Source organism: Streptococcus rifensis (genome assembly GCF_053203525.1).
In genome coordinates this window covers 1-57671 of record NZ_JBRUCW010000005.1, presented here as the reverse complement: position 1 = coordinate 57671, position 57671 = coordinate 1, and the positions used below count along the sequence as shown (strand labels likewise).

Annotated in this window: 59 protein-coding genes (1 of these 59 running past the window's edge); 1 reads left to right on the top strand and 58 read right to left on the bottom strand. The window is 40.9% G+C overall.

Features of this window, described 5'->3' with window-relative positions; all coding sequences use genetic code 11:
* The 20 genes from ACVRYP_RS04415 to ACVRYP_RS04320 all read right to left on the bottom strand — a co-directional run.
* Window positions 1–429 carry the beginning of a VirD4-like conjugal transfer protein, CD1115 family gene (locus ACVRYP_RS04415; RefSeq protein WP_447467547.1) on the bottom strand. The gene continues 1413 nt to the left of window position 1, outside the view, so only the first 429 of its 1842 coding nucleotides appear in the window; it begins with the start codon at window positions 427–429; its stop codon lies off the left edge, out of view.
* On the bottom strand, window positions 430–957 hold the full coding sequence (locus ACVRYP_RS04410) for a hypothetical protein (protein ID WP_447467546.1): 528 nt from the start codon (window positions 955–957) through the stop codon (window positions 430–432).
* A 60-nt stretch (window positions 958–1017) separates the two neighbouring features.
* Window positions 1018–1932 carry an LPXTG cell wall anchor domain-containing protein gene (locus ACVRYP_RS04405; RefSeq protein WP_447467545.1) on the bottom strand — a complete coding sequence of 305 codons (915 nt, stop codon included), beginning with the start codon at window positions 1930–1932 and terminating at the stop codon, window positions 1018–1020.
* Window positions 1933–1985: 53 nt separating this feature from the next.
* A complete protein-coding gene (locus ACVRYP_RS04400; protein WP_447467544.1) occupies window positions 1986–2936 on the bottom strand; it encodes a hypothetical protein in 951 nt (316 codons plus the stop codon).
* On the bottom strand, window positions 2920–3180 hold the full coding sequence (locus ACVRYP_RS04395; protein ID WP_447467543.1) for a hypothetical protein: 261 nt from the start codon (window positions 3178–3180) through the stop codon (window positions 2920–2922). The genes ACVRYP_RS04400 and ACVRYP_RS04395 overlap by 17 nt, the downstream gene beginning before the upstream one ends.
* A 25-nt stretch (window positions 3181–3205) precedes the next feature.
* Window positions 3206–3874, bottom strand: coding sequence for a hypothetical protein (locus ACVRYP_RS04390; RefSeq protein WP_447467542.1), 669 nt, complete (start codon window positions 3872–3874; stop codon window positions 3206–3208).
* Between the two features lie 20 nt (window positions 3875–3894).
* Window positions 3895–6495, bottom strand: coding sequence for a phage tail tip lysozyme (locus tag ACVRYP_RS04385; RefSeq protein ID WP_447467541.1), 2601 nt, complete (start codon window positions 6493–6495; stop codon window positions 3895–3897).
* An 11-nt stretch (window positions 6496–6506) separates the two neighbouring features.
* On the bottom strand, window positions 6507–8873 hold the full coding sequence (locus ACVRYP_RS04380; RefSeq protein ID WP_447467540.1) for a VirB4-like conjugal transfer ATPase, CD1110 family: 2367 nt from the start codon (window positions 8871–8873) through the stop codon (window positions 6507–6509).
* The gene (locus tag ACVRYP_RS04375; protein ID WP_447467539.1) at window positions 8827–9183 is read right to left on the bottom strand and encodes a PrgI family protein; all 357 of its coding nucleotides are present in this window, start codon (window positions 9181–9183) and stop codon (window positions 8827–8829) included. The genes ACVRYP_RS04380 and ACVRYP_RS04375 overlap by 47 nt, the downstream gene beginning before the upstream one ends.
* A 71-nt stretch (window positions 9184–9254) precedes the next feature.
* Window positions 9255–9668: a lactose transporter gene (locus ACVRYP_RS04370; RefSeq protein WP_447467538.1), complete on the bottom strand. Its 414-nt coding sequence runs from the start codon at window positions 9666–9668 to the stop codon at window positions 9255–9257.
* 44 nt (window positions 9669–9712) lie between these two features.
* Window positions 9713–10444, bottom strand: a complete 732-nt coding sequence (locus ACVRYP_RS04365; RefSeq protein ID WP_447467537.1) for a hypothetical protein — start codon at window positions 10442–10444, stop codon at window positions 9713–9715.
* Between the two features lie 21 nt (window positions 10445–10465).
* Complete coding sequence (locus ACVRYP_RS04360; RefSeq protein ID WP_447467536.1) at window positions 10466–10690, bottom strand: hypothetical protein; 225 nt, start codon at window positions 10688–10690, stop codon at window positions 10466–10468.
* A 55-nt stretch (window positions 10691–10745) separates the two neighbouring features.
* Window positions 10746–10883 carry a hypothetical protein gene (locus ACVRYP_RS04355; protein ID WP_447467535.1) on the bottom strand — a complete coding sequence of 46 codons (138 nt, stop codon included), beginning with the start codon at window positions 10881–10883 and terminating at the stop codon, window positions 10746–10748.
* A 135-nt stretch (window positions 10884–11018) separates the two neighbouring features.
* A complete protein-coding gene (locus ACVRYP_RS04350; RefSeq protein ID WP_447467534.1) occupies window positions 11019–11330 on the bottom strand; it encodes a YdbC family protein in 312 nt (103 codons plus the stop codon).
* A complete protein-coding gene (locus ACVRYP_RS04345; RefSeq protein WP_447467533.1) occupies window positions 11327–11665 on the bottom strand; it encodes a hypothetical protein in 339 nt (112 codons plus the stop codon). Before ACVRYP_RS04345 ends, ACVRYP_RS04350 begins: the two co-directional genes overlap by 4 nt.
* A gap of 261 nt (window positions 11666–11926) precedes the next feature.
* Window positions 11927–12082 carry a hypothetical protein gene (locus ACVRYP_RS04340; RefSeq protein WP_447467532.1) on the bottom strand — a complete coding sequence of 52 codons (156 nt, stop codon included), beginning with the start codon at window positions 12080–12082 and terminating at the stop codon, window positions 11927–11929.
* A gap of 54 nt (window positions 12083–12136) precedes the next feature.
* Entirely contained in the window at window positions 12137–13003 is an 867-nt protein-coding gene (locus tag ACVRYP_RS04335; RefSeq protein WP_447467531.1) for a replication initiator protein A, read from the bottom strand.
* Window positions 13004–13195, bottom strand: coding sequence for a hypothetical protein (locus tag ACVRYP_RS04330; protein ID WP_447467530.1), 192 nt, complete (start codon window positions 13193–13195; stop codon window positions 13004–13006). It abuts the gene before it with no gap.
* A gap of 636 nt (window positions 13196–13831) precedes the next feature.
* Complete coding sequence (locus ACVRYP_RS04325; protein ID WP_447467529.1) at window positions 13832–16462, bottom strand: ABC transporter permease; 2631 nt, start codon at window positions 16460–16462, stop codon at window positions 13832–13834.
* A 10-nt stretch (window positions 16463–16472) separates the two neighbouring features.
* Window positions 16473–17174 carry an ABC transporter ATP-binding protein gene (locus ACVRYP_RS04320; protein WP_307121102.1) on the bottom strand — a complete coding sequence of 234 codons (702 nt, stop codon included), beginning with the start codon at window positions 17172–17174 and terminating at the stop codon, window positions 16473–16475.
* Between the two features lie 108 nt (window positions 17175–17282).
* Here ACVRYP_RS04320 and ACVRYP_RS04315 point away from each other — a divergent pair, with 108 nt between their 5' ends.
* Complete coding sequence (locus tag ACVRYP_RS04315; RefSeq protein ID WP_447467528.1) at window positions 17283–17858, top strand: TetR/AcrR family transcriptional regulator; 576 nt, start codon at window positions 17283–17285, stop codon at window positions 17856–17858.
* A 90-nt stretch (window positions 17859–17948) separates the two neighbouring features.
* On the opposite strand, the gene ACVRYP_RS04310 is transcribed toward ACVRYP_RS04315, so the two are convergent.
* The 38 genes from ACVRYP_RS04310 to ACVRYP_RS04125 all read right to left on the bottom strand — a co-directional run.
* A complete protein-coding gene (locus ACVRYP_RS04310; protein WP_447467527.1) occupies window positions 17949–19364 on the bottom strand; it encodes a glycoside hydrolase family 32 protein in 1416 nt (471 codons plus the stop codon).
* A gap of 8 nt (window positions 19365–19372) precedes the next feature.
* Complete coding sequence (locus ACVRYP_RS04305; RefSeq protein ID WP_447467526.1) at window positions 19373–20986, bottom strand: ABC transporter substrate-binding protein; 1614 nt, start codon at window positions 20984–20986, stop codon at window positions 19373–19375.
* 71 nt (window positions 20987–21057) lie between these two features.
* A complete protein-coding gene (locus ACVRYP_RS04300; protein ID WP_307121098.1) occupies window positions 21058–21945 on the bottom strand; it encodes a carbohydrate ABC transporter permease in 888 nt (295 codons plus the stop codon).
* A gap of 9 nt (window positions 21946–21954) precedes the next feature.
* The gene (locus ACVRYP_RS04295) at window positions 21955–22872 is read right to left on the bottom strand and encodes an ABC transporter permease (protein ID WP_447467525.1); all 918 of its coding nucleotides are present in this window, start codon (window positions 22870–22872) and stop codon (window positions 21955–21957) included.
* A gap of 124 nt (window positions 22873–22996) precedes the next feature.
* Window positions 22997–23974, bottom strand: coding sequence for a LacI family DNA-binding transcriptional regulator (locus ACVRYP_RS04290; protein WP_447467606.1), 978 nt, complete (start codon window positions 23972–23974; stop codon window positions 22997–22999).
* A 608-nt stretch (window positions 23975–24582) separates the two neighbouring features.
* On the bottom strand, window positions 24583–25869 hold the full coding sequence (locus tag ACVRYP_RS04285) for a dicarboxylate/amino acid:cation symporter (protein WP_447467605.1): 1287 nt from the start codon (window positions 25867–25869) through the stop codon (window positions 24583–24585).
* Between the two features lie 386 nt (window positions 25870–26255).
* Window positions 26256–28511 (bottom strand): bifunctional glutamate--cysteine ligase GshA/glutathione synthetase GshB, encoded by a 2256-nt coding sequence (gene gshAB / locus ACVRYP_RS04280; protein WP_447467524.1) that lies wholly within the window; start codon window positions 28509–28511, stop codon window positions 26256–26258.
* 110 nt (window positions 28512–28621) lie between these two features.
* On the bottom strand, window positions 28622–29305 hold the full coding sequence (locus tag ACVRYP_RS04275) for an amino acid ABC transporter permease (RefSeq protein WP_447467523.1): 684 nt from the start codon (window positions 29303–29305) through the stop codon (window positions 28622–28624).
* A gap of 9 nt (window positions 29306–29314) precedes the next feature.
* On the bottom strand, window positions 29315–30004 hold the full coding sequence (locus ACVRYP_RS04270) for an amino acid ABC transporter permease (protein ID WP_447467522.1): 690 nt from the start codon (window positions 30002–30004) through the stop codon (window positions 29315–29317).
* A gap of 11 nt (window positions 30005–30015) precedes the next feature.
* Window positions 30016–30876, bottom strand: a complete 861-nt coding sequence (locus ACVRYP_RS04265; protein WP_447467521.1) for a transporter substrate-binding domain-containing protein — start codon at window positions 30874–30876, stop codon at window positions 30016–30018.
* Window positions 30877–30897: 21 nt separating this feature from the next.
* Complete coding sequence (locus tag ACVRYP_RS04260) at window positions 30898–31899, bottom strand: uroporphyrinogen decarboxylase family protein (protein WP_447467520.1); 1002 nt, start codon at window positions 31897–31899, stop codon at window positions 30898–30900.
* 310 nt (window positions 31900–32209) lie between these two features.
* Window positions 32210–32968, bottom strand: a complete 759-nt coding sequence (locus ACVRYP_RS04255) for an amino acid ABC transporter ATP-binding protein (protein WP_447467519.1) — start codon at window positions 32966–32968, stop codon at window positions 32210–32212.
* A 206-nt stretch (window positions 32969–33174) separates the two neighbouring features.
* The gene (locus ACVRYP_RS04250; RefSeq protein ID WP_447467518.1) at window positions 33175–33585 is read right to left on the bottom strand and encodes a peptide deformylase; all 411 of its coding nucleotides are present in this window, start codon (window positions 33583–33585) and stop codon (window positions 33175–33177) included.
* The gene (locus ACVRYP_RS04245) at window positions 33582–34271 is read right to left on the bottom strand and encodes an ABC transporter ATP-binding protein (RefSeq protein ID WP_447467517.1); all 690 of its coding nucleotides are present in this window, start codon (window positions 34269–34271) and stop codon (window positions 33582–33584) included. The genes ACVRYP_RS04250 and ACVRYP_RS04245 overlap by 4 nt, the downstream gene beginning before the upstream one ends.
* On the bottom strand, window positions 34271–35356 hold the full coding sequence (locus ACVRYP_RS04240; RefSeq protein ID WP_447467516.1) for an ABC transporter permease: 1086 nt from the start codon (window positions 35354–35356) through the stop codon (window positions 34271–34273). Before ACVRYP_RS04240 ends, ACVRYP_RS04245 begins: the two co-directional genes overlap by 1 nt.
* A 212-nt stretch (window positions 35357–35568) precedes the next feature.
* Window positions 35569–36036 carry an SsrA-binding protein SmpB gene (gene smpB, locus ACVRYP_RS04235; RefSeq protein WP_447467515.1) on the bottom strand — a complete coding sequence of 156 codons (468 nt, stop codon included), beginning with the start codon at window positions 36034–36036 and terminating at the stop codon, window positions 35569–35571.
* Window positions 35999–38350 (bottom strand): ribonuclease R, encoded by a 2352-nt coding sequence (gene rnr / locus ACVRYP_RS04230; protein WP_447467514.1) that lies wholly within the window; start codon window positions 38348–38350, stop codon window positions 35999–36001. The genes smpB and rnr overlap by 38 nt, the downstream gene beginning before the upstream one ends.
* A 99-nt stretch (window positions 38351–38449) precedes the next feature.
* On the bottom strand, window positions 38450–38683 hold the full coding sequence (secG, locus tag ACVRYP_RS04225) for a preprotein translocase subunit SecG (RefSeq protein ID WP_447467513.1): 234 nt from the start codon (window positions 38681–38683) through the stop codon (window positions 38450–38452).
* A 45-nt stretch (window positions 38684–38728) separates the two neighbouring features.
* Window positions 38729–38878, bottom strand: a complete 150-nt coding sequence (gene rpmG / locus ACVRYP_RS04220) for a 50S ribosomal protein L33 (protein ID WP_447467512.1) — start codon at window positions 38876–38878, stop codon at window positions 38729–38731.
* Window positions 38879–39192: 314 nt separating this feature from the next.
* Window positions 39193–39747, bottom strand: coding sequence for a hypothetical protein (locus ACVRYP_RS04215; RefSeq protein WP_447467511.1), 555 nt, complete (start codon window positions 39745–39747; stop codon window positions 39193–39195).
* Window positions 39748–40506: 759 nt separating this feature from the next.
* Window positions 40507–42021 (bottom strand): helicase HerA-like domain-containing protein, encoded by a 1515-nt coding sequence (locus tag ACVRYP_RS04210; protein WP_447467510.1) that lies wholly within the window; start codon window positions 42019–42021, stop codon window positions 40507–40509.
* Between the two features lie 74 nt (window positions 42022–42095).
* Window positions 42096–42680, bottom strand: a complete 585-nt coding sequence (gene coaE, locus ACVRYP_RS04205) for a dephospho-CoA kinase (protein WP_447467509.1) — start codon at window positions 42678–42680, stop codon at window positions 42096–42098.
* Complete coding sequence (gene mutM, locus ACVRYP_RS04200) at window positions 42677–43498, bottom strand: DNA-formamidopyrimidine glycosylase (protein WP_447467508.1); 822 nt, start codon at window positions 43496–43498, stop codon at window positions 42677–42679. The genes coaE and mutM overlap by 4 nt, the downstream gene beginning before the upstream one ends.
* 23 nt (window positions 43499–43521) lie before the next feature.
* On the bottom strand, window positions 43522–43950 hold the full coding sequence (locus ACVRYP_RS04195) for a GNAT family N-acetyltransferase (RefSeq protein WP_447467507.1): 429 nt from the start codon (window positions 43948–43950) through the stop codon (window positions 43522–43524).
* 9 nt (window positions 43951–43959) lie between these two features.
* Window positions 43960–44433: an 8-oxo-dGTP diphosphatase gene (locus ACVRYP_RS04190; protein WP_447467506.1), complete on the bottom strand. Its 474-nt coding sequence runs from the start codon at window positions 44431–44433 to the stop codon at window positions 43960–43962.
* A gap of 198 nt (window positions 44434–44631) precedes the next feature.
* Window positions 44632–45342, bottom strand: coding sequence for a CPBP family glutamic-type intramembrane protease (locus ACVRYP_RS04185; RefSeq protein ID WP_447467505.1), 711 nt, complete (start codon window positions 45340–45342; stop codon window positions 44632–44634).
* A gap of 420 nt (window positions 45343–45762) precedes the next feature.
* A complete protein-coding gene (locus ACVRYP_RS04180) occupies window positions 45763–46695 on the bottom strand; it encodes a nitronate monooxygenase (RefSeq protein WP_447467504.1) in 933 nt (310 codons plus the stop codon).
* A gap of 234 nt (window positions 46696–46929) precedes the next feature.
* Window positions 46930–47847, bottom strand: a complete 918-nt coding sequence (locus tag ACVRYP_RS04175; RefSeq protein WP_447467503.1) for an MBL fold metallo-hydrolase — start codon at window positions 47845–47847, stop codon at window positions 46930–46932.
* A gap of 30 nt (window positions 47848–47877) precedes the next feature.
* Complete coding sequence (locus tag ACVRYP_RS04170; protein ID WP_447467502.1) at window positions 47878–48984, bottom strand: acyl-CoA dehydrogenase family protein; 1107 nt, start codon at window positions 48982–48984, stop codon at window positions 47878–47880.
* A 10-nt stretch (window positions 48985–48994) separates the two neighbouring features.
* A complete protein-coding gene (locus ACVRYP_RS04165; protein ID WP_447467604.1) occupies window positions 48995–49900 on the bottom strand; it encodes a LysR family transcriptional regulator in 906 nt (301 codons plus the stop codon).
* 127 nt (window positions 49901–50027) lie between these two features.
* Window positions 50028–50681 (bottom strand): 3-oxoacid CoA-transferase subunit B, encoded by a 654-nt coding sequence (locus ACVRYP_RS04160; protein WP_447467501.1) that lies wholly within the window; start codon window positions 50679–50681, stop codon window positions 50028–50030.
* Window positions 50682–50685: 4 nt separating this feature from the next.
* Window positions 50686–51408: a CoA transferase subunit A gene (locus tag ACVRYP_RS04155; protein WP_447467500.1), complete on the bottom strand. Its 723-nt coding sequence runs from the start codon at window positions 51406–51408 to the stop codon at window positions 50686–50688.
* Between the two features lie 11 nt (window positions 51409–51419).
* Window positions 51420–52199 carry an enoyl-CoA hydratase-related protein gene (locus ACVRYP_RS04150; RefSeq protein ID WP_447467499.1) on the bottom strand — a complete coding sequence of 260 codons (780 nt, stop codon included), beginning with the start codon at window positions 52197–52199 and terminating at the stop codon, window positions 51420–51422.
* 470 nt (window positions 52200–52669) lie between these two features.
* Window positions 52670–53860, bottom strand: coding sequence for an L-lactate MFS transporter (locus ACVRYP_RS04145; protein WP_447467498.1), 1191 nt, complete (start codon window positions 53858–53860; stop codon window positions 52670–52672).
* A 20-nt stretch (window positions 53861–53880) separates the two neighbouring features.
* Entirely contained in the window at window positions 53881–55059 is a 1179-nt protein-coding gene (locus ACVRYP_RS04140; RefSeq protein ID WP_447467497.1) for an acetyl-CoA C-acetyltransferase, read from the bottom strand.
* Window positions 55060–55089: 30 nt separating this feature from the next.
* Window positions 55090–55938, bottom strand: coding sequence for a 3-hydroxybutyryl-CoA dehydrogenase (locus ACVRYP_RS04135; protein WP_447467496.1), 849 nt, complete (start codon window positions 55936–55938; stop codon window positions 55090–55092).
* Window positions 55939–56029: 91 nt separating this feature from the next.
* Window positions 56030–57238 (bottom strand): acyl-CoA dehydrogenase FadE, encoded by a 1209-nt coding sequence (gene fadE / locus ACVRYP_RS04130; RefSeq protein ID WP_447467495.1) that lies wholly within the window; start codon window positions 57236–57238, stop codon window positions 56030–56032.
* Window positions 57239–57576: 338 nt separating this feature from the next.
* Window positions 57577–57671 (bottom strand): IS3 family transposase (locus ACVRYP_RS04125; RefSeq protein ID WP_447467603.1); only part of this gene is annotated, 95 nt, incomplete at its 5' end.

Genomic DNA, 57671 nt, shown 5'->3' with positions numbered 1-57671 from the left:
AAGTTGACGATTGAACGGAAGGCGTTTGTTGAAAAGCCCCATTCGTCCATTTTGGCTGAATATCATATCATTTTCAGGCTCTTTATCCCGAAAAGAGGCTAGCTCTTTGACCGTGGCGTAACGAGCTGAACCGTACTCCTCACCGTAACGGTAACGACCTTTGTCGTTGACTCTTAAATACAACATCATGACGATTAAAAATGCTATACCCCCACCATATAGACTAGTTTGAGTAAACTGAAAATCAATTAAAGACTTGCTTGACCAGTTAGCTGACATCCAGTCGATACGGGATTCATCAAAAAAGATAACACCTTCAGTCGCAGGGGCTAGGTCATAGAGTTTAACCAACCAATGCATTGCATAAAAGAGTAGCAAACCTACAATCAGATAAGGTATAAATTTACGCTGTTTTTGTTCAGTAATCATCTACAACCCCTTTTCATCTTTAGCAATTGCCTTTTTAGGCGTTGGAACTTTAGCTTTAATCTCAGCCTTTACCTGCTTCTTGTAATAAGTGAGCTTTTCCTTCAGGGTCATGTTTTTTGAACTTTTAACCAGGTTATATGACAGCTTTTCAGCCTTTTCAGGGTTCGTTAAATCATTGATTATACCTTTGAAACTTGCTTCAAGCGCCTTCACATTTTTTGCATCAATAGCAATTGTACTTGTCCCGTTTCCATTATCCTTGATGGAAAAACCAACATCATAGCCCTTGAGGTATTGTTCCAGGCGTTCTGTATTGACTTCATGATTCATAAAGGTTTCAAAATGCTTGGTCTCTTTAGTTGCCATAAATTGATTCCAGTTAGTCTTTTCTGAGAAAACAGTATTTTCACTGTGGCTTTTCATTGACTGATAGCCATTTTCCATAGCGTAGTAAAGAGCCTTAAGCATCAATTCCCCTGTGAGTTTGTAAACCTCACCGACCTTCATTCCAACTCGTTCTTGGTCCATTTTTACCTCCTTTTTCTAAAAATAAAAGCGGTAAGGATTGTAACCTACCGCTGTTATAAGTTAGTTGCTTTTAAGTGTTCTTTTCTTGAGGAAATATGCCACTAGCCCTGCAAAAATAGCTGTTCCAATACTTGCTAATACGCCTGACTCCTCTCCTGTGTGTGGGAGGGTCTTTTTTGAACCTGATTGGTCTGTTACAGTAATGGTCTTATCTTCATTGACTTTTCCTCCAACTACTTCAGGAGCTACGGTAGCCGTTGACCCATCACTATATACCACTACTACCTGACTATTTTTTGTATCAACAATCTGATAGCCTGTATCAGTGTAAACAGGAGCTGAAGGGGTGACATTAGAAACCACCTGCCCTGTTACTGTTGAAGTTGTCCCAACTTGACTAGCTCCTGCATTTACTGCCGTTTGAGCAGTTACTTTTGGATTGTTAGTTGGAACATTAACATCAGGAATTACAGTAGCAGACCCACCATCAACAGTTGGAACTGTCACTGTATTTTCAGTTGGCTCGCTTGTTTTTGATTCGCTTGTTTCATCAGCATCCTGCTCAGGCTTTTCAGTTGATGATGGTTCAGTTGATGAATTTTCTTCAGGTGTTGTTTGAGAAGGTTCTTCAGGTGTTGTTTGAGAAGGTTCTTCAGCTGATGGCGGTGTAACTTCAGTTGCAGGAGAAGTTTCCACAGGTTCGCTTGTTGAAGGAACTGTCACATTAGGGTCAGTCGGCACAACAGTATTGACTTCAGGAGTGCTTGGTACTTCAGTTGAGGTTTCAGGAACAGTTGGAATAACAGTATCATCTGAAGGAGCTGAAGAGCTATCTGATGGTGCTTCAGGTACTGAAGAAACCGCAGGAACATCAGCAGTTGCTGGTATGTTTTCATCTGCAAGTGCTGTCAAGGGACTTGCTGAAGCAAGAACTACTACTGATGTTAAAGTGATAAATTTTGTCCATTTTTTCATGATATTACTCCTATATATTTATGTTTATTTTTATAGTGATTTTTATAGCTATTTTATTCAGCAAAACTTGAAAATTTTGGCTGACCAACCAGGACATAGCCATACTTGGATTTTTTATCTTCCTTGAAGGGAAGCGTAAGACGAACGGTCTTAACGTTGCTGTCATCATCTCCCTTGGTTGTCACGACAAAAGTTACTTTGATAGTATCTTTTGATGATGACACCGTTTCATAGATGGATGATTGAACCTGAGTCGCTTTTTTAGCTTCTACACCTTCAGCCTTCAAGTCCTTACTCAAGAAGTCTGACAGATTGTCTGAGTTTCCTGAGTAATAGTTGGCAATGAAGAATCTGCCGACTACCTCAACCTTACCCTGGTCAGCTTCAATCATCAAACGATTTTCAATATTTTCAATTTTTTGGGTTTGAGCTTGTATCAGGCTAAACCCGAATACCAACATTCCTAAAATCCCCAAAGTGAGCAACTTCCAAATCAGCCCACTTGTGAGGATGTTTCCTCCTGGAGCTTTTTGAGTTTTTGGTTCTTTTGGTGCTACTGCTTGTTTTGGTTTTGAACCCTTTTGAGCCTTCTTTTCTTTTTTAGGTTTCTCAGTGGGCTTAACCAGGTCTTTTTTAGGAGCAGGTGATTCTTCCTTCTCAATCTGAGGTGCTGAGATTGGCTCTACAAGCTCATCTTCAGTTTTTTGTGTGACCTCTTCTGCGGAAACGCTCGCCTGTGGCTTACGCTGAAGCAAAGAGAAGCCTTTTTTCTCACGCTTCAATCCGAAGTTGGAAAGGGCTTCTTCTACAATTTCCTGAAGGGGAAGGGTAAGAGTCATATTGTCCAGGAGCGAACCATCTTCAGCAACTTGTTCAAGCTGAAGAGTGAAAGACTCATGCCTATCTTCAGCCCAAACGGATTTTTCGTTGATAATTGATAACAGTTCATCTCGGTTAGGACAAGTTTCTTGTTGACGTGACTGAATATTAGTAATCCGATACATGACCGTCACCACCATTCTCAGTAACTGCCTCAGTTTTAGCAAAGAGTTCAAGGTCTTCAATTGATTTACCTGATTCTGCCATCAAAGCGACAATATAATCAGCCTTCAGAGTTTTTAGCTGTCTATTCAGCTCTTTTTCTTTATTGGCTAATTGAGATTTTTGGTCTTTGACCTTGCCAAGTTCAGTGTCTAATTTGGTGATTTTAGCTTTTAGTGTTTCTGATTGTGATTTTCTAGTAACCATTCTTTTTCTCCTTTTCGGTAGCTAGTTAAGAGGCGACTTCTTCAGAGCTTGCCTCCACATTTTCTGTTGTTTCTTCTTCCTCAGAAGATGCTTCAACTTCTGAAACTTCTTCTTCAGACGAGGTAGTGTTATCCAAGATTCCATAATCACCTGTTTGGTCAGTAAGAATAATGGACTCAATATTATTCACCTTGAGCGTACCATTATCATTTACATAAGTCAGGCGAAGCGTGAGCTTATTCATGACATCCTTTTGAGCCGTGTCATAGTTCTTTTTTTCGTCAAGTAAGGTATTAACATAATTCACCTGTGTTATAACAGATAACTTTTCTTGGTTGATATATATTTCAGAGGATTTATAAATAAAATCAACCACAAATCCTTTATAAGTCTGACTAACGGGTTCATCTTCTTTAGCAACCTCCTGATTGTAAAGAGCATCAGTCATAAATTCCTTATAACGTTTACGATTCTCACCCAGGTCTTTCTTGGTGAAATAGTTGATAAGAAATTCTTCCACCTTATCCTGTGTGAGTTCTTCTTCTTTCATACTTTGATTTATTTCAATTTCATCAGTCTTGGTAGTTTTTCCTGAAGAAGTCTGACCAATACCTACACCAATGAATACTGCAATAACAACTAAAAGAAAGTACCCAATCATTTTTAAATACCTGATTTTTGTTTCATCTAACATATTTTTCCAATCTTTCTATTTTATTTTGGTGGAATGGCAAATGTATAGTATGTTTGATTTGTCCACACTGCCCAATGGATTTTATTCTGAACGCCACTAACGTTACATTCTGAGATAAGAAATGAACCATCAGGATTTACATACTCGACATAGGCAACGTGACCATAAGCAGGAATCGTATTTCCAAATCCTCCTGCTACTGATACTACTGCGCCCGCCACAGGTGTATTACTAAATTTCCATCCTTTAGCTACTAGATTTCTGACCCAATCTTGACCATTTCCATTATTTGATGACAATGCACTTGCTCCATGACCTGCTTCAATAAGTCTGTTAGCAACATACCAGGTACATTGCCCTACTGGATAATAATTTCCTTGAAGAGACCTTGTAACTGTTGCTGAAGAAGGATAGCTTTTGATTTTTGAAGCATATTCGGGCGGGAAATCCCACGAGCTTTGAAGCACAGGACTGCCACCCCTAGAATTGCCAGCCGTTGGATTTTTCAAGTATTGCTCAACTTGTCTAGCATTGTTTTGACGTTCTTTTAACTTATCTCCTGAGTTACCTTCCCAATAGACCAAAAACTTAGTCGTCAACGTATCAACATCATCACTAGAATGAAGAATATCTTTAAGAGTTTGAATATAGTAAGGACTGTCACCTTCCCACATAAAATCTAACTGAAGTTCCAGGTCATACCACTTTTTGCCCTTTGATTTTGCATAATTTAACAGAGCAGTATGACGTGTTGAACCATCTGCTGTGTCAGTCCATTGTCCTAACCCTAAACCTCTTCGCAAAATATTTGGATAACGACCATTATAGATAGTTGGACCGTTTATCGACAACCAAGCTGGGTCATCCCAAGAGTTAGCAGAAGCACCAACAGGAGGGCTTAAATAATCTCCTTCAGCACGTTTAGCGGTAATAGATGATTCTGTCCAAAAATTCCCTAACATAGCTGAAACACCGTTGATAGTGATTTTACCGTCTTTCTTCTTTAAGTAGTTATATATACTAGTAATTTTTTTACCAATATCCCCATCAATATCCATATCTGAAATAACTGATGTTGTTTGATTGTATTCTACTTTTGGAAGATAGAAACCAACGTTGACCCAAGCCCATTGCTTCTTTTTCTTGTTCTTAAGTTTCTTATAATAAACCTCTTGACCTGATGACTCGCTGACCTCGCCAATCTCATCACCTGCCTTGACCCTATCCCCGTTTTTAACTCGAAGACGTGCCACCTTTTTATAAGTGAACTCAGCGGAACTGGTCTTAATAATGACATCTTTTCCCTTGATTGTAACCTTACCGCTCATGACAGCATATAGCTTGTCTCCTTGGTTCGCTTGTAGAATTGACCCGTTATACATCTTGGTTTTTGAAACATACCCAAAACGCTTATCAATACGGATAGGGTCTAACTTCTCATCATCAACCTTATTATTAAAAGGATTGTCCAGGTCATTATAGGTCACATAATAGCCAACTTCTTTTGCTTGTTCCAATATTTCATCATAGTCCTTAATCTCATCCTTGCTTAGTTTGAGATACTTATTATCAGTGGACGTATAAATATCAGACATAGTCTTCAGATTGTCTTTGTCACCGTTTAATTCTTTCCAAAGGTCAGACAAAAGTTCCTTATAAGAATGTTTGAATTGATACCACTTCTTATCTTTGGAATCATAATTGCTATTAAGAGTAAAGTCTTCATGCTTATATCCCATGAACATCATGATTTCATCAATATTTGTCCAGTAGTCCACTTTGTCATTTGATTTTTCACGGTCAATCTTAGAAAGGTAAGTCCAGGAATCTGTCAGGTCAAATTCATTTTGAGAGACAGTTGAACTTCCACCACCTGTGATTACTCCTAGAAGAGCTAGTACCAGGAAACCCAAAAACATAATTAGATAGGCTTTAGAGGAAAGTGGATTTTTTAAAACGGTCAGGATAGGTTTGCTGACGGTACTTGCAACTTTCTTAGTAGTGTTGGCGGTCTTTCCAGCTTTTGATACTCTTAATCTTGCACGCAACCGCTGATACTTGTTTTTGACTTTTGTTTCCCATCGATTAGAAGCGGGAGTCCTGGTAAACCCACGACCACGGGCAAGGTTATAGGTGCGGTTTCCCGCTCCATAAACGCCCCTGGTTGCTCCTTTACCAACTTTTACAGTATAATTACCAATCTTCTTAGCTTGTCTGATTTCAGCGTGCGTACGCCTGATATTTTGGCGTGCTGAAGCAATATCTTCAAGAACGTCATTATCTTGAAAAGCAGAATCAACAAAATGAGAAGCTTGATAATGAGCAACCTTTCTGAGCTTTTGAACACCAGTTCCACCGTTACGTTGGATGGCTTGGCGTTTCTTTGTTTTAGTGGTCTGTTTACGCTCTTTGAGCGTTTCAATCTCTTTGCTAGCGACCTTCCGTCTTACCTTTTGTTTCTGCCCCAAGTAACGCTTTTCAGCATCTGTCTTGGGTTTAAGAATCCGAGATTCCCTCTTTTCAGCTAGCTTATAGCTATTTTTCGTTGTCGAGAGGTTAGAACTGGCTTCCTTATAGTCACGCTTGGCATCTCGGAGGTCTTGTCTTGTCTTTCTTGACAACGTAACACCTCCTAAGCATCTGTGGTTACAAGTTCATAAAGCCTTGTATGACTAGGTATAGGATTTTCAAAAGGTACAACAACCTGACCTGCAACAATTAGACCAGTTCCTTTTGCTTTTGGTTTTTCAATATACCTGGTAAGAGTTGGAGTTAATGTAATAGCTTTTGATAGAGCTACTAAGTCAGACTTCTTATGCTTCAAGAGAATCATGAATTCACTATTTGAAACTAACTTACGTCCTTCTTCCTTGTTCATCAAAGTTTCAATATTTTGTGTAATCGCTGTGGCAATCGCTCCATATTTACGAACCCTTGAATATAGTTCAGTAAAGAAGATAGCCTGTGCTTCTTCCTTGAAGAAAAGTTGAACCTCGTCAAAATAGATCCGAGTTGTCAACTTCCCTTGAGAAGCAACAACCTGATTCCAAATGTAATCTTGAATAACCATCATAGCAAACGGCTTGAGTTTCCCTGATAGACGTTTCAAATTAAAGACTACGAAACGGTCAGTTATATCAACATTAGTCTCATGTGCAAAGATATTTTGCGACCCTTTAGCATAGATTTCTGATTTAAGCGCTAGCTCCTGGGCTTCAGGTTCAGGCTGTTCTTCCAAAATGTCATGCCAATCTTTAAGGGTTGGGGTCTTATTACTACCTGCAAAGCGCTTGTAGGTCTCACGGGTGACACGGTCAATGATGGTATATTGAACGTCCCCAACTTCATCAAGGATAGACTCGAACAGACCCATGAGCAAGTTTGATTTATCCCCAATAGGGTCATCATCCCCATCTTTCAATTGACTAACATCAGGCAAATCCATCAGGTTTAAATGTGATTTTGAGCCTATGAAAATATCAACCAACTGCGCTCCAAATTCTCGACCTATATCTGAATACTCATCTTCAGGGTCAACAATAATGATACGGTCTTCAGGGTTTTTAAGATAAGTTGGAATGATTTCCATAGTCTTAACTGTAACAGATTTACCCGAACCTGAAGAACCAAGTACCACACCTGAACCAGTATTTAGGTCAGCCTTACGGTCAACTGTGATAACGTTATTTGACAATTGATTTTGACCATAATAGAGCGCCCGTTCGCTTTCTGACTTGAGGTCAACATTTGTAAAAGGAACTTGTGTTGCAAGGTTAGACGTAGTCATATCACGGATAAAGCGACGTTTTACATTTAAGAATGTATGACCAATAGGAAGGATAGTATTGAGTCCTTCTTCCTGGTAGTAGTAACACTCCTGAAAGTCAACACCAACTTTACGAGAAGCTGTCTGAATCTTGTCAGTAATGCTTGCAAGTTCGTCTTCATTATTTGCTTTGAAATACACTGCAATCAGTCCTGAAAAGGCTTTTTGGTCATTGTCATCAATCTCTTCTTTCCACCGTCTTGTAGATTCTGAAATTTCACGTGCTCGACCGCTGACCGCCAATTCTTGGTCAACTCCTTCTTGAGCACCTGAACGTTGAGCCTTAACCATTTCAGCCTTAATAGTTGTATCAGTGTTGTTTATTTTCTTCATAAATCCTGAAGGTTCATACGGTTCAGCCTGAACCGTAATTGCCAACTCAACCCCAATATCAGTTAGATTTTTTATCATGCGGTCAGTCAGGAACGTTGGATAGTTACGTGCATACATAACTTTTGCTACCCCTTCATTTATTCTAAAGCGATTCTCTAAGAAATGAAGCCTGCTTGGTGCAATAAAATCTTTTGTGTGCAATTCTGATAAAGCAATATCTTTAAAGGTATAAGGAAGCTTACGCTTACCAAGAAGTAACTCAGAAAACACATCAAGACGTTCTTTCCCATCCATTTCCTCAAAGGAAATATCCATCTGAGAATATTGATTCTCAAGTGAATTTCCAAGTTCACTAAGGTTAGCATCAGCTTGCCCTCTGTTATACGCTTCAGTCTTCAATGTAACAAATTTCTCAACCTGGAAATTTTTTGAGTCACTTGAGAAACGGGACTCAATGATTTCATTATATTCCCTACGAAAATTATCAAAACCGTCATCAACTTCTTCATATTTGATTTGGTCAATAGCGTTATCTTCAATTCTTCGGTTAATAACCAAGAGTTGGTAAGTAGTGCCTGCATCTAATGAATTGAGTGCTTCAGCGTGGGTATCAATCACGTCAATCTTTTCATCCTGGTTAGCGGATATATAAGCAACATCACCCAAGCGATACGTCCGAGACCATTCATTTTTTGCAATATGCATCAGTCCATTTTCAAAAAGACTGTTGTATTTAATTGTATTTTGAGTTGAAGCCTTCAAAGAGCGTTTCAGACGTGCCTTACGTTCCTTTTCAGCCTTCGTCAACTTCTTTGACTTTCTTCCAAGATTTAAAATCATCTTTTGTGAACTCCTCTCCTTCCTCAAATTCTGTGATAAAAGCTCTCTTTTGAACTTTTAGATTAAACATAACTTTGTCTTTGACTGCTTCATCAAAACCCAACCCGTAAATTATAAAGGGAGGGGCAATAATAAGTGTCACAAGATACATAAAAATATCTGAGAGTCCCATCAGAGAAATCGCAATCGTTAAAGTAACCACAATCCCGACTCCCAAAAATAAAACCAGTAAGCGTTTAGTTAGTCCAAAAGCTACTGGTCTTTCATAGTTGTCAAACTCTTTCAGGAACTCACTTCCTAATTTATTCATACAACCTCTTTCTAGCTAAATTAAAAAACACCTTGCTTAGCAAAGTGTTTGTTCAACATTTATAATCTTCTCTAGTCTTTGGCTTCAGCAATAGTCAAAAAAACTGAAGCTACAAGACCTAGTGCCATAATTGTTAAAATGACCTTATTATTGAATGGTTGCACGCCAAGGGACGTATTATTAAGAATAATAGAATCATAAACAATATAGATTATAGTCCAAAAAATAGCAAATCCTATTGAAAATTTAATCCAGTTTATCAAGACTGATAGGATAAAAAACGGAGTTGCAATCAGAAAACCAAAAATCATTATAATTCCTGAAAAAACAATCCCAAAGAATGAGTTAATTCTAGACCAAATAGAGCGTTTAGCCAGTTTAGGTACTAGTGTTTCATTTTGAGTAGATTGAGTAGTCACTTCTCTAGCAGAAGTAACTTTAAAATGATTTCCTTCACGTTTAAAGTGGTATTTACTTTCTGACATGTCCTCACCTCCTATCATTCTATTTTACCAAATTTCACTTGATTTTACATGGCGTTTAAGAGTGTTTTTGCCAAACGTTGGCTACCAAATAGACAAATAATATAAACTATCCCTTTACCGATTGAAGCAAAAGCCGTTACCCAGTCTCCACTTCCTGCTTTGAACATATCGTCAATAATCAAAGCAGGATAGAGTTTTGCAATAATAACGAGTAGCAATCCCTGAAAAGCATAAGCTGAGAAATGCTTTAAGAAATTGATTGCAACGGTTCTTGTCTTTTCTGACATAAAAAATGCTACTATCAGAGGAGAGACTGCCTTCAAAATATACATTTGGAAAAATCTCATGAAGACAAGTATTTTAGTGCTAATGTTTCCAACAAAATCAACGACTTTGGCAACTATCCCAACAACTTGTTTGAATATCCAACCACTAATACCTGACGTATCAACATCAACTTTAAAATCCTTATTTGGTAAAACACTAGAAACAAGGGCAATTCCCCTGTTAAAGACGAATACAATAAAATCAAAAATTTCTGAGATATTGTAAACCAAGATAAATGCAATGACATATCCCAAGGCTATTTCCATCCACAGCTGAACTGTCAAACCTCCGCCCTCTTGTCCCAATCTTCTATTCCAGGATAAAATATCAACTAAGAAGAAAGTCAGAATCAAGATTGATGCGACAGGTAATAAAGCGTTATTGATTTTATCTGCATACTGATTGACTGTTGAACTATATTCAGCTAGAGAATTTGTGATATTATCCATCACTCTAGCTCCTTTCGAGACTTAGTTAATAGTACCAAGCAAAGTAATGATTGCTTGACAAACTGAAGCTCCAATAATACCGACCGCACCACCGTTAATCATTGAATTCCCACCTTTTTCTTGGCGCATTGAATCATTATTGTTACGACCTCCAAAAAAGTCAAGCATCCCTGTCAGTACCCATACAAGTCCTGTAACACTGACTACGATTTGAACGATTTGAAATACTTTAATTGCAGTTGCCATAATTTTTTATCCTCTTTCTTTTTTAAAAATTTAATATAATGGTGATTTTTTTGACTTATCCAAACCAACCATAGTAATAGAATTTTGGTCCATATCCTACTGAACCATCTGAATACTTATAGACCTTTCGCCACCAATAACCACCTAAAGATTGATTCCAGGTAGCCACCAGGCGACGGTCTCCGTGATACATTGATGCTTCCACCTTAACTGGTGCAATTTCCCCCTTTAGAAGAGCCCCCCAACTGTTCCTAATGTTCCAGCAAGTGTGAGCATAAGGCTAGTTTTAATCACTTTTTTTAATAATGTTGATTTCATTTTTTCTCCTTCACTTCTCATCTAGTTTCAAGCCTGATACAGCTTCTTTAAGGACTTTCATTTCATCCTCAAAAAGTGTAACACCTTTTCCTACTCGTGAACGGTCATCTTTCCATGACCTAATGTCATATTTAGGCTCAGCATCATTCCATGAAATAACATTGAGCTCTTTTTTCCATCCCGTCTTCGCTGTGGATAATGTTGCAATGTGCTTAACCAATTTGAAACGGATTGGCTCATGATTGTCTTTTGTTGGATGACGGCTTGACTTATTGTTGTTTTGTTGGTCTTGCCAACCATTTTCTCTTTGCCAATCCGTCATGTACTACCTCCCGATTTATCTTTTCTAGTGCGGTGATAGCCTGTACCAGTCAATCTTAAAACATTGGTCAAACCAAAACGCTCCCTTCTTGCAATCAATATCCCATTTCTTTCGATTGTGCGAATTGCTGAAAAGATAGTTTTGTACTCCATTTTTAACTCAACTAGCATAGGTTTTCCTGCTACATATCCTTTTCTTGATACCGTTCCATACTTTGGTTTCAATACCATGACTTCACCTGAATCAAGATAGGCTGAAGCACCACCTTCACGTCCTAATTGTTTTAAATCTCTAATGCAAACCTCATTGTTTGCCAAGTCTTTAAATTTATTCATTCTTTTCTCCTTCTCGAATAAATTTAGGTTAATTTACACCCATGCTGTATAACCTTCTTTTGATTATATCCGTATTTCATACGCACCGTTTAAGGTGAAAACGGCAAACCTGCGTCAATGCAATGTGTGACTGAGGCGAGAGAACTCGCTTTACACTCCGCCCCCAATTTTGTATCTCATAGTCACGCTGTATCAGGGCAGAGGGGGTATTCAATTTTCAAAGGTCATAGAGTAGTTTTATGACTTGCTCAGGTCAAGAGTTTAAAACTTAATATCTTCCCAAAATGCTAGATAATGTTCCTTTTCAGCTCCTGTTTGGTCTAAAAGGTCAAGCTGATTTTGAGCCAAACTTGATAGGCTTTCATTTTCATTAGATAATTGAGCGATTCTTGTGATGATTTTTTCTCTAATCGTCATTTCTTAAATTCTCCCTTATAGTTTTTCAAAGAGCTTAAAAGAGTATCAGTTCCTTTACCCTATATCTTTTATTTGCTGTTTTCGCATAGATTGATTGACTTCTGCGATAATGCCATTAAAAACATATTCAGCAATCATTTCTGACGAACGAGCAAAACGCATATTTTCTAACGCATATTGATAACGGTCATCAAAGTGAACCATAGCGTAATCAGCAACTGAAGGTGATAAGTTTTCTTTCAGGAGTTGGTCATGAACCAAATCCCAAATATAGTCTTTATCATACTTAGTTACTTTATCAACTTTTCTAGAAAGAGAATTTAGGTTTTTTTCTTCCTCATCCTCAGAAAGAGTTAATTTAATCTCACTCTTTTTAATCTCACTCCTTTTAGTATAAGTTGAGTCGGATTTTGCGACTTCTTGAAGTCTAGTTTTACGACTTTTTGAAGTCGAATTTTGCGACTTCTGGAAGTCGGATTTTACGACTTCCGTTGAATTTACTGCATTTATAAGCTTTTCCGCATCTTCGAACTCCAAATTAAGAATCTGAATATCTGTTATTACATTCTTAACGTAAATCCGATTTGCTTTATTCAAACCCTGTCTAACCTCATCGATTAAACCATATTTGATAAGTTCTTTTTTTAGTTTCATTACTTTGTCACGACCACAACCTAGGTCTTCAGCCAGGTCTTCAATAGAGTAATAAATGAAGATATCACCTAAATCATCTACAAATCGTAAATCCCCTTTGCGGGTGCTATCGAGGGATGCACTTAGACGGTCACGACAAAGCATAAACATCAGTTTTGCTTCAGCTTTTAATTTGCGATAATATCTAGTACCAATTATTACCTTTGGTAATTGATAAAAATTATCGCTATTCAAAGCTTGCTCTAAAGAAATTCTTCCGAAAGCCATCTATCTCACCTCACCAACTTTAAGCATCATGCCACCATGTTTAGGAAATTTAATCATGTTAAAATCTTCAAGCTCATTTATGGATGCTACGACCCTATCACGTGACCAACCTGTTTGATTCATTAGTGATGTAATCACCAGGTTTCTTGATTGACGTTGTTTAGCACGTAATTGTTTTGATTTCTTATGCATAAAAAACTTCCTCCGTATATACTTAAACAAAACAAAAGAGAACGTATTTACGTTCTCTTAATGTTATTTATTCAATTCTCCCAATTCAGGACACATACCCGTTCAAAAAAATTAGGCAATGGTCAGACATAAAAAAATTCAATATTATGGTACCTATATCACCAGAAATGAAGATCATAAACAGTAGAGAGATTTACTGTCATTCCAATGGTTTTTTTGCGACAAAAAAGCTGGGATGACCTAGCCTGAGGACGTAGACAAACCCTAGTTTTCTGTCAACAGGACATTACGAAGTTCTACCAAGGATTTAAAGAGTTGATTTTTGCGAGCTGAGCGAGCAATTATCGAAACTTTCCGCTGTGATAAAAGTGCCTGAAACTATTGCGTTTCAGGCACTCGGAAGTTTTGGGGTGAAATAGTCCAGTGGAGTAAAAAGGTTCAGTGAACCTTTTTAGCCCGTCTTCAAAAAATAAGAAAAGACGGTCAGGTCTGAGCTTGGAAATAGAAAAGCGAAGAAGACTCAAAATTTAGGTTTGGAATCCCGAAGGGAGTCGCTACCGTCCGTTATCAGCTAAGGAAAGTTTCAAAAGAGACTTTGTCTTCAATCTGAAGTTGGGATGTGCCAGCCTTCTTTCCTTATTCATTTGCCTTCAAAGCTTCTAACATATCTAGTTTTTTCAGGCGATGATTGACCAACCAACCGAGAACCGCCAAGATTAAGGTAATCGTCACAATCGGAATTACCCAAACTTCCGGTGTCACCTGTGGGTTAAACATCATGCTGTCTGGTGCAATCATATCAATCAAAAAGAGGTGCAGATAATGCCCTGACAGTAACCCAAGAGCAATCCCAATCAAGGTCAAGACAATGGTTTCTCGGTAAATATAAAGCGTCACTTCCTTGTTATGGAAGCCTAAAACCTTAATCGTTGATAACTCTCTGATACGCTCTGCCACATTGATATTGGTCAGATTATATAGAATCACCATCGCAAGCAAAATCGACACAGCTACCAATAACATCATGGTTGAAGCCAAGGAATCCACAATCAGATTAACCTGCTCGACCACAGATAGGTTTTGAGAGACTGCAGAAACTGCTGACAACTCTAAAAACTGCGCCGAATGTTCCTTAATCGCTTGTTCATCATTAGCTTTTAACCCTATCAAATAGGCATCCGATGCATAGCTTTCTTCAAAAACATCTTCAAAAGCTTGAGCTGACATAAAGACAAAATGCCCCGTAAAAAGTTGAACCACACCCGTCACAGGAACCGTTACCGTCTGATCATCCCGTGTCAAGCTTATCTCGTCGCCTGCTTTAGCGCCGTAGAGTTTGGCTAATTTCTCAGAAATAACAACACCATCTGAAGATAAGGAATGCTCTTCTTTGGTTTTTGCATCTCGCATATGGAGCAATTCCCCAAAATCACGCCCTTCTGTCACCATCAGAGTCAGACTCTGTTTGTCTTCAACCTCAGGAAAAACATGGGTCAAGCTATCAGTATAAATTGGGAGATAGGCCTTAATGTCTGAGCCATTTAGGGCGTCGTCCAGGTCTTTTTGTTCTGCTTCACTGGCATCCTCTTTTTCAACCACTAGCATGTCGTAGGTTAAAATCTGTCCAAACTGCGTATCTGAAATCCCACTGAGCGATGACCGGATCCCTAAACCAGCATAAAGGAGGGCAATGGACCCGGCAACTCCAAAGATGGTCATGAACATCCGTTGTTTGTAACGAAAGATATTACGGGCTGTTACCTTATGCGTAAAACTCATCCGTTTCCAGATAAAGCCAAGGCGTTCCAGTAAAATCTTTTCCCCCCTAACCGGTGGTTTTGGCTGGAGTAGATAAGCCGTCTGCTCTTTCAAACCTTTATTAGCAATCAAATAGGCTGGTAAGACAGCAGAAATCAAAGATAAAATAAGAGATAAGACGTAATAGATAGGATAGCTAAAGAGGGTTGCTTTCCCGATGACTGTGCCGGTTGAGATGATACTTGAAATCATGGGAGCTAGGATAAATTGGCCCCCCAGAGTTCCAAGAAGGGTTCCGACAGTCCCTGTCACTAAGCCATAAATGATAAATTTTCGACGGATGGCTTTGCGGCTGTAGCCAAGGGCTTTAAAAATCCCTGCATTGGTCCGCTCCTCATCTACAAAACGCGTCATTGTCGTGAAGGTGACAAGGGCTGCCACAAAATAAAGAACCACAGGAAAGACATTGCCCACCTGAGAAATGGAGGCTGCCGAGGACCCATAGGTCTGATAGCCCTGACCTCCTGGCATGGTCCGGCGGTTAGAAACCCGATAGGTCGGCTCCTTTAAGTCGTCCAATTCTTCTTGGGCGTCGTCCAATTTGGCTTGCTCTGTTGTCAAGGTCTCTTGGAGCTTGACCAGTTCAGGTACATCTGACACACTTCGTCCTAAAGCCTTCAAGACTTTTGTTTGATTGTCTAGTTGTTCTTTAAGATCATTTAATTCTTTTTGCCCCTTAGCAATCTCTGCCTCAGGTTCTTCTTTGATTTCCTTTAACCGCTCCATACCGTTATCAGACAAAAGGTCTTCCAGAGCAGATTCCTCTTGTGCTAAGCCCTTCTGATAACTGCTACCAAAGGGGTTGAGCTGTCCTAAATCTTCAAAACGCAATCGGGCTACACTATAAACCTCAGCATCAAAAGCTGATTCGTCAGCCACAGCGTACCCGTCTAACTCGCCAGACCCTTTTTGACTGGCCCCAAAGCTGGTTTCTGACCAAATATCACTAGCCTTGATAAACCCTGATACAGTATAAGTGTCAGCTGTTAGGGTCCCATCGTCGTCTGATTCAAAGGTAATGGTATCCCCCAGCTCATAGTCTTTTACTAGGTTGGCAGATAAAGCAATCTCTTGGTCCGTTTTAGGCAGATGGCCTTCAACTAAGACTGGTTGCGACAAGGTCTTATCTAAAGAAAAGACACGCAAAGACGCTTCTTGATCCTTGACCAAAACATCCTGCAAATAGCCAAAGCTGACCGTCGCCTTGTCAAGGCTTTTTAACTCGTCCTGATCATGCTCCCCTAAGCCAAAGTCCGCCATCACCACGAGATCCGCGACCAGATGCTTGTCTAAAAAGGCCGCACCCGTTTGCTCTAGGTTAGGGCCAGCGACTTTAAGCCCGACTAAGGCAAATGATCCCAGAGCCATCAGGCTGACAATGGAGAAAAAACGAGCCTTGGTCTTACGAATCGAGCGCCAAATGTCTCGCCAATAAATCCTATTTCCCATCAGATACCTCCTAATATTCCAAGGTCGCAATATCTTGCGGTTCTTGGTTAAGGTAGTGGTCCTTGACTTTGGCGTCACGCATGTGGATAACCCGATCTGCAATCGGCACCAGGGCCGAATTATGCGTCACAATAATCACCGTGGCGCCTTTTTCGCGAGCCATGTCCTGCAATATTTTCAGCACTTGCTTACCTGTCTCATAGTCGAGAGCTCCAGTTGGTTCATCACAGAGCAAGATCTTAGGGTTTTTCGCAACAGCACGGGCAATGGAAACCCGCTGCTGCTCACCACCAGACAACTGGGCCGGAAAGTTGTTCAAACGGTGACCTAGCCCTACTTCTTTTAAAGTTTCTTCAGGGTCAAGGGCATCCTTGACGATTTCAGACGCTAGCTCCACATTTTCCTTAGCCGTCAGATTACCGACTAGATTGTAAAACTGAAAGACAAATCCGACATCATCCCTGCGGTAATCCGTCCGCTGACGGGAATTGTACTGCGCAATGTCTTGGCCATCGATGATGACCTGACCAGTATCGCATGTATCCATGCCTCCTAAAATATTTAGCAGGGTCGATTTTCCAGCACCTGATGCGCCCAGAATCATGACCAGCTCGCCTTTTTCTATCTCAAAATTAAGGTCTTGATTAGCCATGATTTTAGTTTCGCCTACCTGAAATCCTTTGCTCAGATTTTTCACTTCAATATAAGCCATTTTCCCATTCCTTTCAGTATTGCTTTCATCCTAAAAATATTATATAATCTTCAAAACTAAAACTCAACAGACAATTTTCAACAGAGTGTTGAAATAAGGAGTTCCCGCATGAAACGACAAACAAAAACCAAATCTAAGATTAAACAAGCCTTTTCAGAACTCCTCTTAGACAAAGGATTTGACCGCTTAACCGTTAGTGATATTATTGAAAAGGCTGCGATCAATCGCAGCACCTTTTACCACCATTATGTAGATAAATACGATTTGAGAGACCGACTGGTCGCGGATATGATTGACCAACTCATGGCCATCTTAACCACTGCTCTCCTCAAAGATTCCATTCTTAAAGGCAAGAACGATGCCTTATTTCAGACCATTTCACAAACCCTTGAGTATTTAAAAGAAGATCATGTTTTTGTCCGAGCCCTGGTCATGTCTAACCAGACCACCTTTCTTTCTGATTTATTAAAAGAAATCATGGAACAATTCTTCCACTACGCCAAGGACCTTGACCAAGATGATCAGATCACACCGCTACAGTATAAGTCAGACTATGAGTACGAGATGTTTATCGCCAGCATCGTCTCAGTCTTCCTCCTTTGGGTCAAAAAAGGCATGACTGACCCCATTTCTGAAATCGCCCAACTCATCACAAACCAAGTGCAATTGATTTATAGGGGCTAGAACAGACTGCCGAAAAGAAGAGGCTGTGCAAAACACAGCCTCATGCCATTTTCTATTTTTAGAGACTTTTTGCCCAGCCTCTTCTTGAGATTAATATTGTAGCCTGCTGATTCCTGTTTGAACAGTCAGTTTGGCTGTGTTTGCTTTAGCATAGAAGGTTGATGTCATGCTAATTTTACCTTTATTAGCAAAAACTTCAAATGCAGACTTGTCGATAAATAGTGTTAGCTCATTGACACCATTTGGCAACTGAACATAACGTTTTAGGAGAGGACTTGTTTCCTCACCACCTAGCTGATTCGCTAGTCCGCTCCGATCAAGGGTCAATTGATTGTTTTCTAACGATAACCTAATGTAATCATCAGGTCCTCCAATAGTCAGAGTCCAACTCGCATGTTCTTCAGAAATCAGATCCAATCTTGACGGTGACTTCAACTCTTCTTCCCATAAGTCGCCCTGGCTTAATTCGACAGTATTCCTACCTTTACCTGGTAAAAATGGTGTTTGGACTAATTGTCCATCAACAATTGTCAACTCCCGCGCTAAAGTCATCATGCCTGCCCAGTTATGGTTGAGGTCTTGTGTTGGGATTTTTCTCCCCCAGGCTTGCATCCAAGCAATCATAATGCGACGCCCTTGATCGTCTTCGAGGGATTGGGCTGCATAGAAGTCATGACCATGGTCAATCTCGTCTATTTTTTCGAGCACAAATGTTTTTGTTGACCAATCTACATGACCAAAACAGATAATGTTGGAATTAAGATTTTGAAAATCTTGGCCAGACTGTGGGAATTTCATAGGGGACATGATTAAGCAATCTTGACCCTTCAAATTGAAGTAATCTGGACATTCCCACATAATCCCTTGATCTGTCGTTCCTTTCAAAAAGATCGATTCGAAGGACCAATTCTCTAAGTCAGTTGAACCTAGCAAAACAATACAGCCAACCTGATCGACATGCTTTGCAGCAACAACTGCATAAAAGTGACCGTCTTTTTCAAATAGTTTTGGATCTCGAAAGTCAACTGAGCTAATTTCCGGAATACTATCACCAGTCATCACAGGATTAGAGGTTAATTTTGTAAAAGAAATACCATCCTCTGAAACAGCCATGTTTTGCACCTGACGAATCGAACCGTCCTCTTCAACAATATGACCAGTATACATCAGCCACAAACGATCATCTTTGACAATTGCACTGCCTGAGAAACACCCATCTTTATCATAAGCCATGTCAGGAGCAAGAGCTACAGGCAACTGCTCCCAGTGCAATAAATCAGTTGATTTGACATGCCCCCAATGCATGGGCCCCCATGAAGAATCATAGGGATAGTATTGATAAAAGAGATGGTACTCTCCACGGAAGTAAACGAAACCATTTGGATCGTTAATCCATCCCACAGGAGCTGTTAAGTGTTTTTCGGGCTTAAACTGATCATTAACGTTTCCGATAGATTTGGAAATATAATCTTGAGCTCGTTGCAAAGTAAATCGTTCTTCAACCATGTGTTCTCCTATTTTTCAGTATTATAAGAGTCATAATACTTCTGCTTAATCGCTACAAATTCAGAAAGTTTGAAGCGTTCTAACTCTTGGATGTATGTATCCCATTCTTCTTCGACACCACCGTTAACAATCCATTCAGACCGTTTACGGTTAACATAATCCATCAGGTCGGCAGAAATCAGATCAATTTTTTCCAAATCCTCTGGATCCATAAAGACTCTTGGATAGATATTATCATTAGACATATAAGGGACATAATTTTCTTCTAACAGATCCAAACGCCATTTAGCGTCATCTGGCATTGTTGTTACGGTGCCATAGTATTCATCGAGGATAGCAAGACCTCCGCCAACTTCTGTTTTTTGACGAAGTTCACTTGGAGCTGTACCTTCTAATGGCAAGTGTTTAAGCATGTTGTTTGCTTCATCAAATTCAAAGATATTTTGTTGTTCTTCATCACCATAGGTTCCCCAGTTGTTTTGAACAGATTGAAGTGGCTCATACATAAGATCCAACCAACGAGCTGTCAATTCCAAGTTTTTATTGGCACTGGTGATGATGATACGATCGCGTGAGAAACCAATATTATTGGTACGAGTCACATTCTTTTGACCATCCGGTCCTTCTAAGACAGGTAGGACATCGTAGTTCTCACTTCCTGAAACGTTGTTAGAGTCCCAAGTGAAATAAACACCGTATCGCTGTTCATTACCTTTAGCAATGTAGGTATTCCAATCCTGCTCGAATGCTTCAGGGTCGAGCAAGCCTTCTTCCTGCAGCTGGCGCATGAAGGCAACACCTTCTTTATAGTCTTCGTTATCCGCCGTAAAGTCTACCACACCATCATTTCCTACAACAATATGGTCATCATTATCACCGATACCAAATGCACCAAAGAGCAATTTGAAATCTTCATTACCTCCATTGTTAATGAAAGACATTGGAATTTCATCAGCCTGACCATTTCCGTTAGGATCTTTTTCTTTAAATGCTTTTAGAACAGTGATGAGCTCATCCGTCGTCTGAGGCATTTCAAGGCCTAGCTTATCAAGCCATTCGGTGTTGATCCAAGCCATGTCATTCACACTATGGATGGACTCTTTATCGGAACCAAGCTCCTCGATCCATGGAAGTGAGTAAATATGTCCATCTGGCGCTGTCAGCATCGCCTTGTATTCCGGATTATCATCCAAAACTTTTTTAAGGTTTGGCATATACTCTTCAATTAGGTCTTCGATTGGAATAATAACGCCGTCGTCTGCCCAATTAATCAATTCAACATCTGAGGCTCCTGCATTCCAAAACACATCAGGAAGATCGCCTGAAGAAATGTCTAGGTTACGTTTTTCAGCATAGTCGCTAGTATAGTTTGTCCAGTCGATATGGAGGTTTGTTTTTTCTTCCAAACGCTTATAAATCAGCTTATCATTAGGATCTTGTGGGGCTAATGTTGAACTCCCTGTCGTGATTTTTAAGCTGACCTGTTCTTCCAATGGGAAGGTGACATTACTGAGTTCGTAGTCTGGTGATGATGCTCCACCACCAGAGTTACCACATGCAGCAAGAGTGATTGCAGAGAGGGTTGTTAAACCAAATCCGGCAAGTTTTTTCCATGTTTTCATTTGAAAACCTCCTAAATATTTTTTAATTTATTAAATGAAGTAAATAACTTGGACTATGTCCTATCGAAGCTTTATCCTTTGAGGGATCCAACCATAACACCTTTATCAAAGTATTTCTGGAAGAATGGGTACATGATCAGGAGCGGTGCACTGGAGATAACGATTGTCGCATACTTAATCATTTCTGCAATTCGCTTCATTTCAGCCATAGCAGCTTGACCACCAACCATATTTTGTTCTGGTGTATTTTGAATCAAAATCTTTCTGAGAACTAATTGTAATGGTTCCAAATTTGGATCTTTGAGATAGATCATTGCATCAAAGTAGGAGTTCCACTGGCCAACAAAGGCATAAAGAAAGAGGACAAACATAATCGGCTTGGCTAATGGTAGCATGATTTTCAAGAAAATTTGAAAATCATTAGCTCCGTCCAGTTTCGCCGATTCAACGAGTTCTTCAGGAAGGCCTTGGAAATAGGTTCTCGCTAGAATGATATTCCAGACATTGATGGCTCCTGGTAAAACAATAGCCCAGATGGAATTTAGCATGCCAAGATTCTTAACTAAGAGATAGGTCGGAACTAATCCACCACCAAAAAACATGGTGAAGATTAAGAACCCGTTAATCCATTGACGTCCTGGAAGATCTTTCTTTGACAAGGGATAAGCTGTTAACATGGACAAAGCAACCGTAATCAAAGCGTAAACCGTAGAGTAGAGGAATGAATTGAGAAAGCCTCTTAGGATAGAAGAATCCGAAAAAACACGTTTATACCCTTCAACTGTCCAGTCATCTGGGTTAAGGCTAATGCCTTTTGATAATAGAGCCGATGGCTCGATAAATGAAGCCAATAAGATATACACGAGCGGAACGAATGTCATTAAAACAATTAAACCTAGTAGGATTCTATTAATCCACAAAATACGTCTATCGAAATCTGTTTGAAGATGTGCGTTCATATGTCCTCCTTATAACCCTTCACCATTATTAATCCTTTGGACAATCTTATTTACTATGATTAAAAGAATGACATTAATGATAGTATTGAATAGCCCAACTGCAGTAGAGTAAGAGTAATTCCCAGAAACCAAACCTTGCTTATAGACATAGGTTGAGATGATTTCTGAAGCTGTTAAGTTAAGGGATGTTTGCATTAGAAATGCTTTTTCATAGCCTACACTCATGATATTACCAGCAGCCAAGATAAACTGGATGACCATTACAGGTTTGAGCGCTGGTAAGTCAATATGGCGAATCCTTTGAAGAATATTCGCGCCATCAAGTTTAGAGGCTTCAATCAAAGCTGGGTCAACATTGACAAGGGTTGCGGTATATAAGGTCGACGCCCATCCCATGCCTTGCCAAATACCACTGGCAATGTATAAGGATCTAAAATAATCTGGGTTGGTCAAGAAATTAGCTTTAATGCCAAATAATCCTAGGAAACTGTTTACTGGTCCTTCAATTGAGAAGAATAGAAAGACCATACCAACGATGACAACTAGTGAAATAAAGTTAGGAGCATACAAGATAAGCTGTAGTTTCTTCTTCACACGGTCACTCATCAATTGGTTTAACATAATGGATAAGATAATCGGTGGGAAGAATCCCCACAAAAGTCCATAAATTGAAAGTTTCAGTGTATTTCCTAATAAAATGCCAAGATTGGGTGCTGATAAGAATTTGCGGAACTCTTCAAACCCTACCCACTCACTTCCTAAAATACCTCTCAATGGGTTATAATCCTTAAATGCGATCAAAACACCATACATCGGAACGTATTTGAAAATGATTGTCATTAAAAGTCCTGGAATCAGCATGAGATAGAGCATTTTGTACTTGCTTATCTTAGACCAGAGTGACGTTTTAGCTATTGACGTAGCCATATTTTTCTCCTTTGCACATTTTAGAAACGTTTCCAGTTTCTGCTAAGATTAAACCTCAAAGCAAATCGCTATGAGATTTTTGACTAAAACCATCTTTAGGATAACTAGAGTTGGTTTTAGGTAATTAAACTACTTTTTTGGTTGTACTTCCTTCTAAATAAGATATTGGAAGGACATTGTACCGGTTCACTTCCTCTTTGTTCATTAATGAAATGAGGGCGTTGACAGAGGTTAAGGCCATTTCTTCTATGGGTTGCCGAATCGTAGAAACTACGAGTGGACGATCAGAAGCCATTCGGATTCCATCACATCCAATTATTTGGACATCCTCTGGCACTTTTTTACCCATTTGGTTAAGGACCGCAATCACATCCAAAGCCATAAAATCATTAATGGTAAATATGCCAGTTATATCTGGATGCTGTCGGAAGAACGTTTCCAATTGTCCTTCTAAATCGACAAAGGGTTCCGGGACTAAGAGATAATAATTTTCTTTTTGGTAGCTATTACAAGCATCTGTAAATCCTATTTGACGCTTGCCAATTTCAGTCGGAAATCTCGGTTGGCCTCCTATGTAAGCCAGGACATCACACCCTTTTGACATCAAGGTTTCAGCAGCAAGCCTACCAGCATCCATGTTATCTGCTGAAACTGAGATCGCTTCATTTGAAAAATGCCGGTCAACACTGACGAAAGGTAAGGAAGAGGTCACATATGGATCGATATCACTATAGGTCAAGGCTATGATCCCATCGACCTTATTTTGTTGCATCATTTTGATGTATTCTAACTCTCGATCCGCTCGTCCATCAGAATTACAAATCATACATTTATAGCCACGTTTAGCCAATTCGTTTTCCACATGATAGGCAAATTCACCATAGAAAGGATGCCAAACAGTTGGTAGGATAAGGGCGACCATAAAGGTTTTTTGAAGTTTCAGCCCACGGGCATAGTTATCAGGTTCATAGTTAAGCTGTGCAATGGCTTCTTCAACTTTTTGGCGAGTCGTTGCTTTAACTTGGCCATTGTTAATCACTCTTGACACCGTACCAACTCCCACTCCTGCTAAGTGAGCAACATCTTTCATAGTTGCCATGATATCCTCCTTTCTAAAGCATTTCTATTTTTATCTATCTGGAAACGTTTCCAGTATATCATGAATTTTTATCTTTGTAAAGAGTTTTTCTAAAAAATTTTTAAGGGTTATGAGTCTATTGACTTGTTCATGTAAAAACCATCTATAAAGTTGGTCTATAATATATACACTTAGTTCTGAGTCACAGGATATCAAAAACCTTGTCAATGAATTTACAAAATTGAGTAAGCACAATGTCCGCTGATTAAGCATTCAGTTGATTATTAGAAAAAAGCTGGGACAAAAGTCCTAGCCTTCTAATCATTTATCATGACTTAAACAATACGCAGTGGTTGGGAGTAACACTCACTGGCTTTGCCCGTTTTAGTGTTACACCTGTACAGGTCATTAGGTGCTTTAGCACCAATGAGCTACTTACTGATTGGGAGAGCCCTAAACCCTTACTATGCAATCATTAGAGACCTTCTTAATCAACTGTGCGGAGGTGGGAGTGAGAAGGTCTGGGGATAGACCTTCTCAGCCTGAACCAAAAAAATGAAAAAGGGAGGAGGAAATCGAACCTATTAGGTTACCGATAGTTGCCCCACTCCCTTTTTTATTAACATTATAAACTACCCCGCCTTAATAGCATTGGTGAGGTCTTGTTCCTCTATTGATTGGTAGGCTGTTTTGTCGAGTTCACCTTCTAATGCCGCGACGATGATACCTGTTGAACCACCAGCCTGAACATTTGCCGCGGTTCTTGCCATATCAGCAATGGCTGAGATAGGTGTCATCATGATAACCATTTCAGCAGGTAAGTTCATCGCTAAAAAGAACGTTGTTGCTACTACTGTCGCAATACCAGGTACGCCTACTGTACCAATAGAGACCAGCCAAGCGACTAAGATGGCTTGCAGGTAGAACGTCAAACCAACGTCATAACCGAGAGCATTTACGGTAAAGACTGCTAGGGTGACAGGCCAGATAGCTGCGCAACCTGGCATCCCAAAGACCGTTGATAAAGCCCCAGAAAAGGACGCAATGCTTTCTGGAACGCCCATCTTGCGTTGCGCTTCAATATTTGAAGAAAGACTACCAACAGATGATTGGGTGGTAAAAGCAGTCATAAAGACAGAAAAGAATTTTTTTATAAAGTGCACAGGATTGATGCGAGCAAACGTCCATAGCAATCCAGGAGTTGTGATAAAAGCATGGAAAAAGCAAGCTAAAAATACAGAAATCAAAACCAATACAATAGCCCCTGCTTCTGAAAGATCAATCGCTCCGACTTTCTGAGACAATAACGCTAAAACGGCATAAGGTGTGAACTGTGTGATAAGGCTAACCAGTTTAAACATAACTTGACTACCGGCGGAAATAAAATTCGTAAAAGGCTTAATCGTTTCTTTTTCCTTATAAGTTAAACACGCTAAGCCGATGAGCACTGAAAAGATAACAATGGGTATAACTGTGTTATTCCCAGCATGTTCTACAATGTTTGAAGGAAAAAAGTTAACTAAAGTTTCCAAGACTGTTGGTACTTCCGCTGCCTCTGTCCCTTGACTGATGACAAAATTAGAATTGACACCTAAACCCAATAGCATTGCTATAAGAATACCGATTACTGCACCGAGAACATTATGTAATGATAAAATACCAATCGATTTGGCTCCAATAGACCGCAAGGTTTTAAAATCTTCTAATGAAGTGACTGTGTGGATAATCGAAAAGAATAACAATGGCACCACAATGGCTTTCAATGAGTTGATATAGATTTGCCCAATGGCTGCCAAATATTCTGTGGACCCCTTAAAAACTAGCCCGATGACAATTCCGATTATGGTCGCAACTAAAACTCTGATTAAAAAAGACTGTTTCTTTTGTTTTAAAAAATTTAAATGATTGCTAGCATTAATGGTTAAAGACCTAAAATAATCATTTCATCTAAACAAGTGGCTACAGACTATATTCGTTTCACCGTAAAAAGTAACTCACAATCTAAGGTAAACCTCAAAAAAATGTAACTACTGTATTTTTAACAATAATCTACAGGTTAAGGGCTTCTATTTCACTTCACTAAAAAAGCCGGACAAGAAGTCCAGCTCTGATTCATTGTATACGTCAAAAAGCTTGATAAAGCTGAATAACTACTTTGCTTATATTTTCCACTCTAATTCAGATCAACTCCGACTTTGAAAGAAAGGTGACATAAGAGGTGATAACTTTTTCCAAGATTCTGTCAAACATAAGAGACCAGAAAGAATTGTCTTTCATTATGTAACCTTCTATCTCCCACCCTCTATTAAGAAGGCCAGGGGTACTCTGGGTAAAGCATTTTCAGAACATCGGTTGTTAAGCGACGAGAAGTGCCTACTGCTGGGAAGATATGCATCATCATCATGGGGTTAAAATTAGCCTCAATAATCCCATAACTCGTTGGGCTGCTATCTGCTGGCAGCTTAATATCAGGGATAATTAAATCCACACCGCAGACCTTCGCCTGCATGGCCTTGGCAATCGCAACCGCAATCGTCTTATAAGAGGGATGGACCTCATCGGTCATGTCGATGGAGTCACCACCTGTGCTGATGTTAGAATTAGCCCTCAGATAGACCGTCTCGCCTTCTGAAATAACGCTATCTACAGTATAACCTTGAGCCTTGAGCTGAAGTTGCTCCAACTCTCCCAACTCAATTTTTTTGAGCGGAGTCGATTTGCCATCACCCCTTAAAACATTACTGTTTTTCACAGCAACTAATTCCTTGACCGTAGAGACACCGTCTCCTATGACATTGGCTGGCACGCGCAGAAGGACAGCCTTGGTCTCATCGCCAAGCACAAAAAAGCGGTACTCCGTTCCTGAGATGAAATCTTCCACCATGACTTCTTTGTCCTCTTTTAAAGCGAGTTCAATAGCTTTTAAAAAGTCGGCCTTATCTGTTAACCCATTTTCAAAAATACTGATGCCCAACCCATAATTGGTTGATTTAGGTTTAATGACAATGGGTTTTGAGGAGACCAGTGAGAACACTTGCTCAGCCTCTTCAAGGCTGGTCACCTGTATACTTTCAGGGACTTGAAAGCCTGCCTGCGCGAGGACTTTTTTAGTCACAACCTTATTTTCCATAATCAGTGGCGAAATGTAACTATCCTGACTGGTCATGTTGCCATTTTTGACATATTCGATATGGTCTGCAAAGGTCAACTTGACAAATTGATCGCGCTCATCAAGGATTTCAACCGCAATCCCATACTGAATCGCATCTGCTAAGAAAGCTTGGGTCGACAATTCCATCTCAGAGAAGGCTTGAAGCCCAAAGGGTTTCTCCATGACAGCTTTTTTATAAGACCTAGCCAAGTTGAGGCCCACTTCAAGCATACTGCCTGATGCTTCATAGGTCTGCCAGAGTTGACCTCCCACCGTTTTCTCGGGCTGGCTGATCTGGCTACGTTTGTCTATTAAAAGGTCTCGGTCGCTGATAGGAAGACTTAGCTGCTCTGCCATTGCCAACAAGCTATCAAAAACATGTTGGGCTTCAGCCATATCTGTAGCAGGTGTCAAGGGATGGGCTAGGGCTGTCGTTTCTCTAAGAGGAAAACCAGCACGATAATCTGAGGTTTCCTCCATCCAAAGAAGTCCCATCAAAAATAGGTGAACAAATCTAGCATCTTCAGGCGTCATCCCATATGGCGCAAAGGGATTGAGGTCAAACAGGCGAAACTCCAAGTACTCAATACCTTTTTCCGGTAGGTCTTTAACGGATTTGGCTCCTCTAAAGCGTACGGTTTCATACAGCTCTTTCTCAGCAATCAGGTCTCCTGTATCAACCAAATGTCTCAGGTCCTTAATGTACTGATCAAGACTATCAAAAGACACCTGAACGTGAGGCTCGTTGACGTAGCCTAAACAACTGGAACGAATGGATCTTGCTGGAGCGTCCAATGTCTCTCCGCCTTCAAAGTAGCGATCTGGAGCAAGCGGAGAGGCTCCAAATAAATAAATCAGCAGCCATTGGTAGCGCAAGAATTGCCGAGCTAGCTTCATGTAAACCAGATTACGTGTCTCCGCAAGAGAGCAATTGTCATCAGCTAATGCCTGTAAAAATGCCGAACTCAGACCAAAGTTATAATGAATCCCAGAGACCATTTGCTTGTACTTGCCATATTTCTCGGTCAAATATTCACGATACCGTCGATCCTCATCTGCCATTTGAGCTTCCAAAATAGCACTGGATTCTGGTAGTCTTGCTGGCATCGACAAGGGCCAAAGGTACTCATCCTCAGCTAGCTGCCGTATGGTCACTTCATGAACAGCCCCCAAAAACCTTAGAGCATCCGTCGATGCTCCACAGACTGGTGTTATCAACTCTAACTGCGACTCCGCAAAATCGGTCTGGATATAGGGATGAAAATCACGGGAACCAAACGTTTTAGGGTGCGAATTTTGGCTGATTTGCCCATCCTGGTCTACTCGTTGGCCTTCTTTTTCAATCCCAATTGTCGCCTGAACAAATAGACCTTCAAGACCTTTATCCAGAATTGCTGCCTTCAGTGACATAGCTCTCCACCTCGTCTAAATACTACCCTTAACTTACCAAAAAAGATGGTGGAAATCAAAGATTCTCACACGAAATGGGGAGAAAAGATAAAACTTTTCTCCCCATCCTATTATGCAGGTAAGGTGAACCGTTTTTCCAAGTGATTAAACGCTAGCTGAATCGTTCCACACAGAAGAATATAGATTATAAAAATGACAAAATAAGATTCAAAATATTGATAACCGTAGGCAGCTTCAACACGCGCAATTGCTGTGATATCTTTGATTGTCATGACAAAAACAAGTGATGTCCCTTTGACCAAATTAATAACCAAATTACAGAGATTAGGCAAGGCTACTTTAAAAGCCTGTGGGAAGATGATTCTCCTATAGGCTTGACTTGAACTCATTCCAATACTTTGAGCTGCTTCTAACTGTCCCTTATCAATAGCTAAAAGGGCCGATCGAATAATTTCTGATAAAGTGCCTGTTGTCATTAGGCTAAAAATAATAAAAGCGTAAATAATTGGATTGAAGTCAAAAACATTGATCGTAATACCTAGATTTTTAAAGATACTATTTAGAAGACTCGGAAATAAGCTATAGAAAAATAATATCATGACTATCGGTGGAGTAGCCCTTATAAAAGCAAGGTATATAAGAGAAAACGTTTTAACACCTTTAATGTTATAAATTTGCCCTAAAGCTAATAACAAAGCAGGCAGGAAGCTAATCACTAAAGAGACAATCATAATCGCTAAAGTGACCGGAACTCCAGCTAATGTTTTGAAACAGGTTTGAATAATGTAGTCCAAAACAACCTCCTAAGTCCTTGGCGCCAACGACCGTTCCATCCATTGAGAAATAACAGAAATCACCAAAGAAATCCCCCAATAGATAACAGCTACTGCCGTGTAAGTTTCTAAAGAATAATTCCCCAAATTACGACCAACTAACAAATTAGCCGCTCCCATAATATCAACCATCCCAATTGTATAGGCTAGAGCTGCATCTTTCAATAAATTTAAAAGTGCATTTGTCATATTCGGCAAGGCTAATTTAAAAACTTGAGGAAGAACGATACGATAAAAGGTTTGCCACGGGGTTAATCCAATACTCAAGGCAGCTTCTTCCTGACCTTTCGGTAAGGCTAGATAAGCAGATTTAAACACCTCCGCCATCATTGCTGAAAAAAGAAGAACCAATGTTACCACAACAAAAATGCTTCTTGGCCAATGGTTAATATCTATTCCTAGCCACCAGTTCAAAAATTCTGGAATACCATAAAAAACAAGAAACAGTAAGACAATCGGAGGAGTGCATCTTAACATAAAAATATAAGTTTCGGCTATTTTCACCAAAACCTTGTCTCTTGATAACTGCATCCAAGTCAGACAGCCTCCTAATAAAGAACCTATTAAAAACGTTATTGCAATAAGGCCAACTGTTACTGGTATAAAAGGAAGGAGTTGAGGAATAAAGTCCCCAACTCGAGCAAGTGAAAATTCAACCATTCTAACCTCTCCTATTTTGTCACATAGTCAAAAACATTTTCACTGAAATACTGTTCAGAAAGTTCAGCTAATACACCCTCTTCTTCAAGTTCTTTTATGGCTTGTTCATAAGCTTCAACAAAGGCTTCATTTTGGGCATTTTTATGGATCAACGGATAAGTTTCAATGCCACGGTAAGGGAAATAACTTAATTGATCAACATACTTGTGATAAGCACCATCTTCTGCAATCACAGCGTTTTCGTAAGACAATTTGATATCAAAATACCCATCATAGCGTCCCTCAAGTACCCATGCGTAAGCATCTGCTACTGTAAATGATTCAGCCGCTGTTAACTCAATTGGGGTATCCGGATTTTCTGTATTATAGTCTTTAATCACATTATATTGCGCGTTTTGGGGTGAAATAGGGACTAATTTTGCTCCTGCTGTAGCAAAATCATCAATTGATTTGAATTTGGATTCATCCTCTTTACGGATAGTGAAACCAATCACACTTGCCCCTATAGCAGTCTCAGGAATTAAGAACTTTTTAGCTCTTTCTTCGGTATACCAAGCCCCTTTTGTACCAATATCATATTTCCCTGATTCTAGTCCAACAAGCAAATCTTCGTCGCTAGTTCCCGTATATTCAAACTGATATCCTTCTAATTTTTCATCAATTGCTTTTAAAACTTGAACTTCATAACCATCTGATTCTCCCTCGTCATTGATGAAATCATAGGGAGCATAAGATTGAGTATGGGCAACTCGTAAAGTCACAACGTCAGTGGATGCCTTTGCATCAGATGACGATAGTTGTCGTCCCAAAACCGTTACTAGAGCTACTATAAGGATAACACCACCTACAATGTACCATTTTTTCTTATTCATTTTATTTTCTCCTTACATAAATTAACGAGCTGCATCACGAATCCACTGAATGCGTTCAACCTCAATATCACTTGGAATTGTACAATCTGCTCCAAGAATAATGCCTTGCCTACCGTTTTCAGATAGAATCGTTTTGGCCTCTTGTTCGATCTCCTGACGGATTCCCTTGTAAATCAAGCTATTTTTTTCATTTTCAAAACCACCTAGAACTGTCTTTCCACCAAACAATTCTCGACCATTTTTCAGAGATACATTTTCGGGTTTGACAGCCCAATTAAATACTTTTGCAGGGTAATCCTTATATACTGCTATATTATTACTAGCTCCTTCATAACCACAAATATGTAAAATATTGAGACCGTCTTCACCACCTGCAGCTTCAAGTACAATCAAATCTGCAGGTTGAATATAGGTTGGATAGACATCTGAATTAATCCGATGATCCTGAACCCCTTGAACACTGAAATAAATACCATCGATTGGCACTTCTTTTAATAACCTCTTTACAAGTTTTGCCAAATCATTAGCAATGACAGTTAAAACGGTTTGAACCGCATCAGGATTTTCTAACAACAAATCAGCAAGTTGATCATCTCCTGCTGAAACCTCATTTGCTAACTGCCACTTTAGATGAGTTGCTGGAGAAAAAATATTATATAAAGCAACAATGTCTTCATCGAAAGAAGCTTTAATGTCTTTAACAAGCTGAACCTGTTTGTCAAACCAAGGATGGTCGTCCGGTAAGGGAGAGATTGCTTCTAATTCAGTTACAGATTTAACACCTTCACGGATTACTGGGCTAGGATACCTAAAGAAACCATCACTCATTAGTTTTATAAAATCAGGTTTTACTGATTTTATAAATTTCTGATGTCCCTGTAGATTTTTTTGATAGATATTTTCCGAATCTAATCCATTAAGCCATTCCTCTTTTTCAGTAAAGTGAAACCAGAATCCAACAGGAACTCGGTCTACCACTTCACCGTTAAATGCCTTTACAACTAACTCACGTTTTGATACCATAAGCTCCTCCTTGCACCATGTGCTGTTTATTTTGAGAACTATCTTATCATGCTCCCATGTATTTGCATAATATATTTTAGCTATCACTCAATTAAAATTTTTCTAATTAGAAATAAACTATCATTCAGATAAAAAACACTTATAGCTTGTTTAAACAATCACAAACTAAAAAAAAGAGAAGAACATCTACCATTTAGATAGAGTTCCTCCTACTTCTTAATAGTTAGGCAGATAGCTGAAATAACTTTTTCCACATTTATAGACCTAAGTATTCTCAGGTAAAAACAGGAAAATCCAGCATTGCTATATATTATAAAACATAATCAATAGCAAAATCAGGCAGAATACGGGCCAAAAATTGGCGTGTTCGCATTTCTTTTGGACTGGTAAAGAAATCAGACGGATGCCCCTCCTCCACAATGTTACCCCCATCAAAAAAGACAACGTGGTTAGCAACATCCTTGGCAAAAGTCATCTCATGGGTAACGACGATCATCGTAATGCCTTCTTCTGCTAAGGTTTTCATAACCTGTAACACATCACCAACCAGCTCTGGATCTAAGGCAGAGGTTGGCTCATCAAAAAGAATTACTTCAGGCTTGACTGCAATGGCCCGTGCGATTCCGACCCGTTGTTGTTGCCCACCAGAAAGCTGGTGAGGGTATTTATCTTTATGGTCCCATAATCCAACCTTGGTTAAGGCTGTTTCTGCTATTTTGAGAGCTTCTTCTTTTGGTACTTTTCGGGCAATCACCAGACCTTCTAAAATATTTTCGAGAGCTGTTTTATTGTTAAAAAGACTATAATTCTGGAACACAAAGGCGGTCTTGCGACGAATTTCTAAAATATCCTGTCGGCTCAATTGCCCTAAAGAATAATCCTTACCTGATAGGATAAGTTCTCCTTCATCAACCGTTTCCAAATGGTTAATACATCGTAAAAAAGTTGTTTTCCCTGAGCCGGACGGTCCTAAAATGACCACTACATCTCCTTGGTTCACTTTTAAGGAAACCCCATCTAAAACAACCTTATCTCCAAATGCTTTTTTTATGCCTTTAACCTCAATCATCGTTTTTTCCTCCAGATTATTTTTCTAATCTTACCACGATTCCAACAAACTCCCAAATATATTTTTTTTATCGCATCTATAAAAAAAATCAAACCATCGATCGTGATTTGATTGGAAGCGGCTATTATCATGAGAGAGGTTCCTTCTAAAAGAAATGAAAGTCAGTTATCGTTCGTAGCCTTTGTTAGCTCTTTTTTGAAAATCATTTAAATGACAATCCCCTCGCAATGGTCTATCTCGTGTTGGCAGATTTGGGCAGGAAAATCCTTGAGAACTAATGATTTCCGACGCCAGTTTTGATCGAGGTAGGTGACCTTAATGGTCTGATAGCGTTTAGTCGGTCGACTGCCGTCCAAGGACAGACAGGATTCCTCCGTCTTATAGGGTCCTGATTGCTCGACAATAACAGGGTTAAACATGAGCAAATCGACAAACCCCAAACTAACGGCGATGATGCGTTTTTGCTGACCAATCATGTTAGCAGCTAGACCAACACACCTGTCTTTATTGGCAAGCAAGGTGTCCAACAAATCTTGCCCAATAGATATATCTTCTTTACTAGCATCTTGAGATGGTTGTTGCAGGAAAAACGTATCTTTGACAATTTCTCTAATCATTTTGTTACCTCAGCTTGTAAAAGCAATTGTTTGTCTTTGAGAACATAGGTCGTATCAACCAAATCCAGAATCCTTTCATCATGTGTCACCATGACAACTGCCGTGCCTCTCTGACTGGCTTCACGCTTCATCAGCTCAACCACCTGACGTCCCCGTTTGCCATCCAGGCTAGCTGTTGGCTCATCTGCCAAAAGAACACTTGGTTGATTGATGAGTGCTCTGGCAATAGCCACCCGTTGTTTTTGACCGCCAGAGAGTTGCTGGGGCAAATACCGGCGCTGTGCTGTCAAGTCAAACCCAGTAAGAAGAGCATCGATGCGATCTGTCAATACTGTTTTTTGACGGGCTAATTCCTTGGTCGCAACTAAACGTAGTTGTTCTTCCATGGAGAGATAAGGAATGAGCTGATGGCTCTGAAAAATAAAACCCATTTTTTCCCGCCGAAGTTTCGTTCGTTCCTTATCTGATAAACCATGAACCGGTTCACCGTCCAAAACTGTCTCTCCTTTATCTGCGGTCAACAGAAGACCAGCGATCGACAGAAAAGTCGACTTACCACTTCCTGATGGACCTAAAATAGCGACGAATTCACCTGGTTGTACCGTCAAGTCAGCCTTGTCTAAAATGATATTCTTCTCCTGCCCATCCTGATAGGCTTTCGAAATCCCTTTTAATTGCAAGCTCATTACACATCACCTCCACCGATGATTTTGACAGGGTCTATTTTCACGATTTGTAAGCAAGAGACCAAAATACTAAACACGGCCATCCCAACAAAAATACCTGCTGCTAACAAAGCACTGCTTAGATCAATCGTAACGGGCACTTTGCTCGGAAGAAAACTCATAGTCCCTAAGGCGAGCGTGCTTCCAAGTCCCACGCCAAGAATGGCTAAGAAGAAACCTTGCCCAAATTGGATGCTGACAATCTCACGAATGGATAATCCTATAGCCCGCATAACACCAAATTGTTGCCGTTTTTGCAGGGTCAATATATAGAAGAAAATCCCTAAAATAGCTGCTGATACAAAAAGAAGGACGCCTGATATCAGATTAACCGTTAGCTGCTGCGCCGCATAGCCCGGTACTTGCTCAATCAGGTCTGATTTGGAAGACACTTGAAACCCTTCTGTCGTGATCATCTGGTCTGAATCTTCGAGTGCTAAAGTCTGGTAGCTCTCTTCTGCAGCTGGATTAATGGTTAGTTTCATCTGACGATCTGTGTCCTGGGAAATAATAGCTACCGGAGCAAAGGTATAAGTCTGACGCTCTATAAAGCCCACAACCTTGAGAGTCATATCTGATTTGGTGTCGATTAATTCTTCCCCCAGCTCAATCCCAGCTTCAGTAAACTCTTCACTCAAGAGAACCTGATTCTCTCCTGCTTGGAGGCTATTGCCTTCAAGGACTTCTGGCATCAGAAAACTGTCTTCTTCTAGGATAAAATAAACGGCATCTTGTTTGTCAGCACTGTCCTCTTTTTTTAAACCTGAGCGCTCTACGCTAAAGGTAGTCACACGCCCACTCAATTCTGACTGGAGATTGTCCGCCTCTTCTAGGCTCATGCTAGAATCAGCCAAGAGATTTTTAGCATCGCTTGACAGAACAAACCCTTCTGCTGGCAGTTCTTTCAAGGCTCCTGAAGATTGCTCAGCTAATCCTCCAGCTAGCCCCGTCAAAAAGACTACCATAAACATCATGAGAACAATCAACAGTTCAATCATCAGGTATTTTTTCCAATTATAGCGTATTTCAGCCCACGCATGCTTCATTCTTAGCTCCTTTTCTGTCTTCCCATTATACCCTTTTAGGAAAGAATTTCCTAAGTAATAGCTCAAAAAAACCAGCTCAAGGCTGGTCTAGTTAGATTGAAGATAAGTTTCAAGATTGGGCACACAGTATCCTATTCATCAAAAACTAGGTTTATTCATACTCTCCAAATACAATCTAGAATTGTGATTTCCAATCTTCGAAAGATCGAGTCCTACCTGCCATTAAAGTTTTTGATCTGGCGTTTGATATCGCGGTCTTGCTCACGGCGTTTGATGGATTCACGCTTGTCGTAATCGTGTTTCCCTTTAGCAAGGCCGATCAGGACCTTGGCATAGCCATCCTTGAGGTATACCTTGAGTGGGACCAAGGTCATCCCAGTCCCCTTAACTTCACCCTCTAACTGAGCAATTTGTTTCTTGCGAAGCAAGAGTTTTCGAGTTCTGGTCGGCTCTTGGTTCCAGATATTACCCTCTTCATAGGGTGCGATATGGACATTAACCAACCAGGCCTCGCCTTTTTTAATCTGAGCAAAGCCATCCTTAAGGTTGATTCTGGCAGCTCGCACACTCTTGATTTCGGTCCCTGTCAGGACTATACCTGCTTCGACAGTATCGACAATGGTGTAGTCGTGGCGCGCTTTCTTATTTTGCGCGACCACCTGTCCTTCGCCCTTTGCCATGTTTGCCTCCTTTTTTCGCTACTTCTTTGTAAAATGGTTTCTTGCCCTTGCCTTTAGAAGCAGGGGCTTTTTTCTTATCTTTACTAGCACCGGAATGCCCTTGGGCCTTGCCTCTAGTAGGTCCTCTGCGACCTTTTCTATCCTTGCGGTCATTGCCTGATTTGAGACGCTTTTCAACAACATCTTGATCAGACGGGAGCCATTCAAAGTCTATTTCACCAGTCAGTTTATCTGCCTTGGTTAATTTGACCCGGATCGGTTGACCAACACGGAAAACCACACCAGATTTTTCCCCTTGAAGGGTCAGCGTTCGCTCGTTAAAGTTAAAGAACTCTGGCAAATTGGTCACGTGAATCAAGCCTTCCACAGTGTTTGGCAGCTCAACAAAGAGACCAAATTTGACAACGCTGGAGACTATGGCATCAAACTCTTCCCCAACAAATTCCTGCATGAATTCGGCCTTCTTCATAGACTCCACCTCACGCTCGGCCTCAATGGCACGGCGTTCGAGTTGGCTAGACTGGCTCGCAATTTCAGGAACGATTGCCTCAAAATGCGTCGCAGTCTCACTCACAGCCTTGGTCCCGTAATCGCGCATCATACGGTGGACCATGAGGTCAGGGTAACGGCGGATCGGTGAGGTGAAGTGGGTATAGTATTCCGCAGCAAGCCCGTAGTGCCCATGGTTGTTCTCCGCATATCTGGCCTGTTGCATGGAGCGCAAAAGCATCATGGAAAGGACTTCACTATTGGGCTGGCCTGAAACCTTAGCCATAAAGTCCTGTAAGGCTTCCTGACCAATGCTGCTAGCCGTCCCGCGAATTGGAATGCCAAAGGTTGAAGCATAGTCGATAAAGGTCTGGAGTTTCTCAGCCTTAGGCTCCTCATGAATCCGGTAAATGAAAGGCAGTTCTTTTTTATCAAAATGCTCTGCCACTGTTTCATTGGCAACCAACATAAAGGACTCAATCATGCGTTCTGCAATTCCGCGCTGACGAACCGTGATGTCAACCGGCTTCCCAAGATTATTGACCAGGATTTTGGCTTCCTTAGTGTCAAAGTTGAGGGCACCCCGGCGGACACGCATCGTCTCCAAAATCTTGTGAAGCGTCACCATGTGATCCACAGACGCTACAATCTTGCCAAACTCTGAAATGGTCTCTTGGTTACCTGCAATCATCTCATTGACCGCAGTGTATGTCATGCGGTAAGTGGTTTTGATCACAGTCTGGGCCAATTGATAGTTGACCACGCGCCCCTTGTCATTAATTTCCATGATGGCTGACTGGGTCAAGCGGTCGACATTGGGATTTAGTGAGCAGATGCCGTTTGACAAACGCTCGGGCAACATAGGAACGACCCGGTCGGTCACATAGACCGAGGTCCCACGACGGAGAGCTTCCTGATCAAGGGCAGAGCCTTCCGTTACATAGTAGGAGACATCCGCAATATGCACCCCAAGCTCAAAGTTGCCATTTGGCAAGACCTTGATATGAATGGCATCGTCCAAATCCTTAGCATCAGCCCCATCAATGGTGAAGATAATCTCATCACGCAGGTCTAAACGCCCTTCAAAATCAGCCTCTGTCGGCTTATCTGGAATGGCATTAGCTTCTGCTAGGACCTCCTCTGGAAATTCGGAGACAATGTCCATACTTTCCAAGACTTCAAGGACATCGATCCCTGGATCATCGACATGACCGACAATATCCCGAAGTTCTGCCACAAAATAGTCGTGATGGCGGGAGGGGTATTTGACAATATCAACCTTGACCACCTCAGTTCCTTTGAGAATAATTGCAGGCTTCTTGACATAAATGAGCTGGGAAATTTTCTGGTTTTTACTACGGATATACCCAGCATACTTGGGCTTTTCATCATCAAGGACCAACGTCCCAACAGCTGTCGTTAGGCTATGTTCCAAGACATCGACAATGCGGGCCTCTGCTACAGTGCCTTTGAGGCGGTCTGCTGGTTTGGTCACAACAACCTCAACCGTATCCCCATCGATGGCATAACCGACATCGTTACGGCCGATAAAGACCTCTTCCACACCATCTTCTAACATGACAAAGCCAAAGCCATTTTTGTGGGCTGAAAAACGCCCTTTCAAGGTCATAGCCCTTGGTTTCTTTTCTCTGATGCCAATAGTTCCGTCCTTTTTAAAGGTTAGTTGGCGACGGGATTCCATGTCTGAAACGGTCTTCACCAAATTTATAAAATTCTTGGCACCTGCTTGGCCAAGACGATCTGCCAAAGCATCCATAGTCATGGGGCCTTGGGCTTTCAACTGTTCTAAAATCTCTGTTTTCATGTGTCCTCTCTCTAGGCAATCACCCTAACGACCAAGGGTATTCTCATCTAGACCTTCGTCTCGACAATAGAAAAAGGCCTGTTCGGCCCCTTTTCTGAATTATTGACTTGAAATAATGGCCAAAGCTAAAGCAACCGCTAACCAGAGAAAAATCAAAATCCCCGTCAAACGCTGCATCACCGCTTCAAAACCACGCGCCTTAGTCCGCTCAAAGAGCGCCCCTGAACTCGCATCAAAGACATTTGATGACTGGTTTTTGGTAGGCTGCATAAAAATCGCAATTACAGTAATAACCGATAAAATTAAGAAAACTGTCAATAAAATGTTGTACATAGTCGTCACTTTCTAAAATCAATTCTCTCTATTCTACCACAAAAGCTACTTACTTTCAATATGCAAGGTTACTTTTCTTTCTTTGGGACAAAATTTAGGCACTTGGATTTTTTCAGGATGGGTTTTGCTATTTTTACTGGTCAGATAGTTGAGCTGGCCACAGTCACTACATTTTAAATTAATTTTAATGCGCACAACGAATTACCTGCCTCCCAATGATCCTTTGTATATTATAGCATAACATTTCTTTTAAACCACTAGTTTTCTATATTCTCATCTAGATACAGCTGACTAGGACCATAAAATAATTGCTAAGGAAATGAAAGTTTCTTCAGCAGTGACTTACTGAAGCTCAGTAAGCACGGCATCTCTTATAAGCTGGTTTATAAAAAAACGGATACTTTTGAAGTCAATAAGCACAAAGAACTTGAAACGAAAGGTGTCTCAAGTTCCTGTTCAAGGGTTAAGATTAGCAAAACAATTTTTAGGTGTTCACTCTTTTTTGACCATTAATGCGTCCAAGGGTATATCTTCCTCCAAGCTTCAAAAGCCTCTTTCTTAGCTTGTTCAAATTGACTAGAATACTCATTAGAAAGGTCATAATGATATCTAAAAAGTCGGCTATCTTCGTTAGTATATGGTAAACCATCATTCATCCGATTATAGATAGCAACTGCTTCATAATAATGATAGTCAAATTTTTCTAAAATACTTAATAATTTCACACGATCTTCAATTAAGAGGTTGCGCATGCCATCAATCCTCTCTGCAGGTGTTCTGTAAGGATTGTCTTTGCTTCTATAGGGGGAACTGGCGTCAAAGGCAGCAGCTAATTGATCATACTGTCTGGGGTCCTTGCGCATCTCTGCCTGCATTTCTTCGAGTTCTTCTGGTGAAGGGGTAGTGTTAAGGTCTGTATCTTCGAGCTCGACATGAACTAGCCATCCTGTACTCTTCTCATAATAAACTGAGGATTCTGATGTGGCCTCAACATTATATGTAAAACCAAACAATCCTAACAAGGTTAACAGGTGTAAAAATAAGAATTTCTTTTTATTTATCATCCTTCATATTTCCTTTCTCCATTTTTGATAGTGCTAACCTAACCTTCCTTTTTATATTACCATTAATTAGTGATATTTAAATTTCAATTTCCTTTCAATCCAATATCAAATTTTTTTAAGTATATTTAAGTTATCTATTAACGCAGCTACCAGAAATTTTTTAATAAAATAGGAGCTTAATAAATGGAGAGATTGTTTGAAGAAACCGTGATTATCACAGAAAACAAATTGTTGCCACCAATTTCACGATCAAAATAAACGTCCTCTGCGTTTAGCAAGAGATAGGAAATCCCACTAAAAATAGGAGCAAGGGTTGGGAATATAAAACTATTTCAAAATTGTAAGAACACTTGACAACGTATTATTTTCTAGTATCCCTAGGAAAGGAAAGGGGATTATCTCAGGAGATAGTTCGAAATACAAATCACAAACGAAACAATCATTAAGTAGTTATTGACTACTCAAATACTTGAAGATTATGTGAGAATGAGATAGAACTTGTAAAGCGAATAGCAATGGTACTAAATCCCTAGCGTAAAGTGTTAAAAGTCATCAATCGCTAAGAATCTTCTCCATCCCCTTTTCTGGGTCTATTAGCGAGTCTAGTCAGTCTTTTTTTTAAAAAAAGTAGAAAAAACGATATAAAATTAAACCGTTTTTTCCACTTTTTAAAACATCATTCATCAAAAATTTAAACCAAGGGGTATCAGATCTATTTGTTCAATAACTCTTAAAACAGTACCCTTTTTGCTAAAAAGCTTAGCGCTTACCACGAAGACTGCCTAGAATACCGCGGGCCAATTCACGGCCGATGGTCCTTACAGCTGAATTGATAAAGCTATCTGTTGCTTTTTCAACCGCTGATTTTGGTTTTCGTGCAGCCGCTCGTGCTACTTTTTCAGCTTCTTTTTGCGCTTTGGCAGCTTCTTTTTCAGCAGTAAGCCACTCTTTTTCCAGACGCGCCACTTCTTCTGCGGCCGCTTTTTCCTGTTCTTCTTGCAAGAGTTTTTCAGCTAGCAGTTCAAAGGCAGATTCGCGATCAACAGGCTCTCGGTACTTGAGTTCCATCGGTGATTGGTTGATCAAGCCCTGGATGGTCATAGTGTCTACTGTGTCAAAGCTACTCATCGGTGGAAAGACCAGCGCCCGCTCAACGATACTTGGTTGCGCTGCAGCATTAAGACATGAAATCAAGGCTTCTCCAACTTCTAATTCCGTAATGGCAGTCGCCACATCAATATCAGGATTCTGGCGGAAGGTTTCGGCTGCTGTTTTGACCGCCTTGAGCTCCTTAGGCGTATAAGCACGAAGGGCGTGTTGTACTCGGTTCCCAAGCTGTGCTAGGATTGTCTCTGGCAGGTCAATTGGGTTTTGCGTCACAAAGAAGACCCCAACGCCTTTGGAGCGAACCAAACGGACGATTTGCTCCACCTTGTCCACAAAGACTTTAGGTGCGTCTTTAAAGAGGAGATGGGCTTCGTCAAAGAAGAAGACCAGTTTAGGTTTATCAAGATCCCCAACTTCTGGAAGAGTTTCATAGAGCTCCGCTAACATCCACAAAAGGAAGGTAGAATAAAGCAGGGGCGATTGGAACAATCGATTAGCACTGAGGACATTGATAATCCCTTGACCATTGCCATCCAGCTGCATAAAGTCAGCAAGTTCTAAACCTGGCTCGCCAAAGAAAAGCTCCCCACCTTCTTGCTCCAAGGCTAAAAGACTACGTTGGATGGCACCGACAGTGACCTTGGCAATGTTCCCATACTCTGTGGTGTAGGCCTTGCCATTATCCGCCAGCTCACGCAATAAGGCTTTTAAATCCTTAAGGTCAATCAACAGCCAGCCCTTTTCATCCGCAATTTTAAAGGCGATATTCATGACCCCAGTCTGGGTTTCATTGAGGTTCAAAAGGCGGGACAAGAGCAAAGGACCCATCTCAGAAACCGTTGTCCTGACAGGGTGCCCTTGCTCACCAAAGACATCCCAAAGACGTACAGGAAAAGATTGCGGTTCAAAGCTATCTTTAAGGCCTAGCTTTTCAATTCGACCCGCTAATTTTTCAGTCACTTCACCTGGCTTAGCTAGGCTGGTTAAATCCCCTTTGATGTCTGCTAGAAAGACGGGAACCCCTGATAGGCTCAACTGTTCTGCAATGACTTTTAAGGTGACCGTCTTTCCGGTCCCTGTCGCTCCTGCAATCAAGCCGTGGCGATTGAGCATACTTAATTCTAGTTCAACAGGATTTGCTCCCTTAGCTATTTGAATCCTTGCCATTTTAATCTCCTTTTTCACACCGATTATCTCTATCCATTATACCAAATTCCAGACCAATTCCGCCCGAAAAGCTACTATTCTTTTAAGGCAGCTTCTAGCTGGGCATAGGTTTCTTCAAGAGGGCCATTATTGTCAATGACAAGATCAGCCATTTCTTTCTTCTCATCCAGCGACAACTGTGAGGCGAGTCGTTGCTGGGCTTCAAGGGCTGTATAGCCGTTTCGCGCCATCAGGCGCTCTAACTGGGTCTTCCGATCAACATAGACCAGCCAAACTGCGTCAAACCACCCGTCAAATTGCAGCTCATAGAGGAGCGGAATATCTATGAAGAACAGTCGCTCTGTCTGGGCTACCTCGTCCCTACGTTTGGCTAGCTCTTCGCGAATAATCTCATTCTGAAGCGCCGCAGATTTTTCCCTATTGTCAGGATTGGCAAAGATGACTTCTGATAACACTGGCCGATTCAGCTCACCATCGGCTTTTAGGACATCCTGTCCTAGCCAATCGACCAAGACCTGATAAAGGCGACCGCCCTTAGCTTGAAGCTCATGGACCACCTCATCTGCATCGATGACCACATAGCCTTGCTCTCTCAGATAAGCGGTCACTGCTGATTTGCCAGAGGCAATCCCACCTGTTATCCCAATGATTTGTCTCATACTTTTTGACACCTAGGGCAGAAATGACTGCCCCGTCCTCCCACTTTGATTTTTTGAATGGCGCGTCCACAACGGGCACACGGTTGATCAGTCTTGCCATAGACCATGAGAAAATCCTGCATGGTCCCGTCTTCGCCAAGCGCATTGCGATAGGTTCTAATGGTAGACCCCCGCTTTTCAATACCCAACTGCAAAATCCGTATCGTCTCATCGTGCAGGCGTTTGATTTGCGCTTTCTTAAGGGTGCTAGCTATTCGTTCCGGATGAACTTTAGCTGCCCACAAGACCTCATCAACATAGATATTACCAAGGCCGGCGACGAGACTCTGTTCCAAAAGATAGGGCTTGATTTTCTTTTGGGAGGATAGCAGAGCTGTCTCAAATGGTCTCAGCTTAAAAGCTTGCTCGATTGGTTCGGGACCAAGTTTTTTCTGAGCAAAGAAACCATCTTCATCTGATTTAGCTATCAACTCCAAGGTTCCAAACTTACGAACATCTTGATAAACCAAGGTTTCCCCAGAGTCTAATTGAAAGAAGGCATGGAAATGCTTGTTGTCGGGCACCGTTTCCTCAAAGAGCAAATACTTGCCTTCCATCCGCAAATGGGAAATCATGAGGCACTCGTCCAGCTCAAAAATCAGGTATTTGCCCCGCCGTCTGATGGCTTGAATGGCTTGGCCAGCCACTGTCAGGACAAAATCTTCGAGCTCAGGCGACACCATGCGGGGCACGCGCACCTCTGCAGCCACGATTTTCTTTCCAACGACAAGACGCTCCAACCCACGTCGAACCGTTTCCACCTCAGGTAATTCAGGCATAGGATTCCTTTCTTCTTAGCAATTTAACAATCTAAAATATAGTTAACCGTCCGGCTCACTTCCTGAAAACCAAGAGCCTGATGAACATTTTGACTAATGGTGTTAGACAGATCACAATTAGAAGCGAGTTGTGTCAATCCCTGCTCCTTGGCCCAGATACGGGCAAAATCGACCAATTCCCTAGCGATTCCTCGCCTTTGACTAACTTCTAAAACACCGATACCTTCCAAATAAGCTACAGGTTTTTGAGTCGCTCCCTCGACGTAGTCCTGCCTGATAGACAGACTGATAAAGGCGACTGCTCTGCCATTTTCCCAGTAAAGAAATTCATACGGGAATGCACCAGACTGAAATCTCTCTATCAATTTAGACGAACTCGTCTGCCAAACCTTAGCCGCTAATTCAGCCCAGATTGACATGTCGTGATTACAAACAGGTCTAATAGCAGCCATCATGCCCTCCTACAAAAACACCCGCTGTAAGATATCGTCTGCGTCTCGCTCGTAAAAGAGCTCTGAGGCATTTTCTTCAAAGTAAAAATCCAGCATATCTCCCATAGAGTCAGCCAGCTCAACCTTGCCTGAGGCAATGTCTTCACGGCTTACCCAAACGACTTCCCCTTCTTCAGACGACTGAATGGTCCCCGTAAAGTCTGATGTCCGATAGAGAAAGACTAGGTAACGAATCCCGTCACCACGGGTATGAAAATGCTTGACGCCGACTAACTCGGGATTAGAGATGGTCAAACCAGTCTCCTCAAAGATTTCTCGGACAACTGAGGCATGGAGACTTTCTTTTTCCTCGACGTGTCCGCCAGGTAATGCAGCGCCATCCCAAGCGTAACGCTCTGGGCTTCTGATCTGCATGACAAATTGGCCTCGGTCGTTTTCGACCAGGCACATGTTGGTTAAAATCACTTGTGAATCACGAGACATAAATTCTCCTCTTTACCTTCTATATCTATGACATTCCTAGGGATACATACCTATCGAGGGGTCGCTCTTTTCATATCCTCTATTATACCAAAAAAAGCCATCAAATGATGACTTTTCTTGTCTTCTAGAAGGTGATTTCAAGGCTGATCATTCCTTGACTCTTCACTCCTAAATATTAGAGAATCCTTTTTCTCTTTCTTACCCCAAAATATTAAATTTTATTAGGATGTAGCTAATCACTGAAATGATGACTAGTAACGAGTTATTGAGCAAATGCACTGCAATAGAATCTTTGATATTTCCTCGACGTAGATAGGCTGCATAAAAAATAGCACCCAATCCAAAATACATAGCAAATTCGACAATATTGGTCGCATGAGGTAGAGCAAATATAACTGATGTCACCACCAAAGGTAAGATTTTCGTGTCTTCCTTGAAAAAGTACTTGGTCATAAATCCACGGAACACCAGTTCTTCAAAAATCGGCGCAAAAAGACCAATAGCACAATGAAAAGCAATAAAATAAAGCACAAACATGTCAGCTAATTGATCATTTGTTGCCATTAAAGCTGCATCGTTTGCGGAAGTCGCATTGCCAGAATAGAGCATATTCGCATAAGTGCCAGCCACCGCCAAAACTCGAGTTGCTAGAAAGAACAGTATCGCAATACCAAAATCTCTCCAGCCAAATTTTTGATGCTTGATGCTTTCTGGCCCATAGGTTTTATAGCGTTTCCAAGTAAAGCCAATAATCCCAACAGCAACCAGAAAGTAGACAATGCTCAGCAACCATCTCATCGGTACTGGCGTATTAGCCTGATTTCCAATCAAAACCATCGGCGCTATATTCAGCGCCATAGCTAAAGCAATCATCCCTGCAATTTTTAACCCTTTTTTAACATAGATCACTGTTCTCTCCCTTATTTCTAAATATGTAGGTATTCAAGATCAAAATATTCTCAAATACACCCGTCATTAGAGTATCTGAGTTTTTCTCAATTCTTCGATCAGTAGCTTATTTTGATGTGATACTATTCGTTTAACCTTATTCCCTTGCAGAATAATCCAAAATCCTGAAAGGTCGCTAAAACATCCTAAATGATAGTCCTATAAACTAATGAACCAGATTCAAATCAACGATGTCATCTTGGTCTTGGTCGTTTTCGACAGGCACATATTGGTTAAAATCCCTAGTGAATCACGAGACAGGTGGACTCCTGCAATAACTTACTCTAGTCCTTATTATACCAAAAACATTACTTAAAAGGACAGGGAAAGTCCCTGTCCTTAATGTATAAGAAAAATTCTTGAGGCAAACACCTCCCTTAACTAACAGTCTATTGTAGTCTGTGACAAGACTTTCTTCGCTTCATCAAAGAGATCTTCGATAATCCTAGCACATGGCTTAACTTCTTTGATAAGTCCAGCAATTTGCCCACTCATCATCGATCCATTAACCGCATCTCCCTCGTAAACAGCCTTAGAGAGAGACCCAAGTGTAATTTCTTCTAACTCTTCACGATCAGCTCCATTACGTTCTAATTCAATGTATTTTTCTGTCATTTCATTGCGGATACAACGAACAGGAGCCCCTGCAATCCGACCTGTAACAGCTGTTGCTGTATCATTAGCATCGAGTATAGCCTGCTTATAGGCATCTGAGATTGGACACTCATCGGAAGCCAGGAAGATAGTTCCTAACTGAACACCCTGTGCTCCTAATGCAAAAGCTGCCGCAATACCACGTCCGTCACCCATACCACCTGCAGCCACAACAGGGATATCAACTGCATCAACTATTTGTGGAATCATGGACATGGTGGTGCTTTCACCAATATGTCCGCCTGCTTCACAGCCTTCAGCAACGACAGCATCAGCACCCAACTCCTGCATTTTTTGGGCATGCTTCACACTAGCAACCACAGGAATCACTTTGATGCCCGCTTCTTTGAGATAAGGCATGATAAACTTAGGTGTTCCTGCACCAGTCGTCACAACAGGTACTTTTTCTTCAATGATGACCGTCACGATTTCTTCAATGTTCTTCATCATAAGCATAATATTGACACCAAAAGGCTTATCAGTCAATTGTTTCAGTTCTCGAATTTCTTCGCGTAGCTGTTCACCAGTCATCCCCCCTGAAGCAATAATCCCTAGACCACCTGCTTCAGATACAGCAGCAGCCAATTGATAATGCGCAATTTGTGCCATGGCTCCTTGGAAAATAGGGTATTTAATATTAAGTAATTGTGTAATCGACATGTTTTTACCTCCATTTCTTTATTAATATGATAACGTTTTCTTTTTAAAAAAGCAAGTGAGATTTGCAACTTATAATACTGATCAAAAATGAACAAAACCTACCAGGCTTTATTCTATAGGGTTCAACATAAGTTGATTTTATACAACTATAATTATTTATTATAAATTAGTTATTAGGCCTAATTTTTAAAAGGATAAAAAAGGGAGAACTAGCTGTCCTCCCTGCTCATCATATCAATGCATTACTGCTGGATCTACGATTAACCGCTTATCCTGCTTGTCCGAAAAATCAACCAAGGGTTGGCGCAGACGCTTGACACATTCTGTAACCTTTTGGCCTGTCTCGTCAAATTGCAAGACAGCATAGAATTGGTCGTGATAGAAGAAGAATTTATAACCTTTCTCATAGGCTTCTTTAATCCACTTATCTTTAGCTGCAATCGAGTTCATAGGGTAGTCATCCACCGCCGCAACCCAAAGTGGATTTCTATGCGCATGGGTGATAAGGAGATCTGACAAGTGAATCATGGTCTCATCCCCTTGTTTTAAGAGAATGATACTAAGGCCATTACTATGCCCACCTGCATGGTGTAATTCTAGACCAGGAGCGACTTCCAAAAAGTTATCAAAGGTCTCGACCTGTTCCTGAACGGCCTCCCAGTTTTCCTTGAGGTAGGTTCCCCGTGTCCTAGCATTTGGACGGCGTACCTCATCCCACTCAATCTCCTGAATATAAATGGTCGCTTTTGGGAAGGTCGATACAATCTCATCTCCATCGATACGGGTCAGTCCACCAGCATGGTCATTATGCATATGGGTCATGAGAACAGCGTCAATATCCTCAGCTGATAGCCCCAAATGGTCCAGGCTTTCTAACAAGCGGTTCTCTGAAATAATACCCAAATTACGGCGCTGTTTCGCATCTAATTTTTCCGTACCAAGGCTGGTATCAATCAAATAATGCTTATCTCGATAACTAAGCAAAATAGGATCAGTCATTTCAGCCATAAGTCCATCCTCTGTGGTCGGATAAAAACGGGACCAAACAGCTTTTGGAACAGGGCCAAACAAGGTCCCAGCATCCGTGTATTTATCAGCACCTCGTAACCAAGTTAATGTCATCTCACCAAATTGATAAGTCTGTAATTCCATCTCTTTTTCTCCTTTTCTATCTGCTTTTACTTAGAGCCACGCCTGGGCCACACTCTTTTTGAGACTATCGGTTGATCCACCATAAAGCCCTGTCACCTTGGCATCATTAACATAACGTTCCAAATCATTATCATCCATAAAACTATAGGTTCCAATCACTCGGACCACTTCATCAGCTATGTTTTGTGCTGTTGCCGTCGATAGCAACTTTAGCATTGCGACCCGTCTCTGGTCAGACATATCCGACTGAATGTAATCATGATAAAAGGCCTCACATGCAGCTAATTGAACTTCCATGTCCGAAAATTTAAATTGGTTGACAGAAACATCCATTAAACGTCCACCAAAGCCTCGCTTTAAAACACTTAGAGCCAGACCTTTTTGAAAAACACCTTCAGCCACCCCAAGGGCCTGAGCACTGATTGCCAATCGCATCTTAACCAAAATTTGAGACAGATAAGAAAGGCCTTCATGGTAGCCATCACCAAGGAAGGCTTCCTCAGGAATCTCGACACCTTCAAAGCTCACAGATGCCAAGGGGAGGGCCTTCATACCAGATTTAGCAATAGCCGGTCCAATAGTGACACCCGGCGACGCCGCATCTACAATAAAGATGGCGGTTCCTTTGCTTCCTTTTTCTGGAACCGTTTGCGCAAAAACGAGAAAGAGACCTGCTACTGATGCATTAGAAACCATGTGCTTTTGGCCATCCAGTATCCAGCCTCCCTCTACTTGACGCGCGAGGGTCTGTGGCATACTCTTTTTAAGTCTAACATCTTGCTCTGAAAAAGCAAAAGATCCTAGGATTTTCCCAGAAACCAACTGGTCAAGGTAACGTTCTTTTTGTATTTGCGTCCCAAATTGATTCAATGTCCACAGTACATAGATGCCCTGAGTAAGAATAATACTAGCTAGTGAAGCAAATTCTTGAGAAACCAAGCGTATCGCTTCTAAAAAAGTCCGCAATCCTACCTCTGGCTCTTCCGATACTAGTAAGTTAAAGACATTGGTTTCTGCAATAAACTGAAGCAACAGCTGATCTGGAAATTCTTCTGCCTTGTCAAAGTCAGCAGCCTTATCAGCAAGCTGTTCTGCGGAAAATTGAGAAACCTTATCAAGTACATCTTGTTTAAACATGGTATCCTCTCTATTCTGAAACTGGCATATAGAATAACTTCAAAAACTCTTCGTATACTAAGGATTCAACTTCGGTAGATTTAGACTTAAACGGTCTGCAGAACCAAATATTAAAGGGAATAAAATCTCTAAACTTGACCATAGTAAACTTATCTTGATCGAGAATCGACTCAATCGGTCCTGGCAGGATACTGACGGTATCTGTCCCCTGCATAGACTCAATTAAATAATCCCAACTGGAAGAGAGATGCGTTAAGGGAGCATTTACCTTTTCCTTTTTCAGTTTTTCATCAATCAATCCGTAAGTGATAAAGGTCTTAATAAAAGTTGCAAGGTGATAACCTTCTAAATCGGACCACTCTAAAAGGTCTTTTTGAGCGAGAGGATGAGACTTGTCCATAAAAGCTACATACTCATCCATTTGAATGATATGTTGCTCATATTTATTAGAATCAAGACTGGTCGGTTCAATCAAGATGGCGTAATTAAGTTCTTCAGCGATCAATTTTTGCCTTAACTCCAGCCCGCCACCTTCGATAATTTGAATATCAATCTGAGGATGGCTATGCAAAAAATTCGGCAAAATCCTTGAAAAATAAAAGCGTAAGATTAAAGAAGGCAACCCTAAACGAATCGTTCCTTGTTGCTTGGCCGATTCACTTTGAATAGCATTTTGCATTTCCTCATATTTACTAATAATTTCAGTCGAATAACGAAAGATCCGTTCACCTGCTTCCGTCAAACCGTCTAAACGGCCATTTTTTCGGTGAAAAAGCTTGATATTTTCACTTTCCTCAAAATTTTTTACGAACTGACTGAGTGCTGATTGGCTAATATGAATTTTTCTAGCTGCGAGGGAAAGGTTGCAACTACACTCTACGATATTTATAAAATAGTACATCTGTACAATATCCATTACTCTTATTGCCCTTTCTTTAATGACACTATTCATTATATCATAGAAACCGCTCTTATTTGAAAATAACGTTTACATGCCTCCCCCAGTATGGTGAAGGCATGTGATTTTATTTTTCTTATTGTCTTTAGATTGGCATGGTAATGACGTCATCAGCGACAATAACATCACCAGCAGTTTTTTCAACGACTTCTTCAACGGTTACACCTGGCGCAACTTCTTTCAAGAGGTATTTACCATCTTGGAAATCAAGGACAGCCAAGTCTGTAATAACGCGTGAGACAACTCCTTTGGCAGAAAGAGGAAGCGAACACTCTTTAAGAACTTTAGATTCGCCCTTCTTGTCAACATGCTGAATCGCTGCAATCACACGTTTAGCACCGACCAAAAGGTCCATGGCACCACCCATCCCTGGCGCAAACTTACCTGGGATCAACCAGTTTGCAATACTAGCGTCTTGGCTGACTTCAAGTGCACCTAGCACTGTAGCATCCACGTGACCACCACGAATAATAGCAAAGGAGGTTTGGATGTCAAAGGTTGACGCACCTGGTAACAGAGTAATTGGAGCACCCCCTGAGTTTGCTAGGTTAGGATTATAGGTTTCAGCTGTTGGTGTTTCCCCAAAACGAAGAGCACCATTCTCAGCCTGAAGGATGACATTAACGCCTTCTGGGATAAAGTCTGCAGAAGCATTTGGAATACCAAAACCAAGGTTAACAACATCTCCATCACGAAATTCAAGAGCTACACGGCGTGCAATAACTTCTTTTGCGTTCATTTTCTTACCTCACTGCTAATCTATTCGTTTCTGACCACAAGTCGCCCATCATTTTATTATGCTCTTCTCGTGTCAAACCTTGTACAACATAGTCTACCAAGATACCTGGAATATAAACATCGTCTGGTGCAATTTCACCTATTTCAACGATTTCATTCGTCTCAACAATGACAACGTCTGCTGCTAAAGCCAGCTGAAGAGAGATATTTTTTGTCGTACCATCGATATACAAGTTACCATATTTATCTGCCTTCGTTGCTTTGATTAAGGCTACATCTAACTTCAATGGATCGTAAATCAAGTATTCACGCCCATTACGAGTAATCTTCTCTTGGGTTTCTTCTAAGATTGTACCAACACCAGTAGGGGTCAACACAGCTCCAAGACCTGCTCCTGCAGCATGAAGACGTTCAACAACAGTTCCCATTGGGGTGAATTCCACTTCCATGTTTCCACTGAAGTATTCTTTTTGTGCTGAAGGCGATGTCCCAACGTGGGCTGCAATGTATTTTTTAACTTGTTGATTTTCGCAAAGGCGACCTACCCCGATTTCTTTTCCTGGATAAGCCGTTACGACTGAAGCAAGAGTCAAGTCCTTGGTTCCTTGTTCTACCAAACCCTCAATCAACTCCAGTGGCTCTCCTACTCCTAGGAAACCTGAAATTCCAACTGTTTGTCCTTCTTTAATGAGGGAAACTGCTTCTTTTAATTCTACGATTTTCGCCATTTTACGTTCTCCTATTTCCGTTTAAAGGTTGCTTTGCGTTTTTCGACAAAGGCTCCCATACCTTCGATCTTGTCTTCAGTTGAGAAGAGTAATGCTTCTGCTTCTGTTTCTAAACGAATAGCATGCGATAGCGGCAAGTCTGCACCAACACTGATGACGTGTTTAGCTTTTTCAACTGCAAGTGGCGCATTCTTCATAATCTGGCGTGCAAGGTTTTCAGCCTCTTCTAACAACTTATCCGCTTCCACTAAGTGGTTCAAGATCCCAAGTTCTAAAGCTTCTTGAGCCTTGACATTGCGAGCTGTGTAAATCAACTCTTTAGCCTTACTCACACCAATCAGGCGTGGCATACGCTGTGTACCAGCAAAACCTGGAATAATACCGAGACCAACTTCTGGGAACCCGACTAAAGTGCGCTCATGGCCGAGACGAATGTCGGTAGAAAGTGCCAGCTCCATACCCCCACCGAGAGCGTATCCATTAATGGCTGCAATAGTTGGCTGGCGAAGATGTTCCAGTTTAGAGAAGGTATCGTTGGCATAGGTCATGTATTCGAAAGCTTCAGTCGGTGTCATCTTATCCATCTCTTTGATATCTGCACCAGCAACAAAGGCTTTCTCACCTGAACCTGTCACGATGACAACACGAATCTCTTCGTTTGTTTGAACTTCATCTAAAACAGTGTTCAAATCGGCCAAAACCTGTGAACTTAATGCATTCAAAGCTTCTGGACGATTAATTGTAATGTAACCAATTTGCTCTTTGACTTCTAGCAAGACAGTGTTACTCATAATTTGTTTCTCCTATTTTGAATCTTGTAATCGGCGCCTAGTGTCAACAAATGCACCAAAAATCCCTCAAAATGTAAAACGCTTACAATATTATTGTACCAGCTTCTCTTTCTTTCGTCTACTTAAGAAAAGTTAATAGTCCTATAAGTTTTACTTATAAAATAATACTCAACTAAAATCAGAATCTGAATATTGTTTGTTTAGACAGACGATTGATTTGAAGGCCGCGGTATAAAATGGATTGAGTGCGACTGTGATAAGCTAGAAAATTTATGTATTGTTTAGATTAATGGTGTTTAGGAAGCAAATCTTTAGTGGATTTCATAACGATTATCAGATTTTGATTTTCAATGAGTATAAGTGCCTATACGACGGAACATTTCTAGTGGATAATTGACATATCTATTGCAAAACCAAAAAATTGCGCTTCACATGCTGAGAAGCGCAATCTTGATTAAAATAAGGAAACACTAGGTTTTCTTAGCTTTGCCGTTGTAATAAAGTTGCAAGAGGATACCAACGACAGCCATACCGATAACAATAAAGAAGGCAGTGGTGTAATCACCATTATTAGCTTCTTTAATCTTAGTACCGATCTGCGGTCCAAAGATTGCTGCTACACCGTAGGCTGTAAACATCCAACCGTAGTTTGAACCAGCGTTTTGAACCCCCCAGTTTTCTGCTGTGATACCTGGGAAGGATCCTAGGAAACCACCGAAAGATAAAGCAACCATCATGACTCCGGCAACTGCTACAATAGCTCCAAAGTTTTGGTTGTTTGCAAGCAAGAAGAGCCCTACTGCAACGACCACAAACATCGCAATAACCGTATTGTAACGTCCAATTTTATCAGAAACAGTCCCCCAGAACATACGGCCAAGAGTATTGGCAATACTCACCAACATCACGACTTGAACTGGATCACCAAGTGAATAGGTTGTTGCAATATCACTGGCAGTACCGATAATCATCATACCACCTGTCGCTCCCATCGTGTAAACGGCCCAAAGTAGCCAGAATTTCTGGTCTTTCAGCATTTCCTTGTAAGTTTTACCTTGCGGAACTTCGGCACCAGTTGCTTGTTCTGCCACAGGGGCTTTTTCCATTACAAGAGAAGCTAAACAGATCACAATAAGGAGTGCAATTCCAAGAATGTTAAATGTTTTATAGACGCCAACTGAGGCAATCAGTTGTTTAGCAAGTGGTGAGATAATCAATGGGCCTAAACCGAACCCTGCGGCCGTCAAACCACCAGCCAAGCCTTTCTTATCTGGAAACCACTTTACAGCCACAGATGTTGCTGCACCATAAGCAGAACCAATACCAAGACCAAGAAGGACTCCATAAGTGAGGTAAAGGACTGGAATCGTTGTGGCAAATCCTGTCAAGAACATCCCTGATCCGAAAAGAAGGCCTCCCAAGAAAACAAATTTTTTAGGTCCCATCTGGTCCACCTTAGGACCAAAGATAATCATACCAACTGGTACCATTGCAAAAGAAATACTGAAGGCAAGGGAAGTCTGAGACAAGGCCCAGCCCTTATCAGCATTGGTTTCCAACAAAGCTTTTTGGAAAACAGACCAAGCATAACCAGCACCTAGAGACAAGTTCGTCAAGACAGATGCTAAGAGAATAATCCAACGATTAGGCGTTTTTTTCATAAACCAATCCCCCTTTTTGACTATCGTTCAACAATAACAGCTGTTCCCATACCTCCACCGATACAAAGTGTTGCTAAACCACGTTTAGCATCACGTTTTTGCATCTCATGGAGAAGGGTAACAAAGATTCGAGCACCTGAAGCACCAATTGGGTGACCAAGGGCAATCGCACCACCATTAACGTTAACAATATCAGGATTTAAACCAAGTTCTTGGTTTACCGCACAAGCTTGTGCTGCAAAAGCTTCGTTTGATTCTATCAAGTCAAGATCTGCCACTGTCAAACCAGCTTTGTCAAGCGCTTTACGCGATGCAAAGATTGGCCCACAACCCATCAGTTCAGGCTCCAGTCCAGCACTGGCATAAGACTTAATGGTTGCCAAAATCTCAAGGCCAAGCTCTTCCGCTTTTTCACGGCTAGTCACGACAACTGCTGCTGCACCATCATTGATACCAGATGCGTTACCAGCTGTAACGGTACCATCTTTCTTGAAAGCTGTACGCAATTTCGCCATACCTTCTAACGATGCATTTTCACGTGGGTATTCATCTGTATCGAAGATAACTGGATCCCCTTTACGCTGAGGGATAGTCACTGGTACAATCTCTTCTTTGAAACGTCCAGACTTCACAGCTGCAACTGCCTTGCGTTGTGAATGAACCGCAAAACTATCTTGTTGCTCACGAGTGATACCGTATTTAGCCGCAACGTTTTCTGCTGTAATACCCATATGATAATCATCAAAAGCATCTACTAAGCCATCGCGCAAAAGGGTATCTACTACCTGGCCATTGCCCATACGAGCACCCCAACGTTGACTTGGAAGGACGTACGGTGCTTGACTCATGTTTTCAGCACCACCTGCTACCACGATGTCAGCATCCCCAAGAAGGACCGCTTGCACTGCTAATTGGATAGTCTTTAGCCCTGATCCACACACCTTGTTAATGGTGAATGCTGGACTAGAAATCGGGATCCCTGCTTTCACACTAACCTGGCGAGCCATGTTTTGCCCCATACCGCCACTAAGGACATTCCCCAAGATAACTTCATCAACTAATTCTGGTTTAATCCCTGCTTTTTCGAGAGCTCCCTTAACAACGGTCACTCCCAAATCAACAGCTGACACATCCTTCAAGGAACCACCAAATGTTCCGATTGGAGTCCGAACTGCTGATACAATAACTGCTTCTCTCATGTTTTTAAAACCTCTTTCAACCTATTCTGATTAATATTCAAAGAATCCTTTGCCAGTCTTACGACCCAGTTTGCCCGCTTCCACCATTTTCTTAAGTAATGGTGCTGGACGGTATTTAGGATCATTAAAGCCATTGTTCAAGACATTCATGATAGCTAGAACGACATCAAGGCCAATCAAATCCCCTAGAGCCAGTGGGCCAATTGGATGGTTGGCACCAAGTTTCATCGCAGCATCAATTTCTTCAGCTGTCGCAACACCTTCACCAAGAACGAAGACAGCTTCGTTGATCATTGGAATCAATATACGGTTTACAACAAATCCATAAGAATCAGCGACTTTTACAGCTGTTTTATTGATTTGACCAGCTATTTCTTCCATCGTTTTAGCTGTTTCTTCTGATGTTTGCAGAGCGCTGATAATCTCAACCAGTTTCATCAATGGTGCTGGATTAAAGAAGTGGAGACCTACAATCTTGTCAGGACGTCCAGTTGCTGCAGCGATATCAGTAACTGACAAGGAAGATGTGTTAGAAGCCAAAATAGTTTCAGCTGGTGTAATCTCATCCAATTGCTTAAAGATACTCAGTTTGATATCTCGGTTTTCAGTCGCCGCTTCCACTACTAATTGTGCATCTTTAGCATCATTATAATCCACAGATGGGATTAAGCGACCATAGATTTCTTCAGCTTGTTCTTGCGTGATGCGTTCACGTGCTACTGAGCGTGCCAATTGCTTTTGGATTTCTTTTAAGCCACGTTGTACAAATTCTTCTTTAATGTCATTAAGGTAAACAGTGAAGCCAGATTGCGCAAAGACTTGAGCAATACCGCTACCCATTTGGCCTGAACCAATTACCATTACTTTTGTGATTGTCATAATCTTATCCTTTTTTCTTCAATTTCTTTAACTGAAAGAGGAGGACGGCTCGAATGACCACAGCCTCTTACCATTCCTCCAACTTCATTTTTTATACAAATGCACCGATACCGCCAGTTATCTCACGACCAACGATCAAAGCATTGATCTCATGAGTACCTTCATAAGTGTAGATAGCTTCTGCATCAGTGAAGAAGCGAGCCACCTTAGTTTCAGTTGTGATACCATTACCACCACATACCTCCCGTGCAAGAGCGACAGTTTCACGCATACGAAGGGCATTGTGTAACTTAGAAAGGGCTGAGTTCAACATCACTTCTTGACCTTCTTCTTGTAATTCGGCCAAGCGAGCTGAGTAGGCAATAGTCGCTACAACGTTAGCTTGCATACGAGATAATTTTTCTTGTACCAACTGGAAGCCTGCCAGTTTACGGCCAAATTGTTCACGAGTTGTTGTCAAGTCAAGTGCTGCGTTAAAGGCACCGGCTGCGATACCCATCGCAATGTAGGCAACATCCGCACGCGTGCGAACAAAGATACGGTTAACATCTTTAAATCCGTTGATGTTTACCAAACGATCTGCATCATCTACTTCCACATCTTTCAAGGTGATGTGGCCGTTGTTAACCAATCGAAGAGCAATCTTGTGTTCTACGTTCTCAACTGAGAGACCTGGGCTACCACCTTGTACCATAAAGCACTTGATTTTTCCATCTTCTGTATCACGAGCAAAGACTGGAATAAAGTCAGCTGTCTTAGCGCCACCAATCCAACGTTTTTCACCATTGAGGATCCACTTGTCTCCACGACGTTCAGCTGTTGTTGCAAGACCACTTGCAATATCTGAACCATGATCAGGCTCTGTCAATGCGAAACAGGTTTGTCCTTGGAAGGTACGAACCAAGGTTCCATATTTCTCGATTTGCTCTGGGCTACCACCTAAGAGGATTGTGTTATAACCAAGACCACCGTGTACAGTGAAGAAGGTTGCTACAGAAGCGTCAAAACGTGCCATTTCCAAGTAAAGGAAGAGATTATATAATTCGCTAGCTTTCCACTTGTCTTCACGACCTTCGAACAAATCTGGATGATCCATGATGCGTGCTGCAGCGAATGCTCCCAAGATCTCTTCACGTGGAAGAGCTGCTGTTTCATAGCTATCAATTAAAAGAGGTTCTACACGTTCATGCAATTCTTTACGAAGATTCTGAAGAACACGAACTTCACCTTCAGTTAGTTTTGATGCATAAGCAAACAAATCTTCTGGGTACATTTCTTTCACGATTTCTGCAACTGACATAATAAATACTCCTTTGTATTAAAAAATTAGAATGTAAGTGTTTGTTGTAAAGCGTTTACATTTTGTTGACACTATTATAGTACCTCGAAAGTCTAAAAAAATCTACTTAATTAAAATTAATAGTGCTATAAGTTGTAATTATAGAAAAGCAAAAAACCTATGAAACCAGCTTTTTTTAATATTTTATCGTCACAAAACAAAGAAAACGATTACAACTATTGGTTGATCTTCTTTCTCTTTTTTAAGATTTTTCCTCCAAAAAACTGTGAAAGAATAATAAAAAAAGAAAAGAGGCTGGGACAAAAGTGTACTGACCCCAAAAAGTTAGACAGGAAATATTAGTGAAAGGATTTAGTTCTGTACTGCACAGGGCTAAGTCCTTTTAGTTTAGTCTTAATGCGTTTGTTATTGTAGTAAAAAATGTAATCGGTGA

Bases quoted from the DNA above. Each gene is read 5' to 3' on its own strand.
- ACVRYP_RS04410 (WP_447467546.1), bottom strand. From the start codon at position 957: ATGGACCAAGAACGAGTTGGAATGAAGGTCGGTGAGGTTTACAAACTC.
- ACVRYP_RS04405 (WP_447467545.1), bottom strand. From the start codon at position 1,932: ATGAAAAAATGGACAAAATTTATCACTTTAACATCAGTAGTAGTTCTT.
- ACVRYP_RS04400 (WP_447467544.1), bottom strand. From the start codon at position 2,936: ATGTATCGGATTACTAATATTCAGTCACGTCAACAAGAAACTTGTCCT.
- ACVRYP_RS04395 (WP_447467543.1), bottom strand. From the start codon at position 3,180: ATGGTTACTAGAAAATCACAATCAGAAACACTAAAAGCTAAAATCACC.
- ACVRYP_RS04390 (WP_447467542.1), bottom strand. From the start codon at position 3,874: ATGTTAGATGAAACAAAAATCAGGTATTTAAAAATGATTGGGTACTTT.
- ACVRYP_RS04380 (WP_447467540.1), bottom strand. From the start codon at position 8,873: ATGATTTTAAATCTTGGAAGAAAGTCAAAGAAGTTGACGAAGGCTGAA.
- ACVRYP_RS04375 (WP_447467539.1), bottom strand. From the start codon at position 9,183: ATGAATAAATTAGGAAGTGAGTTCCTGAAAGAGTTTGACAACTATGAA.
- ACVRYP_RS04370 (WP_447467538.1), bottom strand. From the start codon at position 9,668: ATGTCAGAAAGTAAATACCACTTTAAACGTGAAGGAAATCATTTTAAA.
- ACVRYP_RS04365 (WP_447467537.1), bottom strand. From the start codon at position 10,444: ATGGATAATATCACAAATTCTCTAGCTGAATATAGTTCAACAGTCAAT.
- ACVRYP_RS04360 (WP_447467536.1), bottom strand. From the start codon at position 10,690: ATGGCAACTGCAATTAAAGTATTTCAAATCGTTCAAATCGTAGTCAGT.
- ACVRYP_RS04355 (WP_447467535.1), bottom strand. From the start codon at position 10,883: ATGTATCACGGAGACCGTCGCCTGGTGGCTACCTGGAATCAATCTTTA.
- ACVRYP_RS04350 (WP_447467534.1), bottom strand. From the start codon at position 11,330: ATGACGGATTGGCAAAGAGAAAATGGTTGGCAAGACCAACAAAACAAC.
- ACVRYP_RS04345 (WP_447467533.1), bottom strand. From the start codon at position 11,665: ATGAATAAATTTAAAGACTTGGCAAACAATGAGGTTTGCATTAGAGAT.
- ACVRYP_RS04340 (WP_447467532.1), bottom strand. From the start codon at position 12,082: ATGACGATTAGAGAAAAAATCATCACAAGAATCGCTCAATTATCTAAT.
- ACVRYP_RS04335 (WP_447467531.1), bottom strand. From the start codon at position 13,003: ATGGCTTTCGGAAGAATTTCTTTAGAGCAAGCTTTGAATAGCGATAAT.
- ACVRYP_RS04330 (WP_447467530.1), bottom strand. From the start codon at position 13,195: ATGCATAAGAAATCAAAACAATTACGTGCTAAACAACGTCAATCAAGA.
- ACVRYP_RS04325 (WP_447467529.1), bottom strand. From the start codon at position 16,462: ATGGGAAATAGGATTTATTGGCGAGACATTTGGCGCTCGATTCGTAAG.
- ACVRYP_RS04320 (WP_307121102.1), bottom strand. From the start codon at position 17,174: ATGGCTTATATTGAAGTGAAAAATCTGAGCAAAGGATTTCAGGTAGGC.
- ACVRYP_RS04315 (WP_447467528.1), top strand. From the start codon at position 17,283: ATGAAACGACAAACAAAAACCAAATCTAAGATTAAACAAGCCTTTTCA.
- ACVRYP_RS04310 (WP_447467527.1), bottom strand. From the start codon at position 19,364: ATGGTTGAAGAACGATTTACTTTGCAACGAGCTCAAGATTATATTTCC.
- ACVRYP_RS04305 (WP_447467526.1), bottom strand. From the start codon at position 20,986: ATGAAAACATGGAAAAAACTTGCCGGATTTGGTTTAACAACCCTCTCT.
- ACVRYP_RS04300 (WP_307121098.1), bottom strand. From the start codon at position 21,945: ATGAACGCACATCTTCAAACAGATTTCGATAGACGTATTTTGTGGATT.
- ACVRYP_RS04295 (WP_447467525.1), bottom strand. From the start codon at position 22,872: ATGGCTACGTCAATAGCTAAAACGTCACTCTGGTCTAAGATAAGCAAG.
- gshAB (WP_447467524.1), bottom strand. From the start codon at position 28,511: ATGTCACTGAAGGCAGCAATTCTGGATAAAGGTCTTGAAGGTCTATTT.
- ACVRYP_RS04270 (WP_447467522.1), bottom strand. From the start codon at position 30,004: ATGGTTGAATTTTCACTTGCTCGAGTTGGGGACTTTATTCCTCAACTC.
- ACVRYP_RS04265 (WP_447467521.1), bottom strand. From the start codon at position 30,876: ATGAATAAGAAAAAATGGTACATTGTAGGTGGTGTTATCCTTATAGTA.
- ACVRYP_RS04260 (WP_447467520.1), bottom strand. From the start codon at position 31,899: ATGGTATCAAAACGTGAGTTAGTTGTAAAGGCATTTAACGGTGAAGTG.
- ACVRYP_RS04255 (WP_447467519.1), bottom strand. From the start codon at position 32,968: ATGATTGAGGTTAAAGGCATAAAAAAAGCATTTGGAGATAAGGTTGTT.
- ACVRYP_RS04250 (WP_447467518.1), bottom strand. From the start codon at position 33,585: ATGATTAGAGAAATTGTCAAAGATACGTTTTTCCTGCAACAACCATCT.
- ACVRYP_RS04245 (WP_447467517.1), bottom strand. From the start codon at position 34,271: ATGAGCTTGCAATTAAAAGGGATTTCGAAAGCCTATCAGGATGGGCAG.
- ACVRYP_RS04240 (WP_447467516.1), bottom strand. From the start codon at position 35,356: ATGAAGCATGCGTGGGCTGAAATACGCTATAATTGGAAAAAATACCTG.
- smpB (WP_447467515.1), bottom strand. From the start codon at position 36,036: ATGGCAAAGGGCGAAGGACAGGTGGTCGCGCAAAATAAGAAAGCGCGC.
- rnr (WP_447467514.1), bottom strand. From the start codon at position 38,350: ATGAAAACAGAGATTTTAGAACAGTTGAAAGCCCAAGGCCCCATGACT.
- secG (WP_447467513.1), bottom strand. From the start codon at position 38,683: ATGTACAACATTTTATTGACAGTTTTCTTAATTTTATCGGTTATTACT.
- ACVRYP_RS04215 (WP_447467511.1), bottom strand. From the start codon at position 39,747: ATGATAAATAAAAAGAAATTCTTATTTTTACACCTGTTAACCTTGTTA.
- ACVRYP_RS04210 (WP_447467510.1), bottom strand. From the start codon at position 42,021: ATGGCAAGGATTCAAATAGCTAAGGGAGCAAATCCTGTTGAACTAGAA.
- coaE (WP_447467509.1), bottom strand. From the start codon at position 42,680: ATGAGACAAATCATTGGGATAACAGGTGGGATTGCCTCTGGCAAATCA.
- mutM (WP_447467508.1), bottom strand. From the start codon at position 43,498: ATGCCTGAATTACCTGAGGTGGAAACGGTTCGACGTGGGTTGGAGCGT.
- ACVRYP_RS04195 (WP_447467507.1), bottom strand. From the start codon at position 43,950: ATGGCTGCTATTAGACCTGTTTGTAATCACGACATGTCAATCTGGGCT.
- ACVRYP_RS04190 (WP_447467506.1), bottom strand. From the start codon at position 44,433: ATGTCTCGTGATTCACAAGTGATTTTAACCAACATGTGCCTGGTCGAA.
- ACVRYP_RS04180 (WP_447467504.1), bottom strand. From the start codon at position 46,695: ATGTCGATTACACAATTACTTAATATTAAATACCCTATTTTCCAAGGA.
- ACVRYP_RS04175 (WP_447467503.1), bottom strand. From the start codon at position 47,847: ATGGAATTACAGACTTATCAATTTGGTGAGATGACATTAACTTGGTTA.
- ACVRYP_RS04170 (WP_447467502.1), bottom strand. From the start codon at position 48,984: ATGTTTAAACAAGATGTACTTGATAAGGTTTCTCAATTTTCCGCAGAA.
- ACVRYP_RS04165 (WP_447467604.1), bottom strand. From the start codon at position 49,900: ATGGATATTGTACAGATGTACTATTTTATAAATATCGTAGAGTGTAGT.
- ACVRYP_RS04160 (WP_447467501.1), bottom strand. From the start codon at position 50,681: ATGAACGCAAAAGAAGTTATTGCACGCCGTGTAGCTCTTGAATTTCGT.
- ACVRYP_RS04155 (WP_447467500.1), bottom strand. From the start codon at position 51,408: ATGGCGAAAATCGTAGAATTAAAAGAAGCAGTTTCCCTCATTAAAGAA.
- ACVRYP_RS04150 (WP_447467499.1), bottom strand. From the start codon at position 52,199: ATGAGTAACACTGTCTTGCTAGAAGTCAAAGAGCAAATTGGTTACATT.
- ACVRYP_RS04145 (WP_447467498.1), bottom strand. From the start codon at position 53,860: ATGAAAAAAACGCCTAATCGTTGGATTATTCTCTTAGCATCTGTCTTG.
- ACVRYP_RS04140 (WP_447467497.1), bottom strand. From the start codon at position 55,059: ATGAGAGAAGCAGTTATTGTATCAGCAGTTCGGACTCCAATCGGAACA.
- ACVRYP_RS04135 (WP_447467496.1), bottom strand. From the start codon at position 55,938: ATGACAATCACAAAAGTAATGGTAATTGGTTCAGGCCAAATGGGTAGC.
- fadE (WP_447467495.1), bottom strand. From the start codon at position 57,238: ATGTCAGTTGCAGAAATCGTGAAAGAAATGTACCCAGAAGATTTGTTT.